Here is a 57,671-nt window from a genome sequence, read left to right on the forward strand (position 1 = left end):
CTAGGTCGCGTCACCATGTCGGAGCTCAAGGCCTTGCTGGTGAAGGGTAAAGGCCCAGGTGGGCTGGGGGCCGGGGCGATTACCTATATGCATCAGTTAATCGGTGAGCGGATAACCGGCGAGCTGGCCGAGCCATTTCAAGGCAATGCCCACACCCGCCGTGGTCATACGCTGGAAGGCGTTGCTCGTGCGCTCTATTGCAAGGCCACCGGCGAACCTACCCCACATGGAGTGGGCATTATTTTCAACCACAACGTGGGTTACTCCCCCGACAGCTTGGTAGGCGCTAACGGTCTGCTGGAGATCAAAACCAAGTTGCCTAAGTTCCAGATAGAGGTGCTACTCAGCGGCGAAATACCTGATGAGCACGTACCCCAGTGCCAGGGAGGGCTATGGGTCAGCGAGCGGGAATGGATCGATTTTGTGAGCTATTGGCCAGGCATGCCGCTGTTTATCAAGCGCGCCTACCGCGACGACATCATGATCCGTACTATTGCTGAGCGAGTTGCGGCTTTTCATGAAGAAATGGAGCGGCGTATCAGCCAAGTGATGGCTGCGTGAGACAATCTATTAACCATGTACATTACCCAAAATCTAAGTCATAGATGCCGGGGCTACCACTCCGGCATTTTTTTGGAGGTAAACATAGCTCATTCCCAACTTAAGGGCGGTAAAGTGTCGGGCACATAACCCATGAAATCACCGGTCACTGAAACCGATACCATCGCCATGGCTAAGCGCGGCGTAAAGGCCGCGATAGTACTCACCCTCGCAGGCCTCCGAGCATTTGCAGCTTCTACTGCGCACTATAAATACGAAGTGTTAATTGTGCGCTTTTTCTCGATAGCCAGCACCGCGTTATCCGCTTTGAAAAGCTGTTCCGAGGTATCATCAATTCCGCCAGTCTCTACCTGGAATTAGACTTGAGCCTACAACGCGGCTATCGTTAATCTCGCTCACAACCATCCTAGCGGCGACCCCGAACCTCGCGACGCTGACTGGCGTATTACCGAGCGCCTGAAAGAATACATGGGTTAAAGGATATAAGAATGATTGGTCATATGGTGGTGGGCAGCGAAGGATGACGTACTGCGCGGAGCTTGTATATATCTAAGTACGTTACAACATTGGTGCTGCCCGAGAAGGCAGCACCAATGTTGTTAGTGTAGCTTTCTTTTTTGCTTAGCTATCGCTAAGCAAAATTATTATTCCTGATAGGCAAGGCCATGGCGAATTTCGGTTCGCCAGCCTAGCGGTAGAAAATCGTATTATCTTCAATCGGTTTGGCAATTCCCGTATATACCTTTCCTACAACAGCATTCTGAAATGCCTTTTGTCTGCATCCGATGATTTGAGAATACGGTACTCCATGCCGCTCGCTACTGCGATTTGCTGGGCGAAGTCCTTTTTGGCCTGTACCACGGTATCCTCGATCTGATTGTCGGCTTTCACCTCGACAATGACATACTTTAGGCTGCCATCCTGCTCTTCACGCTGGAAAATAAAGTCAGGGTAGTAGCTACGCACGGTTCGTGAATCTGGGTCGATGTACTGAATGAAGAAAGCTGACTGTCCGTGGGTCAACATCCCGGTAAAGTAGATTTTCTTCACTCGATGCTCACGAAGCAGATCCCAGAACAGCCACCTTTCTGAGCCGGAATCGAAGCAGTAGGTATCAAGATGGAAGCTCTTGGCGCGCTCCTCTTCATTTATATTCACGTCGTTCATTCGAACAATCTTGTCCGCCGCCGCCGACACCTCGTAGTAACCGTTCGGAGGCAGCTTGATCAGATCGACCTCATGCTCCTCAGTTTGTTGCGACTCATCAAGGTCATAAAGCTCCCGGAACAAGCGTGGGATGATCTCGTCGTAGAGTAGCTCGTTAAACTCGTTGGCAATAGCCACTAGTTCATTGGTGCCTTCCTTTGTCGAGTCGAGTAGCTCCTCAATCTCCAGTGGGCTTCGGTTTAGATAGCGCGACACCTCGGCCACCAGCGTCATGCGTGAGAAAGCACGCTTCTCGCGGTGAGAAGTCAGATCAAAGGTTCGGCTGACCGAAGCTGTTGCAGCATCAGCGGTAGTCAAGCCGTCTTGTTGAGTTTCGATCAGGCGATACTTTTCTACGAGTGCTTTCCAGCATTCCTGATCTGTCCTGTTAAGGCCTAGCGCCTGACCGTGAGAGAACTGCTTCTCGCGCATCTCGTATTGCTTGCGGACACGCATCAGTTTAATTTTGACAGGCGGTTCTACCACGCGCACTTGCACGTGTTCCTTGTCTTTTCCGGTTTTTTGAAGCTCGTCGGCACTGATACGAAAGTTTTGCTGCAGTTCATCATTTAGCGTGTTTAGGTTAGCGTCCGAGAGAAAGACGTGGCCTGTATGCTGAGCTTCGCCAATGGCTCGTAAACAACGCATTGTTGCTTGCAGCACAAATATTTTGGACTTTGGCTCGCGGAACAGCCCAACGCCAAACAATGAACGGCAGTTCCAACCTTCGCGACCTTTGTTGACCAGCAAGATAAATTGCTTTTCGGACTCAGGGGTGTCCAGCCGATTAAACTCACGAATGTCATCGTCTGTAGTGAGGTTATTGTCGCCCACGTTAACTAAGATGCGTGAGACTGGGATGCCGTGTTTGATTAACGCCTGCTCGACTGCAGGCTTAAGCTCATTGGTTAACTCTTCGATGGTGGTGGCGAAAAAGGCCAACTTGGGTAGCATGCCTTCCGGACGCAACTCACCCGCTTCCTTAAGGAATTTTTCGATAGCGATATCTATAAATTCGATGCTACGAGTATTGGCATAGCCATGAAGTGTTACCTTCTTGAGGTAGCCTTTGTCGATGGCTTCTTTTAAACCATAGGCGTAAACCACCTCCGGTAAAACTTCGCGGCCCACATAGGGGGTGCCGGTGTAGTTGTAGCAGGCCACCACACGTGTACCAGACGCATTTAAACTTGCAGCAAGAAGATCAATTGTGGTGCGGAGACTCGTGTCTGTTGATTTCGCGCCGACTCCCATGTCCTTCGCTAATTTTTTGCCAAATGCATGATGGGCCTCGTCTACAAAGATACCAAGCTGCTCCAATCGGCGGAGCTTTTCGAAGCGCTGGTTGGTGGTCAGTTCACCTTCGTCTTCAGGTTGGGCAAAATTGTAGAGATCGGCGGCTTCAGCATAAACGCCTGTAGCAGTAAGGAGTTCGCCAGCAGCACCGAACAGCTTGTCAGAGTGCGTTTTGACCTTATGTTGGCGCTTGAGAATGATCTTTTGTGTGTTAGAGACAATAATGTTGAAGCGTGAGCGATCCAGCGTATCTAGCGATGTACCCGCTTCCACAAGATAGTGAAAACGGATATTTGTAGTTAAAAAGTTAACGTATTCTGGTGGCACAACGCCTGCGAGGTCAAAAGTTTCAATCTCTCTTAGTGATTGTAGTACCGTCTTGTCCGGGGCAAATACCAGCGAATTGTGGCAGTAGCGAGGATCCTTCGGAAATTTATTCGCCAGCAGGAACTCATAAAAAATACAAGTTGCCATCAGGATAGTTTTTCCTGTGCCCATGGTTAGCGCAAAGATATAGTTCGGGTAGATACGAGAGTTTTTACGCATCTTAGCGAAAACGGCAGTGTACTGTTCCTGTGTGATTTTATCGAACAAATCCACTTGTCCAGCGCTGGCCGATACTACGCCTCCTTCAGTGCGATCTGCAAAGCGCCCTTGTCTCTCGAACCACTGCTGGAATACTTCCTCTATTTTTGCGTTACCGAGGAACTCCTTTAAGAAGATATAAGTCTCTAATGCCTCAAACTGTGGCTGACGCAAAAAAGCCTTCGGATTCCCCTCGGGGTTATTAAAGTCGATGAATTTTCGGGTCAGTTCCTTATAATGCTGTCGGATTACACCACGGTTGGATTGGTAAAACTGCCAGAGAAACTGAAAAAAAGCGAAATCAAGCGATGCACTCGTCGCTTTGGCTGCGCGTTTAGCCATTATTGATGCTCCCTTCCCAAGATTCCGATAGCAAGTCGGTAATCTTAATACGTACTGTTCCAGCATCATTAGGTAACTTATAAACACCCTTTACCTGCTCTTTTTTACCAGGGATATCCACCACTGCTGGCTGCAGCACTGCACCGTCGTAATTCCAATCGATCAGTACTGATTCGGCGAGCTCCTTCCAGTCTTCGACAGACTCTTTTTGTAGAGACAGCTTTTGCAGAAGATTCATGGGATAAAAGCGCTCAATAATCAGCTCACCATTTTTTATGTCAACTTTAGCCTGAGAGTCGCGTTTGAACTCTAGATCAGTTTTGTCACGTAGGATATCCACCACTTCTACATCAATCTTGAAAGGGTTGACAGCATGTGCTAACTGTGCGGCTAAGTCTGGTTCATGCCCCATACAGACAAGAGTGATCCTTTCAACTGCTTGATTCGGGCTTTCATTTTGTATGCTTTGCCAAGATTTGTAATTAAAACCAGAAATTAATTCGTTTAGATCTGCACGCGTAGTAATGCGATTAACAGGCATAATCTTAACCATGCGGCCATCTTTCTCACCATCAAATATACTACTAAACTCGAGTTTTTGTACTTCTAGTGCTTCAATAAGCACTTCTTTAGCCTGTATGGGGTTACGGAATACGTCGTAATTATTTACATTATAAATTTCGAGGCCATAATTTTTTGTCTCAGGATTAATATGTTCGTTTGGGTTGTCAATTAGTCTCTTAGTAGCATGCTGTACTGCTCCTAAGTTAACGTCGGCACCAATGAACCGGCGCCCTAAACGCTTTGCTACAGCTTGTGTAGTGCCAGATCCCATAAAACAATCGAAGACTAGATCATCTTCATTAGAAGATGATTTAATAATACGCTCAAGTAAAGTCTCTGGTTTTTGAGTAGGGTACTTTCCAAATTTTACTTGTCCTGTGTTACCTTTTGCTACATTTGAAGAAATTTCCCACCAGTCCCGTGGGATACCATTATTGATATTAAAGCCTTTTGATTCGTCCTCTGTATCGATAATCGTGCTATCACTCCCTGCAAAGTGTTTGTTGCTAACAAATCCATCCTCATCAGCATAAGCTGACCACCGCTTAATGGTGCTTTCACTCGCAGGAAAATCCTTCTTATCTGGATGAATAGAGTGTTTTGGTGTTCGTGAATAAAAGTAGATCAACTCATGATCACTTCCAAATTTTTTCGGTGATGATCGAAGAGAAGTTTTAAAACACCATACAATTTCGTTTCTGAAATTTTCTTGACCAAACACTTCATCCAAAATACATTTCAAATAATGACCTTTTCCTACATTACAATGTAGGTAGAGAGCACCATCTGGAGATAACAACTCTTTCATAAGAACAATGCGTTCATACATAAACTGAAGATACCCATCATTGTTCCAAATATCCGTATATTGTTTCTCTTCAAACCCGTGATAATCACCTACAGCATTTCCCGATTTTAGATTAACTTTTTTTTTGTAATCAGCCCCTGAGTCAAATGGTGGATCAATATATATAAGATTAACCTTACCACGTAAATCTTTTAGTAAGTGGCTCATTACCTGAAGGTTATCACCCCAAAAAATCTTATTTCGCCACCCATCTACCTCCTCTCCATGAATTTCCTTCAATTGTGCAGGATAGTACTGCGTCGCAGTAAATGGACGCTTACCACGCCAGTTAAGCATCGGGTAGCCCTTAATTGGCTCGAACTCGTACTTCCCAATATCTGTGGTGTTGCCATTTGAAATAGGCAGTTGCAGGCTTTCCTTTGCTTTAGTGGTTTCACTCATTTTAACTATTCCTAAATATCCAATTTTTACTGTCGCAGTAGGCGCGCATGTCGCAGCTCTGGCAAAGCTTGGTGGGGCGTGCTTCGATTTGATAATCCTGCTGTTCAATGCGCGCTACAATGTCGTCGAAGCGTTCGATTGTTTTGCCAATGGAGCGTTCGTCTTTTGTGAAGGAGACGTAAGGGTTACCACCGTCCTCACCGGTATAGTACAAGTGCATCCGGCTGACCTTCTGTCCGGTGCGTTTCTCTACGAGATGGGCGTACACCTCCAGCTGGTTCTGGTACTGGCGTAGGCGTTCTCGATCTTTTTCCATGTCGGGCTTTTTCTCCGACTTAAAGTCAATAATCTCAACCGTATCCTGCTCGCCTCGGATTAAGTCAACGTTTCCTTTCAAGATGTACTGATCTTTGATCAGTGAAATCTCAACTTCAGCTTCCTTTATGCGATCCCAGTGGCCGTTTTCCCTTTCGTAATACCGTAGCACGTGTAGCAGAGCTGCACGTTGGGATCTAGGAGCGAGGTAAACGCGTTCTTTTTTCGACAGCATGCCGTAGTTGGCCGAAAACCAATCTTCGATAGCTTCTTGGTTTATAGTGCTTTCCTCGCCACGCAGTACCGTCTTGTGAATGTCCTCAATGGTTTGATGTACCAGCGAACCAAACAGCATTGGGCTCTCGCGGACAGGCGCAAACTCCAGCTCCTTGAAGAAGCGATATTGTTCGGCGCAATTCTGAAAGACAGTGATGTGCGAGGTGAAGGAATATTCCCGTTTAAGATTGATTTTCTTAACTGCCTCGAAAGTCAGTTCCGACAAGTCAACGTCACGCCAGCTCGGCAGCTCGTAGAAAAGGCGATCAAAGTATTTTGATGGTGATCTACCGCGTCCTTGTTTCTCCTCTGCGGAGAGTACCAACAGGTTTTGGGCACGCGAAAATGCGGTGTAGAACAGCCGCCAGAAGTCGAAGTTTTTGATGTGCTCAAAGGGTTCGAAGGTAGGCTTAGATAAATAGCCGCCATCTTCAAGCAACACATCTAATGCTCCATACTGCTTTCGCGGTACCGCCTCAAGCGAGCCGCATACTACGACCGGAAATTCTAGCCCCTTGGACTGGTGGATGGTCAGAAAGGACAAGCAGCCACTGGGTGCATATTCTGCATCGTCCTCGTACTCGCCAATACCACCATCTACCAGGAAACGCAGGAATTGGTTGAACAGGTCACGAATGTTCTTTTCTAAAAAGTCTGGGTTTAACACGCTCACATAGTGCAGATACTCGAATTTAGTGAGCAACGTGGAGAAGGATCCGAGGTTTCTTGCCGCACGGCCCTTATCTATGCCTTGCATGGCTTCATTGGAAAGGAAGCCAGAGAACAGTGGAAATTGTAGCAGTTGGTAGAATAGACCTGAGAAAGCGTAATCGGTGTTTTGAGCTAGTACAGCGTGGCGCTTGGCTAATGGGCGTGCCCAATCCAGTAATGGCTTGTTCTCTGGTTTACGCAGCGCATCGGTGAACGGTTTGAAGCACTGGAGGTCGTAATAATCCCAGATGGGTAGCTTGACGCCTTCTGCCCACTCGCGCACCTTGGGGAACTGCGGGAATAAGAAGATCAGCGCGCCGATCATTAGGCGGATTTCTTCGCGCTCGAAGAACATGTTTGAGCGGGGTGAGTACACAGGGATGCCTGCGGCTTCGAGGAAGCGCGCTAGCGCGAGCACCTTGTCGTTCTTAACCGAGCGGAACAGGAAAGCAACTTGGTTCCAGTCCGACAGCTGGCCCGATGATTTCAGACTGTTTAGGAAGGCCAAAACCTCAGCATGCCAATTGTTTACGTCGCTGGAGGCGAGCCGCACCGCTGTGGTCAGATTGGGGAAATTACTTTCGCGCGGCACAATTTGCTTGGCAAATCGGTACATATGCGTCCCATCTTCCCATATCTGTTCTCGCATCCACTCGTTATAGAAGCGAATGATGTCCGGGTGCGAGCGGTAGTTGACCGAGAGCGTGATGTTCTTGCACTGGCCTTTGGAGAATTGAGAAGGGAACTCCAGAATGTTGCGAATGGTCGCTCCACGAAAGCGATACAAGCCCTGATCATCATCGCCTACCACACAGAGATTGTGATGCTTACCTGCCAGCATTAAGAGAATGCGCTCTTGAATGGTGTTGGTGTCTTGATACTCATCCACCATCAGGTAAGTCAGCTTTCCGCGAAGTTGTTCCAATGCCTCAGGGCAATTCTCCAGCAGTTTCAGAGCCTCGTACTGGATGCCAGAGAAATCTAGCGAGTTGTTCTCTTGCAATAATTCCTGATACTTGGCGAAGCACTCAGCTAGCGCACTAATTTCCGCCTCGGGGGCTGCTGACAGCATGGTGATGTCTATGGCTTCCTCGCTGACCTTATTGAGCCACTTGAGCAGGTTTTCTGACTGTTTCCAGCGACCAGACTGATCTTCGCCTATGACGAGCTGGGAATTTGGTACATCGCGGAAGTCCTTGATGCGCTGGTAGAGGAAATATTGCTGGTCGAATTGATCGAATAGGGTGAAGTTGCGCTTAAGCCGTGTGAACTCGCGGTAGTCCTCCAGGATACGTAGGCAAATGGAGTGGAAGGTCCCGAGGTACATCTCATTTAGGTTAAATTGGATGTCTAGTTCTGCCAACCGATTAGAAATACGGGTGGTCAACTCACGTGCGGCTTTGTCGGTGAAAGTTACGACCAGCAACGACTCTGGGTCGATCCCATTGTGGATAATAAGGTAGACAATCCGCTCAACCAGCGTAAAGGTCTTTCCCGAGCCAGGCCCCGCGATAATAAGGACTGGGCCATCTGTTGTATGAATGGCCTCTAGCTGCTGAGAATTGGCCTTAGAGTGCAATTCGGTCGCAATAGTTGTCATTTCTTCCCCATACTCCTAATTGCTACCGTCTAGCCTATGGCAATTCACACTAGCAATGACCTAGTAATTTAAGCATCTTGTTAACTGACCACTCATTACCTATCTGGTGATCAGGATATTATTTATTTGATGTTTACATCTTGTCATAAGACAGATCGATTGGGCAGGCTGAAGTAAAATTGGCACTTCTTTAAATGTTGGGTCAATGAGGTAAAGGCTGTGACTTCGAATTATGAGGGGATTTGCGAGGAAAACCGGCGGCGCTATGGAACTGAAGGTGCTCAGAAATCTGGTGGACTTGCTGCGGGACTTTACGACGACCGCACGCACTTTATCTTTGAGCTTCTGCAAAATGCTGAAGATGCTCTTAAAAAACGCGGCAACTGGCTAGGGCCTCGTAAGGTCAATTTTTCCTTGTCCCCAGCTCGACTGACGATTTCTCACTTTGGCAAGCCATTTGATGAAGCTGACGTGCGAAGCGTCTGCGATATTGCTGAAAGCACAAAGAACGAATCCTCAATTGGACGCTTTGGACTCGGCTTTAAGTCTGTTTATACCATCACCGACTTTCCGGAAATTCACTCAGGCATCGAGAATTTTTACATTGAAGATTATGTCTTCCCCAAGCAGGCGAACCTAAAGTCACGCGAGCCTGACGAAACTCAAATCATCTTGCCCCTGCGGTCTGAAGACAAGGCCGCAGTACTGGATATCACGGAAGGGTTCCGGCACTTGGGGCGTGGTGCTTTACTGTTTCTTCGAAATATCGACGAGATAAACTGGAGCGTTGAAGGGGGGGGCTCAGGGTTTTATGTGCGTAATAGCCTAGAACCGCTCGGTCTGAATGCCCATCGCATTACAATTCTTGGTCAAGAGGATGGCCGCCCTGAAATCGATCAGAACTGGCTGGTATTTCACCGTGATGTTTTCAAAGACGAAAGGCAGAATGCTGGGCGTGTAGAGATCGCCTTTGCACTGGCTGAAGCTAAGGGCAAACCTGGGTGTTGGGAAGTAAAATCGCTGTCACACTCGCCAATGGTAGTTTTCTTTCCAACCGTTGTTGAAAGCCATCTAGGCTTTCTCACACAGGGGCCTTACCGCACGACGCCTAGCCGAGACAACATTCCTCCCAGCGATCCATGGAATCAGCACCTAGTTAAAGAGACTTCTAGTCTGCTAATAGAGGCGATGCGCTGGATGCGAGACAACCAGATGCTGGATGCTTCGACACTGCTTTGCCTGCCTCTTGATCCTGAAAAATTCCCCAATGGATCGCGATTCGCTCCAATGTTTGAATCCGTGCGGCGGGCATTTCAGGATGAAGCGCTGTTACCAGCCCTTCCCAGTGGCTATGTCACTGCTAATCAGGCAAAACTGGCTCGTACACAGGAACTGCGAGAGTTGCTCAGTTCAAAGCAAGTTGAAGATTTGTTTGATTTGAAAACCGCCGCTTGGCTCTCTAGCGACATCACCCAGGACAAGACACCAGGTTTGCGGCACTACCTAATACGAGAGCTCGGTATTGAAGAAATCACACCCGCAAAACTTATTTCTGGCCTGACCAAATCATTTCTTGAAGCCCAGAGCGACGAATGGGTGTTGCGTCTGTACAAATTCTTAAGTGGGCAGGAATCCGCCCTACGTCGCCGTTTAGACTCAATTCCTTTGATCCGCCTGGAGGACGGTACACACGTTGTCGCTCACGAGAACGGCGAGGCAAAAGCTTTTTTACCAAGCACATTCGCAACAGGGTTCCCAACTGTACGCCGAGAAGTGTGTGCAACCTCAGATTCAAGAGCCTTCTTGAGCTCGTTGAAAATTTCCGAGCCTGATCCAGTGGATGATGTCATCCAAAATATTTTGCCAAAGTACCGGCAGAAGGAAGTGGATGTTGGTGGAGATGCCTATGCAGCTGACATCGAACGCATCCGCGCTGCGTTCAGCACCGACTCGACAGCGCAGAGGGAAAAGCTCCGATCCGCTTTGCGTGACACCACCTTTGTGATGGTGGTGAATACCGGTAACGGCAAAAAAAGTATTGCCAAGCCCTGTGACGTTTACATAGCAACTGATCGATTGAAGCAGCTTTTTGCGTGTATTGAAGATGTGCTCATAGTAAATAACGAGTATGAGTGTCTGCGTGGCGAGGTTATTCGCGACTTGCTTATAGCTTGCGGGGCAAGCCGTTATCTAAGCCTTGAACCCACCCTATCCTGGCTAAGTTCTACTGAAAAAGCACAGATTCGCAAAGATGCTGGCCTTGAGCGAGCAAGTTGGGATGATCCACCAGAAGACTTCACACTTCGCGGGCTGGTACAGCTATTAAAGCTTATGCCCAACTTAGAAGCCGCCGAAGCAAAAATCAGGGCTGGTTTGCTGTGGGACGCACTTGGTGATCTGGAGGGGCGTGGAACAGTATTTTTCTCGGGGAGTTATAAATGGGGTTATTCTCGCCAGACAAAAGTTGCCCGATTCGAAGCATCTTTTGTTCGTATGCTGAATCAAGTTGCTTGGGTGCCACATGCTCACGGTAAGCTAGTTCCTCCTGAGCTGGTGGAGTTCGAAACTCTTGGCTGGAAGCCTAGCTCTTTCCTATTGACTAACATCGCCTTCAAACCACCTATTCTTAATCAGTTGGCTAAAGAGGCGGGCATCGATCCAGCAGCGATTGATCTGCTCCGCAAACTCGGCATCACCAATGTGGATGATCTGACTACCCGACTAGGGATCGCCAATCCACCACATAAACAGGAATCATCGACAGCTTCCGAGCCGGAGTTCGAAGTGCCATCCGACTATAATGTGTATGACGATGCAAAAGAGCTGTATGGGGATGACATGCCAGACATCCCACCCGGCACTCCAGATCCAGAAGCCAGCGATAGTGCCCGCAGTTCTGCTGGGCATAGCGTCCAAGGTCGTGTTGGAACCGGGATGTCGCGCAGTGACAAACAAAGCGGTGCCAGTGGCCATAATCATTCAGGTGGTAATGGTGCTGGTCAGGGAGTTAGGGCACCGGGTTATGCAGGTGGAAGGCCATTTATCTCATACGTAGGCGTTCACCCTGAAAACGAAAACGCAGATCCTGATGCTCTCAATCAAGCAGAGCGGATGAAGATCGAAGAAAGTGCAATTAATCTGATTCTTACTTATGAGCCGGTACTACGTCGCACGCCTGAAGGTAATCCGGGTTTCGATCTTTACGAAGTTGATACCAATGGTGAGCATACTCGGTGGGTCGAAGTGAAGTCGATGACGGGTTGCCTGGACGACCGCCCGGTTGGGCTCTCTCATGCACAATTTGACTGCGCACGAGAGAAAGGTAATTCGTACTGGCTGTACGTGGTCGAGTATGCATCCGACCCGGCACGAGCGTGCTTACTCAGAATCCAAAATCCTGCCGGTTATGCTAGAACATTCACATTTGACCGAGGTTGGCGCGAAGTTGCCCGGACGGAAATTACACAGTAATTGCAAGGTCATTATGGTGTTGAGTTTATCGACTTTAACTAGCATATTCTTAAGTTTTCGGCAGCTATAGCTACTCTTGGCTTCTTCTTTTAAGGGGGTAAAGTCTCAAATAAATTAGCCGATAAGATGATGGTGAGCCGTTGAGTCTGTATACGAGCGGCTTATTGCATCCAACCATATGGCTAAGCTATCGCGGCGCCCTGGGCCTGCCGCATATTAATTGGAAAACTTTCATGCTTAATCGATCTCTCCGAAAAGATGCCGTTTCGGCATTACAAGATACCCATCAGCGTTATGAGGCTCGCGCCGTTGAGGTAACCAAAGCTGCCGAAATACTAATGGCAACGCGACAGCGGTGTAGTCAGCAGGTAGTAGGAGAGGTTGAAACCTATATTAATGGTCTTGCCAATTCACCCAAAGAGTTTGATCGGAGCTACGCGGAGTTTAAGGCAGAATATCGATCTTTTAATAAGCTGCTACATGAGCTAAAAGTTGAGGCTGGAAAAATCGATATCCGCATGGGTAGTAGCGCTGCAGCAGGTATTAGCGCTGGTGTAGGTACCGCTGCCTTTGCACCGACTGCTGCTATAGCGATCGCTACAACCTTCGGTACAGCCTCTACGGGGACAGCCATTTCTGCCCTTTCTGGAGCGGCCGCAACTAATGCAGCACTGGCTTGGTTGGGTGGCGGCGCATTAGCTGCGGGTGGGTCAGGTATGGCTGGAGGCTCATTTTTATTGGCCTTAGCTGGTCCTGTTGGTATTGCGATTGGTGTTACTTCACTGGTGGGTAGCGGCTTTTTTGCACGTCGAAATAATCGCAAAGCTGCTGAAGAGTGTGATAACAAACGTAAAGAAATCGAGGTCCTAGATACTGCCCTCAAGACCTCTCTAATTGAAATTGACGAGTTGATTAATGCGACAAAAAAGCACGCTGAAGGTATTGAAAAGCTGTTGGGATGGTTAAAAGCGAACGCGCCGAAGGACTATCAGTCGTTCAATACAGAAGCCAAGGATAAGCTATCTGCTCTTGTAAACCACATTCAGGCGATGTCACCACTGATTAACAAAACAGTGGGGCGGTAATGCCAGCGAAACAGCCACCCAGAGATCACTTGCTCAGTGACCAGTTCAATGCCGTCGGTGTTGAATTTATTAATTCGTCTCGGGCACAGGCGGAGGCGATTGCCTTAAATCTTCAAGACTTAGCTCTGCGTCAAGCCATCAATGCTATCGACTCTGCAAGAAATTTTATTGGTGCACGTGAAAATATTCTAGGAAGCGAGTTAACTAAGCACGGCGAGATTGCCGAGCATGTGGAGGTTTGCGTACGTAACGCCCGATCAGCGGTAAATCAGTCACCAATGACGGCGACAATGGAAGGTGTTGGGCGGCTTGACCCTGCCGATTACCGTATAGACGGTATTGATATTCAATCGAAGTTTTACAACGGTAGCCGTAATACGCTGGATGGCGTACTCGAACATTTAGGAAAGTATAAAGATTTTACGCAAGAGGGAGCTTATTACCATATTCCCAAGGATCAGTTTGATCAAATCCAACGGATAATATCAGGCCAGAACATTGATGACTTGAGTGATAGAACCATTCGTTCGCTTCAAACTAAAGTGGCTGAGATTGAGGTGCTAACAGGACGTCCCTTCAACGAAGTGGTTCGTCCAGGGGTATCCGATTACGCCGAGGTACAGCAAGGTGTGGTCAATGACACGTTGGACAACCACGAATCAGACATTCGGGAAACGAACACTGAACGCGAAGCGAGGATTCACGACGACCACCAAGCGTCTTTTGCTGAAGGGCTAAAAGCGACAGGAATGGCCGCAGGCATTGCTGGTGGCATGGCATTTGGCGCTGCTATCTATGCTAAACACCGCGGAGGTAAAAATGTATTTAAGGGTGACTTCGACGCCAATGATTGGAGAGAAGTTGGGGTTACGACCACGAAAGGGGCATTTGGCGGGGCAGTTGCCGGCGCTTCTATATACACCCTTACAAATTACGCCTCTATGGGAGCGCCTTTCGCTGCTGCAGTGGTCAGTACTGGAAAGGGAGTCGCATCGCTAGTTCACCAATTGAATAAAGGTGACATTGATGCTGACCAATTTGTAGATCTAGGTATGGCTGTATGTTCCGAAGCCGCGATCGTGACACTTGCTACTATGGCTGGCCAAGCTGCAATACCGGTTCCTTTTATTGGAGGGATTGTTGGATCTCTAGCTGGGCGTATGCTTGCTGAATCGATCACTAAGGCTTCCGATGCCGTTAGGAAAAGGCTAGAAGCTGAAATGATTGAGTTTCTTGAGAAGCTCGATGACGTCCATAAGCAATTGCTAGCCGACATCAACGCCGAGTTCGATCATCTGGGGGGGCTGATGGATGCGGCCTTCTCCCTTGAACTGAATATTGGCCTACGCGAAAAGAGCCTTGAGCTGGCAAGAACTCTGGGTGTTCCTGAGCACCAGCTTATTAAAAACGATTCGGATCTCGACAGTTTCATGATGTTGTAGGATGAATCGCAACTAAAAGTCATTTAGCGCTCTTGCAGTGGCGAAAGTGGAGGTCTTTAGTTGCCTTATCATACTTTTAGGGCGACCCCTCTGGAGGGGCCGTCATGTATGTTGATAAATATCTTGTTTGCTACGCTCATAGAAAATGCATATCCGATATGTAACCCATCATCGCCATTCTAGGCTGCTCACCAATTTCTACAAAAAATAGCGGGCCGTCTAGCCTCGTGGGCAAAGTCATTCGCAGTCAACCATCTCAGCTAATCACTGTTGGCAAATGTGGAATGGCAGCTAATAAATAGGATAGCTTAGCTACGACTGGTTCCAAACGCTCGTAAACCTAACCCGTACTGCTTCGTCTCTGCTTTACAAAGATAAGAGGCACGATAGAACGCCTCTTGAAAGCTATTTGGATCATTTTGTTCGATCCAATAGAACGGATGGGCAGGCACGTGTATCCATGGCTCTTGGAGGTTCCAAACCATTCCAAGCGCACTATACCAAGCGCGTGAGATACGGCTGATTAGATTTTCATTGGGGGAGCAGGCTCTGCCTGGCATGTGGTAGGCGTCACGGTTAAGTAGGAGCAGGAAATGGTAGTGGGGTTTACCGTTATTACCGACTTCCCGGCTCCATACGTATCGCACTTTGGTATCTGGTACCCAGCCATTCTGACGCTTCCGTTCTCGGTCATGTTTGATGATAGCCTTCAAGGAGGCGATGAACCTTGCGATAAGGCTTCGATGGTCTTCTATCGTCATTCTGTCGCTTATCTCCGTAGGGATTTTCGGCTCAATTCGAAAGGCCATAACCCGTGGGTAGTCACTCAGTGCTTTGTGCATCGTATCGTAAAGGGCCTGAAGGTATTCACTGGCCATAGGAAGATATTTTTCTTGAATTCTTAGCCCGTTGAACGTGGAGTTATAGAGTAAGTGTAGGTTAGCGTTTGATGAGTGTAGTGGTAGCATCTTAGGCTCCTTGATAGGTGTGATTACCCAGCCTTTCTGCGGCATGGGCATTTATGACAGGCACGACGAATTCTCCAGCGGTTGCTGGATTCAAAACGTTGGTGGTATATCGGTTATTAGTCCTTCGGTGGCTACTTAGGTACGGGGCGTGAGGCCCCTCAACAATCCCTTACTCGTAGCTATATTAATAATAATTAAACAGGGGTCTAAAAGGCAGGATTAATGATCGTCAATCTAGCTGTTATGCGGGGTGGCTGGGAATAGGCGGTAATTAATCTACTCTTCAATTAAATTAGAAGAATCTAAGTGGATAAGCATTAAGCGACCTTAAGCGACCTTTCCATCCCTACGCTTAATGCTGTCATTAATCCAAGCCTCTATCTCACTTTCAACCCAGGCCACGGCACGAGTACCTAGTTTGATAGGTTGAGGGAACTGCCCAAGGCTGATGTACTTGTAGATCGTCGATCTAGCCAGACCTGTGCGTTCCATGACGTCTTTGATGCGAATCAGTTTATTGCTCATGACGAACTCCTGTTATTCGTTCATGAGATTAGGGAACTGAGTATTTTTAATTAAAGAGTGCCAATAAGGAATGGAGGTTTATTGGTCTGCAAACTCTTGAAAGTCGAGCGTAGAATCACCTAGCTCATCGCTGATTGCTAAAAGGCAATCCTTATGATGCTCTTGCCAATAGTTTTTTAGATCCTCGTTGACGGGACTGCGGAACACAATAGTCGTTGGTTCTTTATCGATATCTTCGGAACGAAGGCCATAACTACGTAGTTGAAACGCGGGTAACATTTGGCCGTTAGGTGGTTTGGGGAAAACAGAAACGAGCATGTAGGTCATTGCTTCTACATCTTCGTGTTCATTTGGGTTGAAGGCGCTTTGAAGCCGCTTGGCTAGGTGATGTGACAGGGCATAAAACAGCAGCGCCAAAGGAGGGTAAAATATTTGTTCTGTGATTGGAGCTACTTCGGGAGGTCTATGAGGCTTTTTATTGTCCAAGGTGTTTGAATAGTCGTCGGCTTCTTCAGGAGCGAGTTCCGATTCCTGCTCAGATTCCTTTTTGATTACATACTCAGGTTTTATGCCTAGGCGACGAGCAGTCGCAACTATGACGTCGTGGGATGGCTGCTCAGGGCCGAGTAACCCCTCTTTTAAATCATTCCAGGCGGAAGTTAGCAGTCGGCTAGTATCGATATGGACACTAGTAAGTAACCAGCCTACATCCTTTGCATCGTAACCTTTAAGCAGCTCCGCAATGCCTCCGTCTAGGTAACGCGTTCTTGGCAGCAGTGCTAGCGCGTGGTTAAGAACCCCTTTAAGTTTATTGTATTTCTCTTGGTAGTTTTTGGCCTCGCAATAAGGATCATGCTCTGGTTTTGATTCCTGCATAGTGCCGTCTGCAGCAATATTCTCGGGAGCCTTGCTGGAGTCGTACTCTTCTAGTAACGCTTTGATTTGAAGGCTACACACTCCAGCAGTCATTACCGCATCAACAATCCCATCCACTAGCTCCGTTTGCTTAGGCTTCTTGGTTGAAGAGGGCGAGACAATGGTGAGTGGTGTTCTTGAAAAAGACCCAAGTAACGGATGCGCTAAATCAAGCAAATAGATAGATGTTTTACGGGCACTGGCTTGGGAGGAGTATCGCCCCGGCTGGCGATGCGCGATAAGCCCTAAATCGCCCAGCTTCTTTAGTTGCCTATCGATTCGAGAACGTGACATGCCGGTTAGATGACGAATTTTTGATATTCCAAGGCGAGTGATAACACCTGGTGTATCTGCATGGGCTAGCAGCACCATCAATAGCCATCTGTTAGATAAGGTCAATCTGTAGCCTCGAAGACGGCCATCTCTTACCAGATTCTTCGCCCTATTTTCAGCAGACAGCAGAGTCGTTTTTGCGAGTGTGGCAATTTCTTCAGCATGGTGCTCAGAAGCCGATGGACTCATCCGTAGCGACTTCACAAGCTTGGCTGATAAGCGATAACGCGACCTTGGGCGCCCTCGATCTGCGGAAGGTAAGCGCTCAATTTCAACGAATTGCTTTTGCCTTTCTGCGTGCTTACCAATGAGCACATCCCAAGCACGGCGTCCCTGCGCGTAGGTCAAGCTCAGACGCTTGAAAAGAGTTTGCAAAGAGCAAACAACGCTTTGGTCAAAACCAAACACTGACGCCCATTGCATTAGTAGCCATCGAGCTTCGGGCGTTAAGCTAGGATTTTTGTAGGTTAGGATAGCGGTGTTCATGGCAGCAATATATGACATTTAGCGGAAAATAAAAATCCGATTTTACGGACTATATCTAGTTTAAACTGATACAAGTATCTATACGTTGTAACGTTACACTGTTTCAATACAATGTGCCGTTACAAGGTATAGATACAGTTAAAAAACTGCTATCCCGGATGCAGGTGTGCTTTACTAATCACCTTTTTAATTTCTTCTTGGCTCTGGGGTTACAGATGACACCACCGTTTGGTTGGATCGAAATGAGCAATCAAGCTCAGTTGGAATGGATCGCCACTTACCTAGCACGTAAATCAATAAGTGGCTCGCTACCAGGTTCACTGGTGCAGAATCTAAATCAATATGGTTCTCAACAGACAATAAATATGTTGAGCGAGGGTCCGAATAATTCAGAGTTTCGTGAGTTAAGCGGGAAGATGAAGGGGGCGTGGAAGACCCGCCAGAATCGGAAAAAACATGGCAACCCTGTGTCTTTGCAGATGTCCAAAGCTACTCAGAAACAGCTAAAGTCCTTGGCCAAAAAACGTAAACAATCTCAGGCGGAAACCCTAAGCAAAATTATCAATGATACGTCGTCTGAAAAGAGCCCCTTATTAGTTGTGCGAAGCAATAATTCAAGTGAGTTGCTACCAAATCAGCAAAGTGTGCATTTGTACCCTAGCGATATGGATAGTTTGCTGGACGCGTTACTAGACGAAATTAGTCATCGTTGCAGCCTCAAGGTACGTGAGAACGGAGGTGATCCAATGGTCAATTCTGATTTAAGAAAAAACCACCAAAATATGGTCAAAGAACGTGTTTCAGAGCTTGTATCGAAAATTACTTTGCTACAGTCGCCGGAGGAGCAAGCTAACGGTTTGCTGATCGAAAGAGCGCTGAAAAAGGGACGGAATTATGGATTTATATACTACTGACATCTGTATACTGCTGACATAGCTTACGTAAAGTGGGCAGTAGAATGGGTAGTAAATCGTTTTGATGCAAAACATAAAATCGTTAATGCATTATTTTTGTTGATTTTTTTAATATCAGTCAATATTAAGATTCAGAATATTGAGTGATGTTTATGTAAAAGTGGCAATATATTTAAGGATATTGTTTTGATTGAATTTATATTTTGGCTATAGCTGGATTTGTGCGAAGGAATATAGCGTAAGTCTTGGTGCAAAATGAAAAGTGAGCAATATGGCCTTCCCAATTTTGCGGGAAGGCCATATTCTTTACGGCTTTTTGCCATTTTCTCATCTCATGATGGTAGAGGCATTAATCATTTACGAGCGCCTTAGGTAGCTTCAAAATAATATTACCCTTGAACATACCCTCTCTATATATAACGCCTATCCCTTCTCAGATAAGTGCCCGGCTTATCAGGTAACCTAGAAATGATTTCTGTGTTTTTTCTGACGCTTAGAGCACATTCTCCGTGAATCATCATGAATCCTACAATCTGGCGTTGGTGATGCTGTCGTTTGGCGTTGCTGCCATTGCATCGTTAACCGCATTGGATCTTGCCGGCCGTGTGCGGGCCAGCAGGGGGCTTGCGCGTCAACTCTGGCTGGGTGGCGGTGCTTTTGCCATGGGAACGGGCATTTGGGCGATGCATTTTATCGGCATGCTCGCCATGGAAATGGCGGCAAGCATAGCCTACGACATTGCCTTGACGCTTTTATCACTGGTCGCGGCGATTCTTTCCTCGGCGCTGGCATTGGCCATTGTTCAGACAGGGCGGCTTTCCAGCCTCCGGTTGGCGCTTGGCTCTCTGGTCATGGGGAGCGGGATTTGTCTGATGCACTACGTAGGGATGACCGCCATGCAAACTCAGGGCTCGCTGCGCTATCAGCCGAGCCTTTTCCAATTGTCGGTGGTAATTGCCATTTCAGCCTCAGCGTTAGCGCTATGGCTCGCTTTCCAGCTCAATCCGACCAGCATTCGTCGACCACCATTATGGCAACGCGGTCTGGCGGCTCTAGTGATGGCTGTAGGCATCTCGGGTATGCACTACACCGGTATGGTGGCGGCTATCTACCCTGAAAACGGCATGTTGCTAGCGGACGGTGGCCTATCTACTTATCCGCTCGCCATTACGGTAGCGTTGGTGTCGACGTGCATCATGCTTGCTGCTCTGATGATTTCGCTCTTCGATGCGCATATGTCGTCGCGTAATGCGCAGTTAGCGACTTCACTACGTGAGGCCAACCTAGAACTCAAGCACATGGTTTATCGCGATGCGCTGACGCAGTTGCCTAATCGACTGTTACTTGAGGAAAAACTCGATACACAGCTTGCGGCTCGTCGACCGGTGTTTGCGCTTTTCTTTGTCGATTTAGATCGCTTTAAGCATGTCAATGATTCACTGGGACATCATATTGGCGATAAGCTGATTCAACAGGCAGCCGCCCGGCTACAAGCAGCGGTTCGCGAAATTGATACAGTCGCGCGCGTTGGCGGAGACGAGTTTATGGTGTTATCAGGGGACAACACCAGTAGGGAAGAAGCCGCTTCACTGGCAAAGCGTATCGTCAGTACGCTGGATAAGTCTTTCTTGATTGCCAGCAGTGTTGTGAAGGTATCCTCCAGTGTAGGTATCAGCCTTTATCCCGAGCATGGCCAGGACAAGCATGACCTGATGATTCACGCCGATGCCGCCATGTACAGTGCCAAGCGGATGGGGCGCAATACGTTTCAGTTTTATGAGCCGGATATGGCTTCTCAGGAAGAGCGAAGCTTGCAGGTTGAAAGGCGCTTGCGCCTCGCCCTTGGTACCGAGAGCTTGAGCCTTGCCTATCAGCCCAAGGTGGATGTCAAAACGGGGCACATCACCGGTGTAGAGGCGCTGCTGCGTTGGTACGATGAGGAGCTCGGTAACGTAACGCCGGATGAGATTATTCCCCTGGCAGAAGACACTGGGCTTATCTGGCCTATTGGCGAATGGGTGCTTAACACCGCCTGCCGTTATGCTAAAGCGTGGGAAGATTCTACCGGCCAGGCCCTTCCTATGGCCGTCAATATCTCGGCGATGCAGCTCGATAATCGCCACTTTGTTGATATGGTCAAACGAGCGCTCAACGAGACCAGCTTGCCACCCAACCGCCTTGAGCTTGAGTTAACTGAGAGCGCTCTGGTGTTAAATCCGGATAGCGCGCTAGATACACTCAATGAGCTTAGTGATCTGGGGGTTGCGATCTCCATTGATGATTTCGGCACGGGCTACTCGAATTTGGCCCAGCTAAGGCGATTTCCTATTAAACGCCTAAAAATCGACCGTACCTTTATGTCCGATGCCGTCACTAACCTGCAGGATGCTGCCATTGTCAAAGCCGTGGTAGCGCTGGCGCATAGCCTTAATTTACAGGTCGTGGCTGAAGGGATTGAAAACGAAGAACAGCTGGATTTAATCCGCCAATTGAAGAGTCATGAGTACCAGGGGTATTTGTGCAGCAAGGCGTTAACGGGCGAAGAACTGACGAGCTTTTTTGCAAGTTACAAGCAGAAGCCAGCCTTGTGCTTGGATGTGTCATCTTAGGTGATGACAATAATATAAAGCTGCTTAGGGGCGCTATCGTCATTATCAGGTACCAGCGTAGGCGGCTGGTACGCGATGTGGCTTCATATCACCTCTAATGCCAGAGGGGTTGGCAATTGAAGTGAGGGTGAGATAGGTTTATATCTGCGCACCGGACATCTTGAAAAACTGGGCGCAAGCTTGCAGTCTCATGCCATTGCTGGTGAACCCCATACCCTGATTAATTGCGGCAGGCGTTTTTGTGTTGAGACTGTTGTTTTCTTGATAAGGCTTAAAAAGCTTTGATTGATGCTTTTATATTAACATCATCTTTCAAGGTGGCTTCGGTTGATAGTAAAGCGGTTCATGAAGTCGGCTATTTACGGTACTTATCACTGTGAATCAGACAATATTTAGGTATGGCGAGTGTTGCTTTATTCCGGTGCCTGCTGTTGAAGCTGCTCAACAGCCTTCGCCCGTTCGCGTTCCAGCTCACGTTTGAGCTCTTCCTCGGAAGGCAAATACGGCAGATACTTCGCCGCAAACAGCTGCTTCTGATCAGCAAGTACTGAGTACTTCACTACGGCTTCGCTTTTCTCACTGCATAGCACCAAGCCGATGGTGGGGTTGTCATCGCTGCCTTTGCGCTGCTCATCGTATAGGCGCACATAGGTATCCATCTGGCCGATATCCTGATGCTTGAGCTTGCCGAGTTTTAGATCCACCAGTAAAAAGCACTTCAGTTTGAAGTTGTAGAATACCAAGTCGATGTAGAAATCTTCGTCGTCAAAGCGGATGCGCTGCTGGCGCTCAACAAAGGCAAAGCCTTTGCCCAGTTCCAGCAAAAACTGCTGCAGGTAGCTGATAATGGCCTGTTCTAATTGGCTTTCCTGGTAGGTTTTATCTTGTAGGTTTAGGAAATCCAGAATGTAAGGATCGCGCAGGTAATCCTTGGCGGTTTCCGCCAACGGCTGGGTGTTTGCCTTTGCTTCCTGTTCTACCAGCGCCTTATCCTGACTGGCTAGCAGGCGCTCGTAGTAGAGGGCACTAATCTGGCGCTCTAAAGCTCTCGCGCTCCAGCTTTGATTGATCGCTTCTTGCAAATACCAGTCGCGTGCTTGAGCATTTTCCACCCGCACGAGGGTGCGGTAGTGGGTCCAGCTCAATTCGAGACGCACTGCGTCGCGAATTGGAAAGCCCAGGTAAAACTGACGCATATTACGCAAATTTGTGACGTCGAATCCCTTACCCAGCCGTTCGGTTAGTTGCTTCGAAAGCTGCTGTAACTGCTGCTTGCCGTATTCCGCACGGCTATTGCCTTGTTGCTCATGCTCGATAATCAAGCGGCCTATTTCCCAGTAGCTTTGCACCATGGCTGTGTTGACGGCTTGGCGCACCTGTCCGCGTGCTTGTTCTATCTGCTGGGTAATTGCGCTAACAAGGTCGCTAAAGGCCGCTGGGTTCTGCTCAGTCATAGGCTTAACCTCAGGCGTAATAAAAGATGGCAACTAGGTCGGCCTCAACAATAGCAAATTTTACCTGTGAAAATATAAGCGTAAGCCGCCGCTAAACTGACCGTTTGAAGAAGACATCAGCCGTTAAGCATTAGCCGATACGTAGTTAAGCACCCATCAATTTCCTAGAACGATCCAAAGAAAACTATTCGCTCCTTATCCTTTGGCTTAGGTTTTAAGCTAAGGGTAATCGTTAAGGAGTATTTTATGTCGGACTCATCCGTAAGCTCAGTTCGCCGCGTTATCGCCCTGCATCCGGCCCACCGCGATGATATCGGTGATTTAACCACTCGGCGGCCCTTGCCTGCGCGCCAGCTTGAGCAGCTTGATCCCTTTCTATTTCTGAATCACCACGGCCCGCAGGTTTACCCGGCCAATAATCAAGGCTTGCCGTTTGGTCCGCACCCACACCGCGGCTTCGAGACGGTAACGTTTATTCTGGAAGGCTCGCTTGCTCATGCTGATAGCGCTAAGCACCAGAGCGTGATTCATAAAGGCGGCGTGCAGTGGATGACGGCGGGCAGCGGTATTGTGCATGCGGAAATCTCGCCGCCTGAGTTTTTGCGTGACGGTGGCCCACTGGAAATTTTGCAGCTGTGGATCAACCTGCCCGCGCGTCTGAAAATGAGCGAGCCGCGCTATGTGGGCTTACAGCAGGATTCAATCCCGGCGATTACGCTGCCGGGCGGCGCTGAGCTGAATCTGATCGCAGGGGAGTGGGGCGATACGCGCGGTCCTATCGAGACGTTAACCAACGTGTTTATGTCGACGCTTAAGCTGCCTGCCGGGTCGCGCGAGCAGTTGCCCGTTGCCTCAGGGCGGCAGGTGTTCCTGTATATTGTGAATGGCGACGTTATGGTGAGTGGTGAACCTGCCAAGCCTCACCAACTGGTCGAGTTGGACCGGGATGGCGACAGCATCGTGATTGAAGCCGCAAGCGATGCCCAACTGCTGTTTGGTCATGGCGATGTAATCGACGAGCCGGTTTACTCCCACGGGCCGTTTGTAATGAATACCCGGGATGAGATCGTTCAGGCTGTCGAGGACTACCAAGCCGGAAAATTCGGTGGGCTAAGCGCTTAGCGGCTTTTGCCTTAAACCGGTTCGCCGCGATAGTAGTGCCACAGAAACAGCGACCCTACGCTGCGCCAGGGCGCCCAGTGTTCAACAAGCTTTCGCGCCTGCTGGGGTGTGGGTTTGTCGTCAAGACCCTTAAGGCGGCCTAATGCTACGCGCAGGGCGAGGTCGTCAGCGGGGAAGATATCCGGGCGTTTGAGCGAGAACATCAGGTAGATTTCCGCGCTCCAGCGCCCAAAGCCACGCAGTTGGGTAATCGTGGCAATCACTTCCTCATCGCTTAGATGCTCAAGCCCGTCGGCACTGAAGGTGCCGGCAAGCTCTGCTTCCGCGAGCCCCTTGGCGTACTCGATTTTGCGCCACGAGAGCCCCGCATCGCGTAGTGCCTGACCTTCGGTGTCGATTACCGCCTTGGCGTGCAGCTCGGGCAGTAGGGTATTCACCCGGCCCATAATCGCGCGGGCTGCTTCGGTGGAAAGCTGCTGGCTGACGATGGTGGAGAAAAACGTCGCAAAGCCTTTGTCACGCACGCGTGGTGAAGGCGCACCCACCAGCGGAAGTGCACGGGCGATATCCGGGTCAGCCTTGGCTAGCGCCTGCATGGCGTATTCGATTGTTTCAGGGGTCATAAACGGCCTTCCTTATGTAGAACATCGATAGGCGTTGGTGTTTATTAAGCCTGCAAACCTGGGCGTGCTTCAATGGGTAGCTCGTTAAAGTGAAATATTCGCCTGCTAATATTTTGCTGAACATATTTATACTTTCGTCTAGTCTTGCGATCATTGTCTGTTAGCCATTAGCAAGAGCAGCACGCCAGGCGTGCGTTGGGAGAAAAAATGCAAGAGTCGACCCAGGGGCTGGCGCGCAATCCGCGTCTGGCCGAATTCGCCTTGGCGCTAGGTGGGTTTGGTATCGGCACCAGTGAATTTGTGATCATGGGGCTGATGAACCGCGTCGCGGGTGATCTGGCGGTCAGTGTGCCGCAGGTCGGCTATGCGATCAGCAGCTATGCGTTGGGCGTTGTGGTGGGGGCGCCGTTGATTTCCGCCCTGGCCGCGCGCGTGCCCAAGCGGGCGTTACTGATTGTTTTGATGCTGGTATTTGCCGTGGGCAATATCGCCAGTGCCATGGCGCCGGGGTTCTGGTCGTTTGTGGGGCTGCGCTTTATCGCGGGCCTGCCGCATGGCGCTTACTTTGGTGTGGCCGCGCTGGTTGCTGCGGGAGCCGTGCCGGTTGATCAGCGAGCGCGGGCCATTTCACGGGTCATGCTGGGCTTGACGACGGCCATCTTGATTGGCGCGCCGCTAGGCACCTGGGCGGGAAATCAGTTTGGCTGGCAGGTCGCCTTTGTCGGTGTAGGCGTCATTGCCTTGCTGACGGCTATGTTGATTCGGCTATGGGTACCTGTACAACCCTTCGATGCGCTGGCAAGCCCGTTGCGTGAGCTGTCGGCGCTGGTGAAACAGCGCGTGCTGGTGACGGTTGCGATTGCCTGCGTAGGCTGTGGCGGCATGTTCTCGATTTTCAGCTACGTGATGCCGACATTGACGCAGCAGGCGGGCATGAGCGAGGCACTGGGTCCGTTGGTGCTGGTGATTTTCGGCATTGGATCGATTATCGGTAACCTGGTCGGCGGGCGCATGGCCGACAGAAATCTGATGCGTGCCATTCCGCGCATCCTGATCTGGTGCGCCGTTATTCAGGGCGGGTACTACTTTGCCGCCGATTACGTCTGGTCAGGGCTCTTGTTTGTCGGCCTGGTGGGCACCTGTATGGCGCTTGCCCCGTCACTGCAAACCCGGTTAATGGATGTGGCGGGCAATGCTCAGACCATGGCGGCTTCGCTTAACCATGCGGCGTTCAACGGTGCTAATGCTTTGGGTGCCTGGCTTGCCGGGCTAGTGATCAGCGCAGGCTTTGACTGGTCGAGCACGGGGCCGGTGGGTACCGGTCTGGCACTCTGTGGACTGGCTATTTTCTTCTTCGGAAAATGGCTTGAAAAACGTAGCCCTGAGCCAGTGGCCGCCCACGCCCGGTAGCACGAAAGTGGAAAAATAGCCTAATCGTCTCTAATGTGTATAGGGTGCAACCCATAAGGAGGTGACCCCATGCATACTCAAATGACGAAAAAATCGCGTATTTTGACCCTCAGTGCTATTGCCGCATTAACGCTAGGCTTAGCAGGCTGCGGTACGACCACCGGTGAACGTGCGGCCAGCGGCGCAGGTGTTGGCGCGGCGGTAGGCGCCGGGGCGGCAGCGGCAACCGGCGGCAGCATCGGTCAGGGTGCAGTGATCGGCGGCGGCGTTGGCGCAGCTACTGGTGCCGCGACCGACCGAGAAGATATCAGCCTGGATTAAGCGCTATATTCAGCACCGGCTATGACGCAATCAGTATTCAGCCACGTTGCGATAGATGTTAACGAGCTAGATGTTAACGACATAGCCTGAAGCCGCGCATGCCCATATGAAAATGATCGGCGTGCGCGGCGTTATAATCAGGCCCCAATACGTTACCAAACGTGCCGCAAGCGCCATCCCGCGCTGCCCGTAAAAACTCTCCAACGCTTCCTTCATCATCCCAGTGTTTGATCAGCGTAATGCGCTGTCCATTCTCGAATCGAAAGCCGATGACATCCAGCGCTTCAGCTGTCGCGTGTTCGCTGCGCCGGGCGTTTTCTCGGTGATAGATATTACGGCAGGCGAAGCTGCCCACGTGATCAACCTGGCGAACAGGGCTGCCCATTATCTCCTGGGCCGCAGGCTGTAACTCATGGCGTTCATACATCACCCAGGCAAGGGCCAGCGGGCAGGTGGCAACAAAGCTTTGGTTAAACCGCACGCTGCTGGACTGCATACGCACAACATTGGTGAGTGGGCAGCTTGCTGTGGGCGCATAATCGGCAAGGGGTGTATAGCTAAGTTCGCCATCGGGCACGGTATCCAGCGCGGCCAGGCAGGCTTCTCTGTCACCGCTTAAACGTTTAATTTTCAGCTGAGTGATAGGAGTGATTGGGTCATCGACATAAAGAGGAGCCCACGGCGCCCAGTGGCGAGGGATTTCAATAATGCCTTTCTGTACGGCTACCCCAATGGCAATCAGCAATAATATAAACAGTGTGCTGCGCATCTAACCTCCTTGTGTATTCACGCAAACGCTACAGTCCACGCGGTGGGTGTGCGATACTGCGCACCTTTATAAACTTGTTGTTGGGCTACGTGTTTCGCCCACTATGTTTTTAAGCCGTGTTTTTTTAAACTAAGTTTTTTTAAACCATGTTTTCTTTTTCGCTAACTAGGGAAGCGCTTAATGTCCCAAGGTACGCTTTTTATTGTTTCGGCGCCGTCAGGTGCGGGCAAAACCAGCTTGGTTCGTGAGCTGATTGAAAGTCTTGATGGCATTCAGGTCTCGGTATCGCACACTACGCGTGCTAAGCGTGAGGGTGAGGTGGATGGTGTGAATTACCATTTCATCGACGTGCCGGATTTTGAGGCGATGATTAAGCGTGGCGATTTCTTTGAGTATGCCAAAGTCTTCGATAATTACTACGGCACGTCGCGCAAGGCAGCGCAAACGCTGCTGGAGGCGGGGCAGGATGTGATCCTGGAAATCGACTGGCAGGGCGCGCAGCAGGTACGCGAGCAAATGCCGAATGCGGTATCCATTTTTATTCTGCCTCCGTCGCGCGATGAGCTGGAGCGCCGCTTGGCGAGTCGCGGTACCGACGAGCATGCGGTAATCGCGCGGCGTATGCGCGATGCGGTTAGCGAGATGTCACACTTTAACGAGTATGATTATCTGGTGATTAACGATGACTTCACCACGGCGCTTCAAGAACTGCAGTCATTGGTGATCAGCCGTCGTCTAACGCTCGCCACTGTCAGCGAGCGGCATGCCCCGCTACTCGATGCGCTCTTGTCATAAGCGCCTAGCGTCGAGTAATCTATAAGGTCCTATCATCACACTTTTCGCTGGGTCGGTGACGTTATCCAACAACGTCGGCCCGGCGTTGTCATTACAGGAAGGCCCCCATGGCTCGCGTAACTGTTGAAGATTGTCTGGAAAATGTCGAAAACCGCTTCAAGCTGGTGATGATTTCCACCCAGCGTGCTCGTCAGCTGGCCCGCGGTTCGCGCGATGCCCAACTGGCCTGGGAAAATGACAAGCCCACCGTAATGGCACTGCGTGAAATTGCCGCAGGTCTTGTCGATCACACCGTACTCGACGAGCCGGTTGAAGCACCTGTTCGCGCGCGCCCTGCTATGGCGCCCAGCGCTCAGATCGACGACTAAGGCTGAACGGATAGGGGCGCGGTAAATGTTCACCATTGATGACCTGGCCGATCGACTCGGCGGCTACTTACCCTCGGACGAGATCCAGCAGGTCAAACGCGCCTTTTACTACGCCGAGCAGGCCCATGACGGCCAGCGTCGGCGTTCAGGCGAGCCCTACGTTACCCACCCGCTGGCGGTCGCCAATATTCTGGCCAATATGCACATGGACCATCAAAGCCTGATGGCGGCCATGCTGCATGATGTCATCGAAGATACCGGCGTTTCCAAGAAAGCCCTGGCGGCCCAGTTTGGCAAGCCCGTGGCGGAGCTTGTCGATGGCGTTTCCAAGCTGACTCAAATCACTTTTGAAGATAAAGCCGTGGCTCAAGCGGAAAATTTTCAGAAGATGGTGTTGGCAATGTCGCGGGATATTCGCGTCATTATCGTCAAGCTTGCCGACCGGCTGCATAACATGCGCACCCTCGGCGCGCTCAGGCCGGATAAAAAACGCCGCATTGCCCGTGAAACGCTGGAGATATATGCGCGTATTGCTGGCCGGCTGGGTATTAATACGATCCGCATCGAGCTTGAAGATCTCTCCTTTCAGGCGATCCACCCCATGCGCTCAGAGCGCATCAAGCGGGCCGTAGCCAACGCGCGTGGCCATCGGCGCAGCGCCATGCGTGAAATTCAGGCATCGCTACAGCAAAGCCTGGATGACGAAGTGCTTCAAGGCACGGTGGTGGGACGGCAAAAGCATCTGCTGTCGATCTATAAGAAGATGCGCGACCAGCGTAAGCCGTTTGCAGAAATCATGGACGTGTTCGGGTTTCGTATCATTACCGAGGACGTGGCCAGCTGCTATCGCATCCTGGGCGTGGTGCATAACCTGTATAAGCCGGTACCGGGACGTTTTAAAGACTATATTGCCATCCCCAAGGCCAACGGCTACCAAAGCCTGCACACCACGCTGTTTGGGCCGCGCGGCATGCCGATCGAAGTCCAGATCCGCACCCGAGAGATGGAGGCCATGGCCAATAACGGCATCGCCGCCCATTGGCTTTATAAAGCAGGACAAACGACCCATCCGATTGCCGAAGGCAGCCACGCCCGTGCCCGCGCCTGGGTAAAAGGGCTTCTGGAAATGCAGCGCCATGCGGGTAACTCGTTGGAATTTATCGAACACGTCAAAAACGACCTGTTCCCCGACGATATCTACGTCTTTACCCCCAAGGGCGACATCATGGAGCTGCCTCAGGGAGCGACGGTGATCGACTTTGCCTACAGCGTGCATACCGATATCGGCAATAACTGTATTGCCTGCCGTATCGATCGTCACTTGGCGCCGCTTTCAACACGCCTGGAAAGCGGTCAGACGCTTGAGATTATTACCGCGCCCGGCGCACGCCCTAACCTTGCCTGGCTGAGTTTTGTATCCACTGCCAAGGCGCGCTCGGCCATTCGTCATGCCCTGAAGCATCAGCAGCAGACTGAAGCGATTACCCTGGGCCGTCGATTGCTTAATAAGGCGCTCACACCTTTTGAAACCAGCTTGGAAGAGCTTGATGAGAATCTGCTCAAGCTGGCGTTTAAAGAGTTGGATGTGGCCTCCCAGGATGCGCTTCTAGAGTCGCTGGGATTAGGCAACCGTATGGCGCACGTAGTGGCCAGACGATTAGTCGATATCGCTCACGGCGGGCGTCACGATGCTAACTTTGCCGCGGTTGATAGCGGCAAAGCCGTATTGATCAGCGGCGGTGAAGGCATGGTGATCAACTTTGCACGCTGTTGCCATCCGCTACCCGGCGACCCGGTGCTCGGGCACCTTTCCATGGGCAAGGGGCTTGTCGTTCACCGCGCCGAGTGCCGTAATCTTATTGAACATAAAAACGACCCGGACAAGCTGTTCACGCTGGAGTGGTCTGAAACCATTGATGAAGACTTCCCGGTGGCGCTGCGAATTGAAATTGAAAGCCGGCGTGGCCTGGTGGCCGAGCTTGCTGGCCTTGTCACCGATGCCGACGCCAATATTGAGCGTATCGGTATCGAAGAGCGCGATGCGCGTCTCTCTACGGTCAATCTAACCCTGTCGGTAAAAGGCCGCGTTCATCTGGCGCGCATTATCAAGCGTATCCGTAACTTGCCTAATGTAAGCAAAATTACGCGTATGACCAATTAAAGCCGCTAACCCGTCTGGCTGAATCGCTATCGCGCATCGGCCATGCCGTGCTATGGCGGCAAGTCATTACATTCTAATAAAAATATTATATAAATAAGCTAGTTAGATAATTAACGCTAAATAACTATTAATGTTAAAACTAATGCTAAGAACTCAGGAGCAAGACATCGTATGAGCAATAAAGCCGTTATTAATACTGATAAAGCCCCCGCCGCGATTGGCCCATACTCGCAGGCCATTAAAGCCGGTAATACGGTCTATCTTTCTGGTCAGATTCCGCTGGACCCGACCACCATGGAGTTGGTGTCCGAAGATTTTGAAGCACAGGCGCGTCAGGTATTTACCAACCTGAAAGCGGTATGCGAAGAGGCGATGGGATCGCTTAGCGATGTGGTTAAACTAAATTTATATCTGGTCGATCTGGATAACTTCGCCATCGTCAATAAAGTGATGGAAGAGTTCTTCTCCACACCGTTCCCGGCCCGCGCCGCGGTGGGTGTGAAGGCGCTTCCCAAAGGCAGCCAGGTAGAAGCCGAAGCCGTTATGGTTATCGGTGATTAATACGCCGTAAAAAAACCGGCCAGACGCAATGGTTAGCGTCTGGCCGGTGTTTATCTAACGTTTACTTATCCAGCGTTTATGTATCTTTCACGCTGCAGTGCGCTTGTAGTGCTCAGGCTTTCTGAGGCTTTAAAAAGCCGCCCTCTTTGAGTATTTGTGCATATCCTTCACGGTAGCTTGGGTAGCTGAACTGGTAGCCGGTTTCGAGAATACGCTGGTTATCACACCGCTTGCTGGCCCGACGGCGCAGCGGCGACTGCATGGTATCGGTAGATTCCACCTTGAGCTGCTTACCAATCCAGGCCATCACGTTATGCATGGTGACCGGCTCGCAGTCGCTACCCAGATACAGGTTCGCAAGCGGCTGACCGCTTTCCTGAATGCGGATCAAGTGGGCCAGAATACCGGTACAGTCGTCCCGGTGAATGCGGTTGGAGTAGATAACCGGCGTAACGGCGGCGATACGGCCTTCCGCTACCTGATGAATCAAGCGGTCGCGGCCTGGGCCATAGATACCTGAAAAGCGCACAACGGTGCCGGGTAGCGGGTGATCAAACAGCATCTGTTCGGCTTCACACATCAACATGCCGGAGAAGCTGGTGGGGCCGGTGGGGCTCTCCTCGTTGACCTCTTCGCCTTCCTGCTGGCCATACACGCTGGTCGACGATACGAAGAAGACGCGGCGCGGCGGCTTTTCGTGCTGCTCCATCACGCTCAGCACCCGCTTCAGGCCTTCTGGGTAGGCACTTTGATAAGCGCTTTCTTCAAAGCGGTCAGCGCTTACGCTATAAATTACGTAGTCTGCCTGGGGAAGTGCAGATGCGTTGGTTTCATCAAGTTCGTTAAGGTCAAGCGCCAGAGGCTCAATGCCTGTGCCTTTTAATGCCGCTGTTTTGCGACGTACGCCAATGACGCGATGCCCCTCATCAATTAACTCGCGCCCTAAGGTAATGCCAAGATCACCACAACCGATAATCAGTACAGTTAGCTTCACCTTATCCACTCCTTTTGATAAAAATTCCCTATTGGATACAAAGTCCCTGCGAGATATGACATCGTCAGCAGGGTTTGCTTATCCTTTTCCGTCCCGCTGACTGCCATGATGTTAGTCACGAGCTGCTACGAGAGGATGCCCACTGGCGCCGTTATGACTTTAACAGAACTTCGCTACATCGTAACCCTTGCCCAAGAGCGCCACTTCGGTCGTGCGGCTGAACGCTGCCATGTATCGCAGCCAACGCTTTCCGTGGCGGTGAAAAAACTTGAAGAGGAACTGGATATACCGCTGTTTGAGCGCTCCAAATCCACGATTCAGGTTACCCCGCTTGGCGAGAAGATCATCGCTCAGGCCCAGCGTGTGCTGGAGCAAAGCCGGCTGATTTATGAAATGGCCAGCGCCGGTAAAGATCAGCTATCGAATCCGCTACGCATCGGGGCTATTTACACCATCGGCCCGTATTTATTTCCGCACCTGATTCCCGCGCTTGCCAATATTGCGCCGCAAATGCCGCTGTATATTGAAGAAGGTATGACCGGAACGTTACGTGCTAAGCTAAAAAACGGTGAGTTGGATGTCATTATTGTGGCGCTGCCGTTTACTGAAACCGATATTGTGACCAAACCTATTTACGAAGAGCAATTTGAAGTATTGATACCGGCAAACCATCGCTGGGTTGAGCGCGAGGCTATTCGTAAAGAGGAGTTGCTGGAAGAGCGCCTGCTGTTGTTGGGTGAAGGCCACTGCTTTAGGGACCAGATTCTTGAAGCGTGTCCGGCGATTACCCAAAAGCTTAATAACCCGAATAACACCTTGATTGCCGAGGGCGGGTCGCTGGAAACCATTCGCCATATGGTGGCGTCACGGCTAGGGATTACCGTATTGCCGCAGTCAGCATTAGGAACCGATCAATATGAAAATGCCATGCTTGAGAGCCGCCCCTTCGTCGACCCAGCCCCTTCACGGACGGTGGCGATCGCCTGGCGGGCCAGCTTCCCGCGCCCTAAAGCGATCGATGCCCTAGTGGATGCCATCAGCCAGTGCCAACAGCCTGCTCAAAAGGGTAAAGCGCACTCATGAGCGATCTTAACGGGCCCGTTACTGCGCTTAAAGGCGTCGGTGAAGCGTTAGCGCTCAAGCTTTCGCGGCTGGGCATTGAACACGTTAGTGATCTGCTTTTCCACCTGCCGCTGCGCTACCAGGACCGTACCCGGCTAACGCCGATCGGCCTGCTACGCGCCGGCCAGGAAGCCGTGATCGAAGGTGAGGTGACCGCCTCGGATGTCGTCAAGGGGCGGCGTCGAAGTTTGTTGATACGCCTGCGCGACGGCAGCGGTATTTTAAGCCTGCGTTTTTTTCACTTTTCGCCTGCTCAACAGCAGCAGCTACGCCCAGGCGTTTCGGTACGTGCGTTTGGTGAAGCGCGGGCCGGGGCCACCGGGCTTGAAATTTATCACCCCGAGTATCGCTTGAATACGGCGGGTGAAACGCCGGTCGATGAGTATTTTACCCCGATCTACCCCACCACCGAAGGCTTGAACCAAGCCCGCTTGCGGGCATTGACGCAGCAGGCGCTAGGCTTACTGGATAGCGCGCCTGAAGTGCTGCCCGATGTTATCCCTGACGCGCTGCGCCAGCGCTTTCACCTGCCGGGGCTCCACGCCTGCCTGCATTTACTGCATCAACCCCCGCCTGATGTGGATATTGACAAGCTTTCCAGCGGCCAGCATTCCGCCACGCGCCGCCTAGCGCTGGAAGAGCTTTTAGCGCATCAGCTTAGCCTGCGAGAAGTGCGACTGCGCATTCAGGCCGACGGCGCGCCGGAGCTGCCTTCTGGGCGCGGCCTGCAGGCGCGTTTTTTAGCCCAGCTGCCGTTTGCCCTAACGGGTGCCCAGCAGCGCGTGCTTGAGGAAATTACCCTGGATTTAAGCCGTCCGGCGCCCATGCTACGCCTGGTGCAGGGCGATGTGGGGTCGGGAAAAACCGTGGTGGCCGCTATGGCCGCGCTGGCCGCGCTTTCCGGCAATTGCCAGGCTGCCATCATGGCGCCTACCGAAATCCTCGCAGAGCAGCACTACCGGGCGTTTAAAGCCTGGTTTGAACCACTGGGCATCGAAGTCGCCTGGCTTGCGGGCAAGCTGAAGGGCAAAACCCGCCTGGACGCCAAGGCCGCGATTGCCGATGGCCGTGCGCGCATGGTGGTCGGCACCCACGCGCTATTTCAGGATGACGTGCATTTTCAGTGCCTGGGCCTGGCGATTATCGATGAACAGCACCGCTTTGGCGTCCACCAGCGCTTGGCGCTGCGCGAAAAAGGTGAAGCGGGCGGGCTAACCCCGCACCAGCTGATCATGACGGCCACACCCATCCCGCGTACGCTTGCCATGAGCGCCTATGCGGACCTGGACGTCTCGGTCATCGATGAGCTTCCGCCGGGGCGTACCCCGGTTAAAACCGTGGTGGTAGCGGATGAGCGTCGCCCCGAAGTCGTCGAGCGGATTCGCAATGCCTGCAGCGATGGCCGCCAGGCCTATTGGGTATGTACGCTGATTGAAGAGTCCGAAGCGCTGCAGTGTCAGGCCGCGGAAGTCACCAGCCAGGAACTGACGCAAGCGCTGCCCGAGCTTGCCATCGGCCTGATTCATGGGCGCATGAAGGCCAGTGAAAAAGCTGAAGTGATGACCGCCTTTAAAGAGGGCGAGTTGGATCTGCTGGTCGCCACCACGGTGATTGAAGTGGGGGTGGATGTTCCCAATGCCAGCCTGATGATTATTGAAAACCCCGAGCGTCTGGGACTTTCCCAACTGCATCAGCTGCGCGGACGTGTCGGTCGGGGCAGTACGGAAAGCTTCTGCGTACTGCTTTATCATCCGCCGCTTTCCAAAAGCTCCCGCGAGCGCCTGAGCGTCATGCGTGAAACCACCGATGGTTTTCGTATCGCGGAAAAGGATCTGGAGATTCGCGGCCCGGGCGAGGTGCTGGGCACCCGGCAGACCGGCCTTGCGCAAATGAAGATTGCCGACCTGGAACGCGATGCCGACCTATTGGAGCGCGTGACCGCGCTTGCCTCCGAGCTGCAAAGCGAGCCGCATATTACCGCGGTACTGGTGCGGCGTTGGCTAGGCGAGGCCGCAGGCCGCTACGGGCAGGTGTAGCGGCCTGCGGTGAAGTCTTACACCTTGGCACTAGCGCTGGTGGCATCTTCGATAGCGGCTGGCGTGCTGGTCAAGCGGTTGGCCGCTTCGCCCAGAGGCACTAGCTGTTCGGCAATCAGGCGTAGCTGGCTTTGAATGGGCCGATACAGCGTCAGCGCTTTCTCTTCCCCATTTTCCCGTTGAACGCTCTGCTCGTTTAGCTGCGCGAGTAGTTCGCTTGCCTGCTCATCCAGCGAGGCGATGAACTGGCGTTTATCCAACTGTTCGGACAGTTGCCCCAGCAGTTCGCTGATACGCTTGGCAGAAGGCATCGATGCCGCGTCTTCCTCATCTTCCGCCAGACGATGACGGTGGGCGCCCAGCGCTGAGAGGTGGCTCAACAGCGTATTGGAAAGCACCAGAAAGCGCAGGCCATTGTCGGCATCCTGCTTACGGTAGTGTCCCGGCTCATGAAGCATATTGGTCAGCAGCGTAGAGAGCGCGGCATCGGCGTTATGGGCATTACGCCGGGCCAGGCGATAAGCCAAATCATCCTGCTTGCCCTCTTCATACTGATGAACAATTTCATCCAGATAGCGGCGGTGATTGGTAATCGCCTTTGCGGCTTCACGGTAGAGCCGACGGCCCTGCCAGTCGGGCAGAATGAAAAACACCGCAAGCCCTGCAATCAGCGAGCCAATCAAGGTATCAAACAAGCGCGGCCAGATAAGATCAAAGCCGTCGCCCACCTGATTAAAGCTGCACAGCACCAGCAAGGTGATGGAAGCTGTCGCCACGACATAACGTTTTTCCCGGTTGGCAAAAAAGGTGACACCGGCGGCCACCGCAATCACGCTCTGCACGCTTGGCTGGGGGAACAGGCTGATCGACACCCAGCCTGCCGTAAGGCCCAGCACCGTGCCCAAAATACGTTGGGAAAGAAAGCGCCGCGTCGTGGCGAAGTTAGGTCGACATACAAACAGGGTCGTCAGCAAGATCCAGAAGCCCTGCTCGGGGTCCAGCCACTGAAGCAAACCGTAGCCCACCATCAGCGCGGTTGTCAGGCGTACCGCATGACGAAAGGTGGGAGAGCCAAGCGTAAAGTTGAGCTGTACTCGCTTCCACGCTTCCAGCAGGCTGGAAGGCGAGCGATCATAAAGTGCGCTATCGCGACGGTCATCAGTGGTGTCCGGGTTATGCGCACTGGCAATCTGCGCTTCAAGCGTGGCAAGGTTACTGGCGAGTGCGTTAAGCGGATGCAGCAGGGCACGCCATTCGGGCTTGCCGCGTTCGCTTAAATTATCGATAGAGGCTCTCAGGTCAGCAAGCGCCTGTTCGCTCTGCTGGTGATCAAAGGGCCGGTTAAGCAGTAGTGATTTGGCCAACTGACGGCAGGCGCGCCCCTGCTGATCTAACAGCCGCTGGCAGCGAAACAGCACATCGTGGTGGAAAAACGCCTCGGTGAGCGCGCTATAAGGGTAGTGGGTCGAGCTTGCCCGCTCATGAATGTCCTGGGCAATAAAGTAGATGCGCAGATAGCGGTTAAGTTTTTGACTGCCGCGCTGGCCTTCCAGGCGACGAAAAATCATCTCTTTGGCCTGATTGAGCGCATCCACCACTTTGCCATTCTGGCGCGCCAGGGCCACTCGGCGAGCCTCGACATCGACGCCGCGTACCGGCTCAAACAGAGCCGATTTGAGTATCAAGAACTCGCCTAGCGCTTTATAGACTCGTGCCATGCTTTGTTTGACGGGCTGACGGGAAAAAAGCGCACACCAGATAACCGAAATAACCCCGTACCAGGCGGCGCCTGCTAACAGCAGCAGCTGGCGAGACGCCACGTCGGCATCCACGCCGCCATGCTGCTCAATATTGATCATTGAGTAGATCGATAAAATCAGCGTGCCGGAGGCAATCGTGGCGTACCGCTGACCGATAGCGCCCAACATGATCAGAGTGAACGTGGAGGTTCCCAGCCCTAGTGCAAATAGCCATGGCCAAGGGAAAAGCCACTGCACGATAAATGAGGCCAAGGTAAAACATATCAGCGTGACCAGCAGCGCCTGTAAGCGGCCCTGCCAGCTGTCATCGGTTTCGGAAAGGGCACAGGCGATAATTCCCAGAAAAAGCGGAATAACCAACGCTACATCGCCCATTATGCCGCTAAACAGTAGCGCTGCGCTGAACGCGATAAAAACGCGCAGACTATAAGCAAACTTATCGAGGGTCCAAAGACGCCGAAGCGGCAGTGAAATAGGCATAGATGCTCTTGTTGTGGGTCGCTGTTAGACTTTAGTATAAACGCTAAGCTTGGGTCGTTGCTATGGCTTGTGGCTTAACTTGGCGTGCGCCTAAGGCATTTCGACGACCCGTTTACCTAAATTATCCCCATTGAGTAAACCAATCAGCGCTGGCGCAACGCTATCCAGCCCGCCGGAAATTTTATCGAGCTTCCACGCGAGGCGTTTTTGAACGACTAACGGCTGCATAAATTGTTGAAAGGCATCCCAGTAACGCAAGTAGTCGGGCACGACAAAAGGATGAACCGCGACGTTTTTTTGCCTTAGCTGTGCAAAGTTATCAGGGCTTTTACGCGGATTACGGGTCTGATACTGGCTTACTAACCCACACAGCACAATGCGTCCGTTAGTAGCCATTGATTCAATCGCTGTCGTGAAGGCGCGCCCCCCGATATTTTCAAAGTTAAGCGTAATTCCAAAAGGCGCCGCGTGATGTAGCTGCTCGATATAATCCGGGCTGCGATGATTGAGTACGCTCTGAAATCCTTTGTCATGCAGCCAGGCGCGCTTGTCGGCCCGCCCGGCCGTGACGATGACGTTTGCCCCTTGGTGCTGGGCAAGCTGCGCCGCGATAGAACCCACCGCGCCTGCGGCGGCGCTGACCAGTACGCTATCTTGAGCAGTAGGCTGCCCCAAGCGCTGCATACCCACCCAGGCGGTAAATCCCGTCATTCCCAGCGGATGCAGGTAGGCTTCTGGATCGCTACCCTCCGGAACAGGGGTTAGCTGCTGCCCGTCAGAAGCAACGATCTCCTGCATGGGAAGGTGACCTACGACGAAATCGCCGCGCTTGAAAGAAGGCCTGTTGCTGGCAATTACTTCGGCCAACGTCCAGCCGGACAACGGGCTGCCGACGGCCCAGCGCTCGATATAGTCGTACCCGGCTGGCTGCATACGTGTACGCATATACGGATCAACGCTGATATAGCGGGGTTTTAACAGTAACCGTGGTGTTTTGGGCAGGCTAATCAATGTCTTTTGGATATGCTCAGGGCGTAGTTTGCCGGTAGGCAAGTGTGCAAGCTTTAAGCCTATCGTGGTTACTATGGATGCGGTCATGGCTATCCGGTTATCGAATTAACAGTGTTAACGTTACCGCGAATAAAAGCCCAAGGCGTATTTAAGGCGTGTTTAAAAAGTCGTGCTCATAACATTATGACGGGGAAATGATAGGCAAAGAGAGCAGGGGCCCGCCACCCAAGGGTGGCGGGTAACCGCTAGAAGTAGCGCTACAAATACTTCAGCAGCTTTTGCAGCTTGTTCATATCAGCGGAGTCACCGACAAGGCGTACCTCGCCGTTGAGCATTCCGTCGAGGAAGGCCTGCTGCGTTGGTTTCCTGAGGATACGTAACGCGGCGTCTTGATCGCGAAAGCGTAGCTCAAGATCCAGATCGACCGGCAAGCCTTTACCTGAAGTGATGCCTTTTGGCGTCATTCGGTAGTAACGGGCGACGGTTAAGTCTTCCGTGGCAATACCCCAGTCTAGGCCGCGCATTCGTTCAAGCTGTTCACGAAAGCGCGGCTTGCGGCGCAGGGCGCGTTTGAGCATAAAGCTCAGCAGCCACAGCGTCAGCTTGAGCTTCATTAGGAAACGGCGTCCTTAAGCGCTTTGCCCGGCTTGAAAGCAACGTTTTTGCTTGCCGGAATTTGTAGAGGAGCGCCTGTTTGTGGGTTTTTACCGGTGCGCGCTGCACGCTCACGAACAGTAAAGGTACCAAAACCGATCAAAGCCACATCTTCGCCTTTCGCGACGCTGTTGGTGATTTCATCCAGAATGACGTTCAGGACCTGGCCTGCTTTGTCTTTGGAGAGATCGGCACTTTCAGCGATGGCAGCAGCGAGTTCAGGTTTGCGCATAAGGAATTCCCCTCATTAAAATTAAGTATGACGTGTAGCGGTGTTATTAAAAACGCCACCCAGGCTGGGTTAGCTTATCTAGCCTAGTCGTGAACGCGGTGAAAATCAGCCCAGTAGCGCAGGTGCGGCTCTGGAAAGCTCCACTTTCCGTCTCACGCAGCCCCCTGTCAACGCAAAACCGACTAAATTCCCGTCTTTATCTTCGCCAAGCGCGCTCATGTCGCTCCCTTCGCCCTCAATTCGCCAGCGTTCGGGTGGGATAAGCGGCGGGTAGGCTACCACCGGCAATAGCGGTGTTTTAACGATAACGGGCCAGGCGCCGAAGCTTACCGGGGTTGGCGTGCCGGAAAGCGTTGCCGCCAGCGCCTTGGCGCAGGCCTGTAGCGGCTGGACATACATGGCGTTGATGCTGTCGATACAGGCAACGTCACCCAGGGCATAGATATGTGGATTCGAGGTACGCAGGTGACGGTCTACCTGAATACCCTGGTCAGAGACGGCAAGCCCTGCTGTTTTGGCTAACCCCGTTCTTGGGGCAAGGCCGGTGGCCAGTAAGACAATATCAGCGTTGATGACCGCGTCATTATCCAGTGTCAGCTTGACGCTGCTGTCCTCGCCGATGTCGATATCCTTCAGCGTGCGGCCAAGCGCCAACTGGATACCTGCTTCGCCAAAGGCTTCGCCCAGCGCAACGCCGAGCGGTTCAGGCAGTAGTCTGGGCAGCGGAGTGGTTTCCGGCGCAATCAGACTTATCTGATGGCCGCCCGCGTGCAGGTCATTGGCGAATTCGCAGCCCACCAGACCCGCGCCGATAATGGCAATGCGCGCAGGCCGCTCATGCAGAGCGGTGTAAAATCGACGGTAGTCATCCAGATCGTTAATAACAAAAAAGTGCTGGGACACACTTGCTGGAATGGCAAACGGTGCCCGGGGCTCGGCACCGGTGGCAAGTACCAGGGCATCGTAGCCCAGCGTTTGTCCATTGCTAAGCCAAAGCGTTTGGGTGTCTGCAGATACCTGCTCTACCGGGGTAGAGGCCATGACCTGGATATTCAGCTCTTCAGCAAGGTCGGTGGCTGACTGCCTCGCCAGTTGGTCGGGTTTGAGCCCTTTCGCAAATCCGGTCGAGAGAAGCGGTTTGCTGTAATCATCGCCGCTGTCGGCACTGATCAGCGTGATGCTGCGCTGATCGCCCAGACGGCGTAACGCTCGGGCAAGCCCAATGCCTGCCATTCCCGTGCCGATAATGATCAGCTCGGCGTGGGCGCTGGTGGAATCAACCGTATGTGATGCAGGCATGCCATCCCCAAATAGTCAGTGCAACAAAAGCCAATAAGACCACCATGTTACACTACCCGCTCTGTTTTTTTGCCCAGGAGTACTCGGTGGCGACTTCCTCTTTTCGGCAAGCACACGCTTTCCCTGTTTGGCAGCCCGTGGCCGCGCTGCGCCCTACCATGAGTGCTTCGTGGTGGCAGTGGGTGGCTTCTACTGATTCGTTAACCGCCCGCCTGACGGCAGCAGGGAGTGAAAGGCCATTTCGTGTGCGCCTTTTACGCCAAGGCGTCGGCATGCCCCAGCCAGACGAAGCCCAGGCCTTGGGGCTCGCGTTACGTCATTATGCCTGGCTACGTGAGGTGGCACTTTGCGTGGGCGATACGCCCTGGGTAGTGGCTCGCTCGGTGGCGCCTCTGACGCAGTTAAAGGGGCAGCATCTGGAGAAACTGGGCGAGCGCTCGCTGGGCAGCTGGCTATTTCGTCAGCCTGATTTGATCCGCGGCCCGCTTGAGGCCACCGTCTGTGTTCCACGCTTTGCTTACCCAACGGATGCCGAGAGCCTTTGGGGGCGGCGCTCCGTATTTCAGCACGCCGGGCTTTCACTGCTCGTGCAGGAGTACTTTTTATCCTCTATGGCTAATGATCTTCGCCTGCCTTCGCGGTAGGCTTGCTCGGCATCTCTTCTTTTCGTGAGGTAAGCATGGATCGTTCTTTGTTGCGGCCAACCGGGTGGGCGCGATTGGCAGATTTTTTACACTTGATGCGGCTGGACCGCCCCATTGGTACTTGGCTATTGATGTGGCCGACCCTGTGGGCGCTCTGGGTGGCAGCGGAAGGTGTGCCGGGCCGTAACGTACTGCTTATTTTTGTGGCGGGTGTATATGTAATGCGCGCTGCGGGGTGTGTGGTGAACGATTATGCCGACCGGCATTTTGATGGCCACGTAAAGCGCACCAAAAATCGCCCGCTGGCAACCGGACGTATCAGTGAAACCGAAGCCCAGCTGCTGTTTATCGGCCTAGTGGCGGTCGCGTTTATTTTAGTGCTGCTCACCAACTGGTTTACGGTGCTCTTATCGCTGGGCGGGGTCGTACTGGCGTTTATTTATCCGTTTATGAAGCGCTACACCCACTTTCCTCAGGTGGTGCTCGGGGCGGCTTTTTCCTGGGCGATCCCCATGGCGTTTGGCGCCGTATTAGGGCATGTACCGCTAGATGCCTGGCTACTTTTTTTTGCCAACGTGCTGTGGACGGTGGCCTACGATACTCAGTACGCCATGGTTGATCGTGATGATGATTTGAAAATCGGCATTAAATCAACGGCAGTGCTTTTTGGTGACGCAGATCGTCTGATCATTGGCTTGTTGCAGATCGCCACGCTCGCGCTTTTGGCCTGGGTCGGCGTGCGCGTCGGGTTAGGCGGCTTTTTCTGGCTGGGGCTTGCCGGTATGGCGGCGACATTTATCCATCAGCAGCGCCTGATTCGTCATCGTGAGCGTGACCCGTGCTTCCAGGCATTTTTGAATAACCACTGGGCGGGGCTACTCATTTTTGCAGGCATTGCGCTTAGCGAATGGCCGGTTGTGGGCTAAGCCTGCTCAGCGCGATTAATGCTTGTCATATAAGTGTCATCAAGTCATGGTGTTATTGTCACTGAGATGTCATTGAATTTCCTTCTTTGAACACCGTGAGGCCCTGGGATGACCGCCAAGACCGTTTTGATTGTCGATGATGAAGCGTCTATCCGCGAGATGATCGCCGTAGCGCTGGAAATGGCGGACTATCGCGTGCTTGAAGCGGATAACGCCCAGGATGCCCACGCGCTGGTGGTAGACCATCAGCCCGACTTGCTACTGCTTGATTGGATGATGCCGGGCACCAGCGGTATTGAGCTGGCAAGACGCCTAAAGCGTGAAGAAGCGACGGCTGAACTGCCCATTATTATGCTCACCGCCAAAGGCGAAGAGGATAATAAGATTCAGGGGCTTGAGTCGGGGGCGGATGATTACATTACCAAACCTTTTTCACCGCGCGAGCTGGTCGCACGCCTGAAAGCCGTACTGCGTCGCGCCACGCCACGCGGCGTGGAAGACCCGATCGAAATCAATGGCCTGCTGCTGGATCCGGTTAGCCACCGCGTAAGCGCTCACGGTAAGGCGCTTGAAATGGGACCTACCGAATACCGCCTGCTGCAGTTCTTTATGACCCACCAGGAGCGGGCTTACACACGCAGCCAACTGCTCGATCAGGTGTGGGGCGGCAATGTCTACGTTGAGGAGCGCACCGTGGATGTCCATATACGGCGCTTGCGTAAAGCATTGGGCGAAGTGCATCAGAACCTGATCCAGACGGTACGGGGTACCGGTTATCGCTTCTCTGCCCGGGTGTAATTGTGCGCCTGTGGAGCCGTGAGCTGTGGCGCATTGCCTGGTTAGCGACCATTGGGGTTTGCCTGGGATGGCTATTGGGTTCGGCAGGGCTGGGGTTGTCGGCCGGATTGGCCGTCTGCTTGTTCTACCATCTACGTCAGCTACGCGTGCTTTTTCAGTGGCTCACCCTCAATCCGCATAATGAACCGCCCGCGGCCAGTGGCATGTGGGGGGATCTGCTTGATCGTCTTTATCGCTATCAAAAAAGCCAGCGTATCACCCAGGGACGATTACGGGCGACGCTGGCACGCATTCAGGAATCCTCTGAGGCTATGCGCGACAGCGTAGTCATGCTTGACCGGCACGGTGATCTTGAGTGGTGGAACAGCGCCGCAACGAAGATGCTGGGCCTGCAGACAGCGCATGATCGTGGTCAGCACATCACCAATCTACTGCGCGACCCAGACTTTATCAGCTACTTCAATGCACGCAATTATAGCGAGCCGTTAACTCTGACCTCGCCGATTGATGAGCGTAGCGTCCTGCAATACCAGATTACCCTCTACGGTGACGATGAGCGCTTGGTGATGGCGCGGGATATCACCCGTTTACATCGCCTTGAGCAAATGCGCCGCGATTTCGTCGCCAATGTTTCCCACGAACTGCGTACTCCGTTGACCGTTCTTCTGGGCTATCTGGAAACCTATGGCGATCTGGCCGACCAGCTTCCGCCCCGCTTAGGCCGGGGTATTGAGAAGATGCAGGAGCAGACCCAGCGTATGCAAAATCTGGTGAATGATCTGCTGCTGCTGTCGCGTTTGGAGATTGATCAGGGTGGCGAAGATCATCAGCCGCTATCTATTGAGCGCCTTCTGAATAGTGTTTGTCAGGATGCACTCGCTCTATCGCACCACCAGCATAGCGTGCGTGTCGAGATTGAAAACGATGCGGGGTTGGTGGGGAGTGAGCAGGAAATTCGCAGCGCCATTTCCAACCTGACTTTTAATGCCGTGCGCTATACGCCGCCAGGTAGCCAGATTACTCTGCGCTGGATGGCAATGGCGAACGGTGATGCCTGTATCGAAATCGAAGATAATGGCCAGGGGATCGATCCTGTGCATATCCCCCGGCTAACCGAGCGTTTTTACCGCGTTGATAAAGGCCGCAGCACCACCACGGGCGGTACGGGGTTAGGGCTTGCCATCGTTAAACACGTATTGTTACGTCATGATGCGCAGCTTCAGGTTGAGTCACATCCTGGTGAAGGCGCTCTATTCCGCTGTGTTTTTCCTGCCGTTCGATTGGCTGTCCTTTAAAGCCCTCTTCTTTTGCCTTTTAATAATCCTTGTACAAGTGTGTCACGATGTCAGTCAATTATGGTCAAAGGTTACCCATGTGCCATTTTTAACCAGTATGTGCTCCATTTAAACGGCAATAGAAAAGCTATTTGGCATGTGGGTGTTTTTGTAAGATGTTGTTTTATATTAAATATTTATTTTTTTGTCATTTTTGGCATTGGTCCTGCAATACTTTAAGCAAGGAAGACTACCGCAGGAAATGGTAAGCCAGGATGGCGCTTCCTTAAAATTATGCGGTATTAAACAGCGATCTAGGAGACGGAATATGATGTCCAAGGAACTACTCAAGAAAGCTGGTATTTTAGGTGTAACATTTGGTCTGATGGCAAGCCCATTTGCGTTTGCTCAAGAACCAGCTAACCCAAGCGGTAATATTTCTCCAGATGAGCAGCCGGTTGAATCTCAATCACACGATTCTACACAAGCAGGCTCTTCTGACTACGATCAAGACGATCTGATTCACGAAGAAGGCGATAACGCAGCGCATAACGATGGCGCAATGGGTTCCACGCACTCTGGCAATCATACCGATAATGACGCAATGGGCTCTGGCCCAACTGGCGAAACTTCAGGTGGCGATACCTCTTTTGAATCTGACGATTTACCCAAAGAGAATAGTTCAGTAACGACTGAGCAATAAAAGTCATCATGTTTTTATAGATGCTCAGGAAGAGCTAGCATGGGATAAGGATTTCCCACTGCATGGATGCTCACTGATTCAAGGAACGAATCAAGCGACAATCAGAACGTTAGTCAGGGTAAATTCCAAGGTTGGAGTCCCGCAAAAGGAAAGGAAGCTAACGTTAGATATTGTCCATAGCTACGAGATCAAGACCCTGCCACGGCGGGGTCTAATCTTTTGTGGGAAAAAATATTTTTTTTGAAAATGAAATTTGTTGCTCTGCTTTGATGCTTTAGGTGACTGCCAGCCTGATTTTAATAGGCTCACCACCTAGTTTTTTAAAACACAATACGCCCTGCGACTACACAGTGTGCCACTTTGGTTGAATAACAAAGGCGCATGTGCCATTATTACGCAACACGTTAGCGTGCTATCTATTTGTGCGACGGTGTTTTGCGTGCAACGTTTATTCAGCATGTGCCTGATATTTAAAGCTAATATTTATATATGGCATTGTTGGCATTTCTAATGCAAAAGATAGATGAGAGCGATAGCCGCTAGACGATTAGCTGGGCATTAGCTATAGCTATCAACCTTATAAGCGGCATTCATGTTATCAGGAGTAAGTCATGTTATTTAAAGCAATGGTAAAAAAAGTAGGTATCTTCAGTGTTTCTTTGGGCCTTATCGCAAGCCCGCTGGCATTTGCGCATAGCTCTATCGAGTTAAACAAAGATCGCTCTGTCGGTGAGATTACTCATCAGTCACAGTCCACCCGTACGTCTGAGTCAGCCACTTACTCTGCGAACGAGCTGAACCACGGTGACAGCGATCGTATGAACACTAACTACTCGCCGACTAGCCAGCAAGAGAGTGACCGTCAAAACACAAGCTCTTACAAAGCGTCTGATTTAACGCGCGATGAAGGCGACAGCACTGATTGGTAAGCCTTTTCTACTCTAAGTTAATAAAAACCTAGGGTGGTAAGAAACAAAGGTAGTAAGAAAAATTAGCAAGCATAAAAAACCCCGCTCATGCGGGGTTTTTGCGTTTCAGAACTAACCACTCGGCTATGCAGAGCCTTGGTGCGTGAGTTCGCGAGCCGTGCGGTAATGTTGGTCCCACATCAAGACGGCGCCTGCCACCGCGCCGGGTATCAGAAAGAGGTTGGCCAGTGGTATCCAGGTGATCAGGGTTACCAAGCCGCCATAGCTAAGGCTTTGCCACCAGCGCTTGGTAAGCCGTTGGCGCATATCTTTAAATGCGACCTTATTATTATCCATGGGATAGTCTAAGTAAGTAATGGCCATGATCCATGCTGAAAATAGCCCCCATAGCAGAGGCGCAAAAAGATTCAGTCCCGGTATCCAACTGATAATAAACAGCGCAATGGCGCGGGGGGCGATATAGCCTAGCTTAACCAATTCCCGGCCTACGGCATCAATCGCCGTTTTGGTCAGTCCCCGGTCATCCAGCGGAATTCGTCCGGTTGCCTGAATTTCCACTTTCGACGCCAGAAAGCCGTAAAAAGGTGCCGCGATAAGGTGAGTGATCAAGGTAAAGGTAAAAAACACCACGGCGAGTAAGCTAATCATGAAAAGCGGCCAGATCAGCCAGGAGAGCCAGTCAAGCCAGGTAGGTACCAGGCTCATCCAGTGATCCAGCCAGCCGGAAAAGCGATTGACCACAACGCCTAACATGGCGCCATAAACAAGGATATTGACGAGGATAGGCAGGAAAATATATCGCCGCAGACCCTTTTGATAGACCAGGCGCGTGCCCTGCTTAAGCGCTGTTATCGCATCCAACATGTCACTCATTCCTCATAAACGCAGACGTCCAGGCTGGTGTCAGCCCAGACGTATTGCAAGAGGAAATGCCTCGTGGGTCAAGGCTTTTTCGCTACCTTCTGATCGACGGTGTCCAGGTCGCTATGGCGAATATCGAGCCCCTTGACGAGGTATACCACGTACTCCGCCAGATTGTCGGCATGGTCACCAACGCGCTCCAGTGCGCGCAGTACCCACATGATGCTGAGTATGGAGCTAATCGAGCGCGAATCTTCCATCATGAAGGTCATTAGCGAGCGCATGGCACTGCCGTACTCATCATCGACCGACTCGTCTTCACGCACAACCTGCATGGCCAGCTCGGTATCGAAGCGGGCAAAGGCTGTCAGTGCATCGCGCAGCATTTTGCGTACGTGCTCGCTGATATGACGAACCTCGATCAACCCGCGAACCGGGCTGCTGTTTTCGCTGAGCAGTAGCGCATTGCGGGCAATTTTACTCGCCTCATCGCCGATACGCTCAAGGTCCGAGGTCGCGCGGATCACGGCGAGCACCAAGCGTAAATCCGACGCTGCTGGCTGACGGCGCGCCAATACGCGGGTGCACTCTTCATCGATTTGCAGCTGCAGATCATTAACCTGGCGATCATTGTCACGCACTTTTTCAGCTAAGCGGGTGTCACCTTCAAGCAACGCGTGGACGGCGTCCTGCACCTGCTTTTCCACCAGCCCGCCCATGGTCATCAGGTGGGTTTTCAACTCTTCCAGCTCTTGGTTGAACTGGCGTGAGATATGCTGGCTGTGGGTATCGCTCGTAATATCCATTGAGCACTCCTGAGATAAGGTCGGTTAGGCCCGGACTATTGTTTTCAAGTCATGCGGCCGGTGATGTAGTTTTCGGTGCGTTGTAAGCGCGGGTTAGTGAAGACTTGATCGGTAGGGCCATACTCAACAAGTTCTCCAGTGTGTAAAAAAGCGGTGTAATCGGATACCCGGGCGGCCTGCTGCATATTGTGAGTTACAAGAACAAGCGTAAGCTGCGATTTAAGATTACGGATCAATTCCTCGATCTTTAACGTTGAAATCGGATCAAGCGCTGATGCTGGCTCATCGAGTAGCAGTACATCGGGCTGGACGGCTAGCGTCCGGGCAATCACCAAACGCTGCTGCTGGCCGCCTGAAAGCTGCCAGGCTGAGCGGTGAAGGCGATCCTTTACTTCGTCCCACAGCGCCGCTGAGGTAAGCGCCCACTCGATGATGTCATCACGCTGCCGTTTGGGCAGGCGGTGTTGTAAACGCAAGCCAAAGGCCACGTTTTCATAAATCGACATGGGAAACGGGTTAGGGGTTTGAAACACCATCCCCACTCGGCGGCGCAGCTCGGTCACGTTCATCTGCGGGGCGTAGATATCCTGCCCTTCAAGCTGAATATTCCCACTGTGCGCCACGCTCTCATTAAGATCGTGCAGCCGGTTAATGGCGCGCAGCAGGGTGGACTTGCCACAGCCTGACGGGCCAATAAATGCCGTTACCCGGTGGCGCGGTATGCTAAGCGTTAAGTCGCGCAGGGCCGATTTCCCCGCATAAGCAAGGGTAAACTGGTTGATGCTCAGGGCGCTGTGCTCGGACGAAAAGTGCGTCACCGGCGCCTGAGAGGCTGTGGCTGAATCTAATGACGCTAGCATTCGCTTCCTCGTTGGCGCCTAAAATAATGACGCAGAAATATGGCAGTAAGATTAAGCACCAGCACAATGAGCACTAAAAGAAGTGCCGTGGCGTACACCAGTGGCATAGCAGCCTGTACATCCTCGCCATGAAAGGCGGTGTCAAATAGATGATAGCCAAGATGCATGAACTTGCGCTCTAGATGTAAATAAGGGAATTCACCGTCCACGGGCATTTGCGGGGCCAGCTTGGCGACGCCCACCAGCATCAGTGGCGCCACTTCGCCGGCCGCACGGGCAACCGCGAGGATAACCCCGGTCAGCATGGCGGGTATGGCCATGGGCAGGACAATGCGCACCAGCATTTCCAGGCGCGTGGCGCCTAGTGCCACCGCCCCTTCACGCTGAGCATCAGGAATACGTGCCAGCCCCTCTTCGGTCGCCACAATCACGACCGGTAGCGTTAACAATGCCAGGGTTAAAGATGCCCACAAAAGGCCGCCGGTGCCGAAGGTCGGTGAGGGCAACGTATCGCTGAAAAACCAGCTATCAAGCGTGCCGCCAATGCCGTATACGAAAACGCCCAGGCCAAACACGCCATACACAATCGATGGTACGCCGGCCAGATTACGTACTCCAATACGTACCAAGCGGGTAAGGCGGTTCTGGTGGGCGATTTCATTGAGATAGATGGCCGCTAGCACCCCAAAAGGCGTCACGATCACCGACATTAAGATGACCATCAGTACGGTGCCAAAAATAGCCGGCCAGACACCGCCGCCCGTATTGGCGGCACGTGGACCCTGGCTCAAGAACTGCCAGACGTTTCGGCTCCAGGTGTGCATTTTCTGCCACCAGGACATGGCGTTAGGCGCCAGCGCCTGGCTGACACCGCTCAGTGATTGACGCAGTGTCTGGCCATCGGTGGTTACTAGCAGAAGCTCGGCATCAGGGCGTTCCGCCTGGGGCAGGGCGAGCGCCTGAGTTAGATAACGCCATGCCTGGTCTTCACGGAGCAACTGCCCGCCCGTTTCCACGCCGGCTAAGCGGCCGATAAAATCACCCCACGGGTTACGTTCCAGGCGAATCAGGTCGCTTGGCGTGCTGCGTGAGACGATGTCGTCCAGATTTACCCAGCGCCAGCTAACGCCGTCGATGTCCCGGTTCGCCGTAAAGTAAAGCCGTTCAAAGCCCTCTGCTTGCGGTAGCGGGGCCTCGCGGGTCGGCTGCCCGGCGACGCTTGCACCTGAGCGCAGGGTAATTTCTTCAAGCGTGGCGGGCCAAAAATGACCTAATCCGCGTACCACCAAGAGCGCTAACAAGGCCGCTAGCATTAAAAGTGATAAAGCGACGCTAGCGGCACATAACCATGGCCAAAGCGCGTCCAGCAGGCGTCGGCGAGGTGTATTTGAGAAGCGGCTCATTAATGGCGCCCCGCTTTATGATACCGGCGTCGCATGCGTGAACGGACTACTTCAGCCAGGGTATTAACCAAAAACGTAAAGATAAACAGCACCAGAGCAGCAAGTATCAAATGGTGGTAGGTAAGCCCGCCGGGCGAGGCTTCGGGAAGCTCAATGGCAATGGCCGCTGCCATGGAACGCATGCCTTCAAAAGGACTGACACTCAACAACGCCATGTTGCCACTGGCCATCAGCACAATCATGGTTTCCCCGACAGCACGCCCCGCGCCAATCATCACCGCCGAGAAAATGCCGGGGCCAGCAGCCGGTAAGGCAACTTTCCAGAGCGCCTGCCAGCGGCTGGCGCCCAGCGCTTGGGCACCCTCCATTAAGCTTGTTGGCACATCAGCTAAAGCATCCTCTGCCAGGGCGTAGATGCTGGGTATAACGGCAAACCCCATGGCGATACCCACAATCAGCGCATTGCGGGTGGCGTAATCCATTCCCCAGTGCTGCTCGAGCAGGCGGCGCAAGTCGCCGCCTAACAAAAACTTCTCAAGCAGGGGGGCAAACCACAGCGCCAAAAGCACCATGCACACGAGCCAGGGCAAAAGCCACAGGCCGGCCCATGAAAGGGGCAGCCACTGACGCCAGCGCGATGCGGCCATGTGCCAGAGGACACCTGCCAAGCCCGCGCTGATAGGTAACCAGATCAATAGCGCCAGGGTGCTGGCCAGATGACGCTCAACCCAAGGGGCAAGCACTAAACCGGCAATAAACCCCACCACCACGCCGGGTATCGCTTCCATCATTTCAAGTGTTGGCTTAACGCGGCTGCGTAGGCGAGCCGACATAAATAGAGCCGAATACATCGCGGCTCCCAGGGCTATCGGCAGGGCAAATAGCATGGCAGCCAGAGCGGCTTTTAACGTTCCCCAGGCCAGCGGCGAGAGTTTGCTGAAGGCAAACGTTTGATCCCATGCCAGCAGAGGCAACGTTTCCCAAACGAGAAACACGCCGATCGCCAAAATCGCCAGCAATACACCAATACCGCCAGCAGTAATCAGACCGGTGGCTATACGGTTTTTTAACTGGCGTAGTGGCTGGCGAGAAACAGCAGCGCGAGGTGGGGTCATATCAACATCATAAGAGAGCCGGGGCCGTCATGAAGAGGGTTTGCATGGTGAATTCTCCTTACTCTAAGTCATTTTTATGACAATTAGATGATAGTTACCTACCAGGTACGCTGAGCATCTATATCGTTATCGGGAAGCGGCACAAACCCCGCTGCGCGGGCAATGCGCTGGCCTTCCTCGGATAAAATAAGTGCTAGCAGGGCTTGGTCAGCCGGTGGTAGCGAATCGCCGGGCGGTAAGTTAACGTACAGGTACAGGTCGCGCGATAGCGGGTACTCGCTGCGCTGAATGGCCTGCTCACTAGGCGCGATTTCAGCGCCTTCCTGGGTAATTAGGCTTAGCGCATGAACCATCGGCGTCAGGTGGTTATAGCCTGCATAGCCCATGGCGTTGGGAGACTCTCCCACTGCGGCAACCACCGCTGAGGAGCCAGGATGTTCGCTGATATCAGGCCTGAAATTGCCGCCGCAAAGCACCTCGGCCTGAAATAGCCCATGGGTGCCCGAGGCTAAATTACGCCCATGCAGGGCGATGCTTCCATACGGCCAGTCACGTGTGGTGGCCAATTCGTCCCAGCGTCTTATTGGAGCTTCGGCACCACACGTCTGGTCAGTGGAGAAAATAGCGTCGGCCTGCTTACGCGTGATGGCTCCTAACGGGTTATGCCGGTGCACGACCAGAATCAGTGCGTCCTTCGCCACTTTGAGTTCCAGCGGCGGATAGCCATATCGGTCGATAAACGCCTGACGTTCGCCAGCATACATCGGGCGTGACATAAGCCCCAACCGGGTAGTACCTGCCGTTAATGCGGGGGGGACGCTGGCCGACCCGGTGGCTTGAAACTGCAGGTTAACCTCAGGGTAGCGGGCGGTGAGTGACTCGCCCCAGCGCAACATTAGCCCGGCCATGGTGTCAGAGCCAATAACGCCCAGCGTGCCGCTAATCGGTTGAGGTTGCCCCCAGACCGCTGATGCGCATAGCATTAGCGCCATGGCGAGCGTTAAACGCAGACGCGGCTTCTTGCCCGACGATAAACCGATACGCTTCAAACGAGTTTCCTCTTATGATTAACTAGCGTTTTTATATTGCAATGCAGCACTAGCACAACAATAACCTTATTAAGCGACCAACTAATGACACTTTTAGAAACCGACCTGGACGATGTCCCCGCGCCTCAAGGACAGCTCACCCTAAAATTACTGGCTTCTCGACAGGATACCAACCTTTACGGCGATATTTCGGGCGGGTGGCTGGTCAATCATATGGATCAGGCGGCAGAACTGGCGGCAGGGCGTGAAGCAGGCGGGCGAACATCGACAGTGGCGATTGAGTCGATGGACTTTTTAAGCCCAGTACGTGTTGGCTCGATGGTGAGCATTTATACCCAAGTAAAAGAGATTGGCCACAGCTCGATTAAAATTGATGTGGAAGTTTGGGTGCGCCCGCCTCTGGGACGACGTCTTGAAGAGCGCCAAAAGGTGACCGAAGCGCTATTTGTTATGGTGGCACTGGACGACAATGGGCGTATTCGCGCCGTTCACAGCTAATATTCTGTCTAGCTATTATCCGTTTTAACCATCATCCGTTATAACGATCAGGGGCGCCGAAGCGCCCCTGGTTCATGCAAACATTTTTATCCAAACGTCATCAGTCGATAACGCTTAGCCGCCCACTTTATCGCGGCCTTTCAGATAGGCATATTCGCCGATATCACTGAACGGACGAATAACCTTCTGGAAGGCAGAGTAGGACTCATAAACGCGGCGCGAGTCTTCGTCGTTTTCGACCTGATTCTGAATCACTTGCTGCGATGACTCATAAAGCGCCTGGATCACATCCTCTGGGAACTCGCGCAGCTCAACACCGTGCTCATCCACCAGTGTTTCAAGCGCCTGGGCGTTGCGGAAGGCGAACTCGGTGTACATGGCCAGGTTGGAGGCGCGTGCTGCTTCGCGGATAACGTCCTGGAGATCTTCCGGCAGGGCGTTCCAAGCATCCAGGTTGATCATGGTCTCGACGGTAGCCGTCGGCTCGTTCCACACCGTGGTGTAGTAGTAGTCGGCGACCTGATGCAGACCAAACGCCATATCGTTGTAAGGGCCTACCCAGTCGGCAGCATCCAGCACGCCGGTTTGCAGCGAGGTAAAAATCTCAGACCCCGCCATGTTGACGGTGCTCACCCCGATGCCGTTCATGGCTTCACCGGCAAGGCCTGGCAGGCGCAGTTTGAGGCCCTGCATATCAGCTAGCGAGTTGATCTCTTTTTTGAACCAGCCCGCCATCTGCGGGCCTGTGTTGCCCACGGCAAACGGTTTGAGGTTATGCTTGGCATAAATCTCATCCCACAGCTCCTGGCCACCGCCGTGATACAGCCACGCATTCATCTCGGTGGTGGTCATGCCGAAAGGCACGGCCGTAAAAAACTGTGCAGCGGCTAGCTTGCCGCGCCAGTAATAAGGCGTGGAGTGGCCGATTTCAGCCGTTCCGGCGGCAACCGCATCAAACACTTCCAGGGCGGGCACCAGCTCGCCGGCACCGTGTACGCGGATGGTCATCCGGCCGTTGGAAAGCTGCTCGACGCGCTTGGCAAAGTCGTTGGCACCGGTACCCAGCGCCGGGAAATTTTTCGGCCAGGACGTGACCATGTCCCAGGTGTAGGTTTCTTGCGCGTGGGCGCTGGTTACGAAAGGTGCGGCGGCGACACCGGCGGCACCCAGGCCGGCGGTTTTCAGGAATTGGCGGCGTTGCATGGCGGGCTTAACTCCGAGAAAGTATGATTTTTGTGTAATTGCACGTGAGCGCAAGTTTCCGCTCGTCAGTATGCGCTAATCCGGTTTTATTGGGCAACCTGCCGATTCATTTCACTTAATGCGCGCGCTATAGCGGGATTAGTTTGGCAAACCCCAGCACTAGCCATTTAACGCCATCGCCCTCAAAGCTGACCTGTACGCGTGCGCGGGCGCCTTCGCCCTCGGCGTTAAGAATCACCCCCTCGCCAAATACCGGGTGGCCCACGCGCTGGCCCACGTGCAGGGTCGGCAGGTCGCCATCGCCCTCCACACGTTGCTGGGCAAAGCTTGTGCGCGCCGCCGTCACCGGGCGCGAGATATGTCCGCGTAAGCGGACTTCTTCTAGCAGATGCGGGGGTAGTTCGCGCAAAAAGCGTGAGGGGCGGGGGAAGACCTCTTTGCCATGCATGCGACGGGTTTCCGCATGGGTCAGGTAAAGCTTTTGCATGGCGCGGGTAACGCCCACGTAGCAAAGCCTGCGCTCCTCTTCGAGCCGTCCTGGCTCTTCAATCGACATTTTATGCGGGAACAGCCCCTCTTCTACGCCGGCAATAAATACCACCGGAAACTCCAGACCCTTGGCAGAGTGAAGCGTCATCAACTGCACGCTATCTTCGAACTCCTCGGCCTCATGGTCGCCCGCATTAAGCGCCGCTTCGGAAAGAAAGGCTTCAAGTGCGGCCATGCCTTCGCCTGCTTCCGGCGTTTCAAACGCATCTCCCTGGGTAAAGGCGCGGGCGGCGGTCACCAGCTCTTCAAGGTTTTCGACCCGCGCCTGGCCTTTTTCACCGCGCTCGCTTTTATGGTGCTCAATCAGCCCGGTGTGCTCGGTGACATGATCGATGATTTCATAAAGCGTCAGGCCCGCAGCGTCGTTGTCGAGCTGCTCGATCAGGTTGGCAAAAGCCTGCACAGCATTGCCCGCGCGGCCTTTCAGCGTGCCGTCGCCCAACGCGTCGTGCAGTGCCTGCCACAGCGAGATGCTCTCGAGCCGGGCGCGGTGGCGCAGAATTTCCACGGTGCGGGTGCCGATGCCGCGGGTGGGCACGTTGATCACCCGCTCAAGGGAGGCGTCGTCATCGCGGTTGAGCAGCAGGCGTAAATAGGCCAGGGCATTCTTGATCTCCAAGCGCTCGTAGAAGCGGTGCCCGCCGTAAATACGGTAGGGCATCCCTTGGCGGATCAGGGTTTCTTCCAATAGCCGCGACTGGGCGTTGGAGCGATAAAGAATTGCGATATCGCGCCGATTGAAGCCTTCGTCGACCTTTTCTTTAATGGTATCGACGATATAGCGCGCTTCTTCCAGGTCGTTAAACCCGGCGTATACCGAAATGGGCTCGCCTTCGATACCGTCGGTCCATAGATTTTTACCCAGCCGCTCGCTGTTATGGCTGATCAGCGCATTGGCGGCATCCAGAATGGCGCTGGTCGAGCGGTAGTTCTGCTCAAGGCGGACCGTATGGGTTTCTGGAAACTCTTCTTCAAAGCGGCGAATATTTTCGACCTTGGCCCCGCGCCAGCCATAAATGGACTGGTCATCGTCGCCGACGGCGGTCATGGGGGTCTGCATGCCGGTGAGCAGTTTGAGCCAGGCGTACTGCAGCGTATTGGTGTCCTGAAACTCATCCACCAGCACGTGGCCAAAGCGCTCACGGTAGTGATTTAAAAGCGCTGGATTATCGCGCAGAAGCTCCAGGCTTCTCAGCAGCAGCTCGCCGAAATCCACCAAGCCGCCGCGCTCGCAGGTCAGCTGGTAGCGCTCGTAAAGCTCAACCATCTGGGCCAGATAGGCGTCGCCATCCACATTGACCTGATGCGGGCGCAGACCTTCTTCCTTACAGCCGCTGATAAACCCTTGCACCTGACGCGGCGGGAAGCGCTCATCGTCGATGGAGTAGTCTTTAAGCAGGCGCTTGACCAGGCGAAGCTGGTCATCGGAATCGATAATCTGGAAGTTTTGCGGAAGCCGCGCATCTTGCCAGTGAGTCCGCAGCAGGCGGTGAGCTATCGAGTGGAACGTGCCCACCCAGACATGGCGTAACGAAATGCCCTGCAGCGCTTCAAGGCGCGTGCGCATTTCGCGGGCAGCTTTGTTGGTAAAGGTGACCGCCAGCAGCGCGTAGGGCGATAAGCCTTCTGCATGCATCAGCCAGGCGATCCGGTGCACCAGTACGCGGGTTTTACCGGAACCGGCACCGGCCAGCACGAGAAGGTTACCCTGCGGGGCACTGACTGCCTCACGCTGAGCGGTGTTGAGCTGATCGAGTATCGCCGTGACGTCGTCCATAAAAGCCGCTGCCGGATCGAAAATGGGCGCCTAGTTTAGCACAGCAAACACACTGGCTGTGTATACAGGCGTCGGCGACAAAAATTAGTTGTCTTCGGGATAGCGCAGCGTATTCAGGCTTTTCTTCACGGCTTTAAGCTGTTCCGCCAGTTTGGGCCCGCGGGTTTTGGCAACCCCCACGGCTAATACATCGATCAACACCAGGTGGGCAATCCGCGAGCTCAACGGCGTGTAGATTTCAGTATCTTCATGAACGTCGATATACAGCGGCAGGCTAACTTCTTCCGCCAAGGGCGAACCGCTAGGGCACAGCCCAATCACTGTGGCACCCGCTTCGCGGGCCAGACGCACGCTGGCCACCAGCGCTTTGGTGCGGCCCGTCTGTGAAATGGCCACCACCACATCGCCCTCTTTAAGGGTTACGGCCGACATATTCTGCATATGCGGATCAGCGTAGGCGGAAGTGGATATCTGCAAACGGAAAAATTTGTGCTGGGCATCAAAAGCGACTGCGCCTGAGGCGCCAAAGCCGTAAAACTCGACCCGATTGGCCATGGCCAGCGCATTCACCGCGCGGCCCAAGGCGTCGTTATCCAGCCGGTCACGTACAGAAAGTAGCGTGCCAACGGTGGAGTCGAAAATGCTGTGAGAAAATTCAGCGACGGAGTCGCTATCGTTCATCGAGAACTGAGCAAACTGGCTGCCAGAGGCCAGCATTTGCGCTAACTGCAGCTTAAAATCCTGAAAGCCGTTACAGCCCAGGGCGCGGCAGAAGCGCACCACGGTGGGTTCGCTGACGCCGGCTTCCGTTGCGAGGTCTACAATCCGCATATGGATGACCTCATCAGGATTACGCAGCACAAACCGCGCTACCTTTTGTTCGGAGCGACGAAAGTGCTCCATGCGGCGTCTCATCTCATCGAACAGGGCGCGACTCACATTTAGCTCCTCGGTTATCCAGTGCGCTGGTCTCACTACATGCGCTTTGCTGTATTAAACAGCATTTTCGACAGTATGCCTGAGTGACGGCATAAATGGGCAATGAAACGCCGACTTAGCCGTGCGTTTAAATGGCGTTAAGCAAATTCGTCAACTTTCGTCATCATTTTGTCAAGTAAGGTATAGTAATAAGTGAAGTGCCGCACTGCATCATTTAACAGTCGTCACGGATGCAGGTGGACGAAGGCATATTCACCTGGAGGCACGTCGATTATGAGAAACGTCGAACGAATCACCTCGGTTAAGAGCGAACTGCTGGATATTTTCATGAGCATGGAAGTAGATGAACATGCTCAGCGTCAACGGAGTGCCGCTCAACGCAACTTACGAGCGCGTCGAGGGATTGAGCTACATCGGGAATTTCAGAAACTGTACCGGGATATCGCCCCCCTGCCGGAAGAAGATGAGCGGCAAGAAGGCGAATTGCACTAGCTGGATAGATCGTTAGCTATTGACTAGCGTGCTGCCCCACCGTTTGGCGGGGCACGCCATGTTAGTTTATTTAAATGAGACCCGTCAGGAAGACGACGATCACGCCGAGTGGCGCCATGTATTTGGCGAGTAGATTCCACAGCGTGAAATCGTAGATATCCAAACGCAGCTCCTTGCGCGCTTCTTCTTTATCCAGGCAGATCGAGAAGAAGATGATCGC

At 52.6% G+C, this 57,671-nt stretch carries 49 protein-coding genes (2 of these 49 cut by a window edge); 24 read left to right on the forward strand and 25 right to left on the reverse strand.

Going from position 1 to position 57,671, the window contains the following annotated elements; all coding sequences use genetic code 11:
* Positions 1–561: the 3' portion of a lambda exonuclease family protein gene (locus ACT3R7_RS02885; protein ID WP_496198787.1), read on the forward strand. It extends 51 nt beyond the left edge of the window; 561 of the gene's 612 nt are visible here — the last part of the coding sequence; the start codon falls outside the window, past its left edge; the stop codon is at positions 559–561.
* Between the two features lie 381 nt (positions 562–942).
* A complete protein-coding gene (locus ACT3R7_RS02890) occupies positions 943–1,038 on the forward strand; it encodes a JAB domain-containing protein (protein ID WP_496198829.1) in 96 nt (31 codons plus the stop codon).
* A gap of 270 nt (positions 1,039–1,308) precedes the next feature.
* Here ACT3R7_RS02890 and ACT3R7_RS02895 read toward each other — a convergent pair whose 3' ends face one another.
* The 3 genes from ACT3R7_RS02895 to ACT3R7_RS02905 are packed head-to-tail and all read right to left on the reverse strand — an operon-like array spanning position 1,309 to position 8,705.
* Complete coding sequence (locus ACT3R7_RS02895) at positions 1,309–3,990, reverse strand: TnsA endonuclease N-terminal domain-containing protein (RefSeq protein ID WP_496198788.1); 2,682 nt, start codon at positions 3,988–3,990, stop codon at positions 1,309–1,311.
* Positions 3,983–5,803 (reverse strand): DNA methyltransferase, encoded by a 1,821-nt coding sequence (locus ACT3R7_RS02900; RefSeq protein ID WP_496198789.1) that lies wholly within the window; start codon positions 5,801–5,803, stop codon positions 3,983–3,985. The genes ACT3R7_RS02895 and ACT3R7_RS02900 overlap by 8 nt, the downstream gene beginning before the upstream one ends.
* Position 5,804: 1 nt before the next feature.
* Complete coding sequence (locus ACT3R7_RS02905) at positions 5,805–8,705, reverse strand: ATP-dependent DNA helicase (RefSeq protein ID WP_496198790.1); 2,901 nt, start codon at positions 8,703–8,705, stop codon at positions 5,805–5,807.
* Between the two features lie 219 nt (positions 8,706–8,924).
* On the opposite strand from ACT3R7_RS02905, the gene ACT3R7_RS02910 reads away from it, so the two are divergent.
* The 3 genes from ACT3R7_RS02910 (at position 8,925) to ACT3R7_RS02920 (ending at position 14,703) form a co-directional block, all read left to right on the forward strand.
* Complete coding sequence (locus tag ACT3R7_RS02910; protein ID WP_496198791.1) at positions 8,925–12,176, forward strand: DUF3883 domain-containing protein; 3,252 nt, start codon at positions 8,925–8,927, stop codon at positions 12,174–12,176.
* Between the two features lie 233 nt (positions 12,177–12,409).
* Positions 12,410–13,261, forward strand: coding sequence for a hypothetical protein (locus tag ACT3R7_RS02915; RefSeq protein ID WP_496198792.1), 852 nt, complete (start codon positions 12,410–12,412; stop codon positions 13,259–13,261).
* A 29-nt stretch (positions 13,262–13,290) separates the two neighbouring features.
* Positions 13,291–14,703 carry a hypothetical protein gene (locus ACT3R7_RS02920; RefSeq protein ID WP_496198793.1) on the forward strand — a complete coding sequence of 471 codons (1,413 nt, stop codon included), beginning with the start codon at positions 13,291–13,293 and terminating at the stop codon, positions 14,701–14,703.
* A 308-nt stretch (positions 14,704–15,011) separates the two neighbouring features.
* Here the strand turns inward: ACT3R7_RS02920 and ACT3R7_RS02925 are convergent, their stop codons facing one another.
* The 3 genes from ACT3R7_RS02925 to ACT3R7_RS02935 all read right to left on the reverse strand — a co-directional run bounded on the left by ACT3R7_RS02925 (position 15,012) and on the right by ACT3R7_RS02935 (position 17,867).
* On the reverse strand, positions 15,012–15,671 hold the full coding sequence (locus ACT3R7_RS02925; RefSeq protein WP_496198794.1) for an inovirus Gp2 family protein: 660 nt from the start codon (positions 15,669–15,671) through the stop codon (positions 15,012–15,014).
* A 327-nt stretch (positions 15,672–15,998) separates the two neighbouring features.
* A complete protein-coding gene (locus ACT3R7_RS02930; protein ID WP_496198795.1) occupies positions 15,999–16,196 on the reverse strand; it encodes a helix-turn-helix transcriptional regulator in 198 nt (65 codons plus the stop codon).
* A gap of 78 nt (positions 16,197–16,274) precedes the next feature.
* On the reverse strand, positions 16,275–17,867 hold the full coding sequence (locus tag ACT3R7_RS02935) for a hypothetical protein (RefSeq protein ID WP_496198796.1): 1,593 nt from the start codon (positions 17,865–17,867) through the stop codon (positions 16,275–16,277).
* Between the two features lie 278 nt (positions 17,868–18,145).
* On the opposite strand from ACT3R7_RS02935, the gene ACT3R7_RS02940 reads away from it, so the two are divergent.
* Both ACT3R7_RS02940 and ACT3R7_RS02945 read left to right on the forward strand, forming a co-directional pair.
* On the forward strand, positions 18,146–18,844 hold the full coding sequence (locus tag ACT3R7_RS02940; RefSeq protein WP_496198797.1) for a hypothetical protein: 699 nt from the start codon (positions 18,146–18,148) through the stop codon (positions 18,842–18,844).
* Positions 18,845–19,353: 509 nt separating this feature from the next.
* Entirely contained in the window at positions 19,354–21,453 is a 2,100-nt protein-coding gene (locus ACT3R7_RS02945; protein WP_496198798.1) for a putative bifunctional diguanylate cyclase/phosphodiesterase, read from the forward strand.
* A 413-nt stretch (positions 21,454–21,866) separates the two neighbouring features.
* Here the strand turns inward: ACT3R7_RS02945 and ACT3R7_RS02950 are convergent, their stop codons facing one another.
* Entirely contained in the window at positions 21,867–22,907 is a 1,041-nt protein-coding gene (locus tag ACT3R7_RS02950; protein ID WP_496198799.1) for a PDDEXK nuclease domain-containing protein, read from the reverse strand.
* A gap of 246 nt (positions 22,908–23,153) precedes the next feature.
* Between ACT3R7_RS02950 and ACT3R7_RS02955 the strand changes: the two genes are divergently transcribed.
* Positions 23,154–24,029, forward strand: coding sequence for a pirin family protein (locus ACT3R7_RS02955; protein ID WP_496198800.1), 876 nt, complete (start codon positions 23,154–23,156; stop codon positions 24,027–24,029).
* A gap of 11 nt (positions 24,030–24,040) precedes the next feature.
* On the opposite strand, the gene ACT3R7_RS02960 is transcribed toward ACT3R7_RS02955, so the two are convergent.
* On the reverse strand, positions 24,041–24,652 hold the full coding sequence (locus tag ACT3R7_RS02960; RefSeq protein ID WP_496198801.1) for a DNA-3-methyladenine glycosylase family protein: 612 nt from the start codon (positions 24,650–24,652) through the stop codon (positions 24,041–24,043).
* Between the two features lie 207 nt (positions 24,653–24,859).
* Here ACT3R7_RS02960 and ACT3R7_RS02965 point away from each other — a divergent pair, with 207 nt between their 5' ends.
* Positions 24,860–26,062 carry an MFS transporter gene (locus tag ACT3R7_RS02965; protein ID WP_496198802.1) on the forward strand — a complete coding sequence of 401 codons (1,203 nt, stop codon included), beginning with the start codon at positions 24,860–24,862 and terminating at the stop codon, positions 26,060–26,062.
* Positions 26,063–26,131: 69 nt separating this feature from the next.
* On the forward strand, positions 26,132–26,383 hold the full coding sequence (locus ACT3R7_RS02970; protein WP_192536808.1) for a YMGG-like glycine zipper-containing protein: 252 nt from the start codon (positions 26,132–26,134) through the stop codon (positions 26,381–26,383).
* 73 nt (positions 26,384–26,456) lie between these two features.
* Here the strand turns inward: ACT3R7_RS02970 and ACT3R7_RS02975 are convergent, their stop codons facing one another.
* Positions 26,457–27,152 (reverse strand): extensin-like domain-containing protein, encoded by a 696-nt coding sequence (locus tag ACT3R7_RS02975; protein WP_192536809.1) that lies wholly within the window; start codon positions 27,150–27,152, stop codon positions 26,457–26,459.
* 180 nt (positions 27,153–27,332) lie between these two features.
* Here ACT3R7_RS02975 and gmk point away from each other — a divergent pair, with 180 nt between their 5' ends.
* From gmk to ACT3R7_RS02995, 4 genes are all read left to right on the forward strand, one after another.
* On the forward strand, positions 27,333–27,947 hold the full coding sequence (gmk, locus tag ACT3R7_RS02980) for a guanylate kinase (RefSeq protein ID WP_018918466.1): 615 nt from the start codon (positions 27,333–27,335) through the stop codon (positions 27,945–27,947).
* A 107-nt stretch (positions 27,948–28,054) separates the two neighbouring features.
* Entirely contained in the window at positions 28,055–28,315 is a 261-nt protein-coding gene (gene rpoZ, locus ACT3R7_RS02985) for a DNA-directed RNA polymerase subunit omega (protein ID WP_018918467.1), read from the forward strand.
* Between the two features lie 25 nt (positions 28,316–28,340).
* The gene (locus ACT3R7_RS02990; protein ID WP_018918468.1) at positions 28,341–30,476 is read left to right on the forward strand and encodes a RelA/SpoT family protein; all 2,136 of its coding nucleotides are present in this window, start codon (positions 28,341–28,343) and stop codon (positions 30,474–30,476) included.
* A 171-nt stretch (positions 30,477–30,647) separates the two neighbouring features.
* A complete protein-coding gene (locus tag ACT3R7_RS02995) occupies positions 30,648–31,037 on the forward strand; it encodes a RidA family protein (protein WP_018918469.1) in 390 nt (129 codons plus the stop codon).
* Positions 31,038–31,149: 112 nt separating this feature from the next.
* On the opposite strand, the gene ACT3R7_RS03000 is transcribed toward ACT3R7_RS02995, so the two are convergent.
* Positions 31,150–32,031, reverse strand: coding sequence for an SDR family oxidoreductase (locus tag ACT3R7_RS03000; RefSeq protein ID WP_018918470.1), 882 nt, complete (start codon positions 32,029–32,031; stop codon positions 31,150–31,152).
* Positions 32,032–32,184: 153 nt separating this feature from the next.
* On the opposite strand from ACT3R7_RS03000, the gene ACT3R7_RS03005 reads away from it, so the two are divergent.
* The gene (locus ACT3R7_RS03005; RefSeq protein ID WP_018918471.1) at positions 32,185–33,114 is read left to right on the forward strand and encodes a hydrogen peroxide-inducible genes activator; all 930 of its coding nucleotides are present in this window, start codon (positions 32,185–32,187) and stop codon (positions 33,112–33,114) included.
* Positions 33,111–35,189 (forward strand): ATP-dependent DNA helicase RecG, encoded by a 2,079-nt coding sequence (recG, locus tag ACT3R7_RS03010; protein WP_496198803.1) that lies wholly within the window; start codon positions 33,111–33,113, stop codon positions 35,187–35,189. The genes ACT3R7_RS03005 and recG overlap by 4 nt, the downstream gene beginning before the upstream one ends.
* Before the next feature lie 17 nt (positions 35,190–35,206).
* Here the strand turns inward: recG and yccS are convergent, their stop codons facing one another.
* The 5 genes from yccS to ACT3R7_RS03035 all read right to left on the reverse strand — a co-directional run bounded on the left by yccS (position 35,207) and on the right by ACT3R7_RS03035 (position 40,625).
* Complete coding sequence (gene yccS, locus ACT3R7_RS03015; protein WP_496198804.1) at positions 35,207–37,429, reverse strand: YccS family putative transporter; 2,223 nt, start codon at positions 37,427–37,429, stop codon at positions 35,207–35,209.
* Between the two features lie 90 nt (positions 37,430–37,519).
* Positions 37,520–38,527 carry a zinc-binding dehydrogenase gene (locus ACT3R7_RS03020; protein ID WP_496198805.1) on the reverse strand — a complete coding sequence of 336 codons (1,008 nt, stop codon included), beginning with the start codon at positions 38,525–38,527 and terminating at the stop codon, positions 37,520–37,522.
* Positions 38,528–38,697: 170 nt separating this feature from the next.
* Entirely contained in the window at positions 38,698–39,054 is a 357-nt protein-coding gene (locus tag ACT3R7_RS03025; RefSeq protein ID WP_192536814.1) for a hypothetical protein, read from the reverse strand.
* Positions 39,054–39,326, reverse strand: a complete 273-nt coding sequence (locus tag ACT3R7_RS03030; protein WP_018918476.1) for an HU family DNA-binding protein — start codon at positions 39,324–39,326, stop codon at positions 39,054–39,056. The genes ACT3R7_RS03025 and ACT3R7_RS03030 overlap by 1 nt, the downstream gene beginning before the upstream one ends.
* 105 nt (positions 39,327–39,431) lie before the next feature.
* The gene (locus ACT3R7_RS03035; protein ID WP_496198806.1) at positions 39,432–40,625 is read right to left on the reverse strand and encodes an NAD(P)/FAD-dependent oxidoreductase; all 1,194 of its coding nucleotides are present in this window, start codon (positions 40,623–40,625) and stop codon (positions 39,432–39,434) included.
* Positions 40,626–40,711: 86 nt separating this feature from the next.
* Between ACT3R7_RS03035 and ACT3R7_RS03040 the strand changes: the two genes are divergently transcribed.
* The 6 genes from ACT3R7_RS03040 (at position 40,712) to ACT3R7_RS03065 (ending at position 45,899) form a co-directional block, all read left to right on the forward strand.
* A complete protein-coding gene (locus ACT3R7_RS03040) occupies positions 40,712–41,269 on the forward strand; it encodes a chorismate--pyruvate lyase family protein (protein ID WP_192536816.1) in 558 nt (185 codons plus the stop codon).
* A gap of 35 nt (positions 41,270–41,304) precedes the next feature.
* Positions 41,305–42,195, forward strand: coding sequence for a 4-hydroxybenzoate octaprenyltransferase (gene ubiA / locus ACT3R7_RS03045; RefSeq protein ID WP_192536817.1), 891 nt, complete (start codon positions 41,305–41,307; stop codon positions 42,193–42,195).
* Between the two features lie 108 nt (positions 42,196–42,303).
* On the forward strand, positions 42,304–42,993 hold the full coding sequence (phoB, locus tag ACT3R7_RS03050) for a phosphate regulon transcriptional regulator PhoB (RefSeq protein ID WP_018918480.1): 690 nt from the start codon (positions 42,304–42,306) through the stop codon (positions 42,991–42,993).
* A 2-nt stretch (positions 42,994–42,995) separates the two neighbouring features.
* Positions 42,996–44,288 carry a phosphate regulon sensor histidine kinase PhoR gene (gene phoR / locus ACT3R7_RS03055; protein WP_192536818.1) on the forward strand — a complete coding sequence of 431 codons (1,293 nt, stop codon included), beginning with the start codon at positions 42,996–42,998 and terminating at the stop codon, positions 44,286–44,288.
* A 307-nt stretch (positions 44,289–44,595) separates the two neighbouring features.
* Positions 44,596–44,970: a hypothetical protein gene (locus ACT3R7_RS03060; RefSeq protein ID WP_496198807.1), complete on the forward strand. Its 375-nt coding sequence runs from the start codon at positions 44,596–44,598 to the stop codon at positions 44,968–44,970.
* Positions 44,971–45,581: 611 nt separating this feature from the next.
* A complete protein-coding gene (locus tag ACT3R7_RS03065) occupies positions 45,582–45,899 on the forward strand; it encodes a hypothetical protein (protein ID WP_192537433.1) in 318 nt (105 codons plus the stop codon).
* Between the two features lie 123 nt (positions 45,900–46,022).
* Here ACT3R7_RS03065 and cysZ read toward each other — a convergent pair whose 3' ends face one another.
* The 6 genes from cysZ to ACT3R7_RS03095 form a co-directional block, all read right to left on the reverse strand.
* A complete protein-coding gene (gene cysZ / locus ACT3R7_RS03070) occupies positions 46,023–46,763 on the reverse strand; it encodes a sulfate transporter CysZ (RefSeq protein WP_192537434.1) in 741 nt (246 codons plus the stop codon).
* Between the two features lie 77 nt (positions 46,764–46,840).
* Entirely contained in the window at positions 46,841–47,566 is a 726-nt protein-coding gene (phoU, locus tag ACT3R7_RS03075) for a phosphate signaling complex protein PhoU (RefSeq protein ID WP_192537435.1), read from the reverse strand.
* 44 nt (positions 47,567–47,610) lie between these two features.
* Positions 47,611–48,426 (reverse strand): phosphate ABC transporter ATP-binding protein PstB, encoded by an 816-nt coding sequence (gene pstB, locus ACT3R7_RS03080; protein WP_192537436.1) that lies wholly within the window; start codon positions 48,424–48,426, stop codon positions 47,611–47,613.
* A complete protein-coding gene (pstA, locus tag ACT3R7_RS03085) occupies positions 48,420–49,829 on the reverse strand; it encodes a phosphate ABC transporter permease PstA (RefSeq protein ID WP_192537437.1) in 1,410 nt (469 codons plus the stop codon). Before pstA ends, pstB begins: the two co-directional genes overlap by 7 nt.
* On the reverse strand, positions 49,829–50,944 hold the full coding sequence (locus ACT3R7_RS03090) for an ABC transporter permease subunit (protein WP_192537438.1): 1,116 nt from the start codon (positions 50,942–50,944) through the stop codon (positions 49,829–49,831). Before ACT3R7_RS03090 ends, pstA begins: the two co-directional genes overlap by 1 nt.
* A 98-nt stretch (positions 50,945–51,042) precedes the next feature.
* The gene (locus ACT3R7_RS03095) at positions 51,043–51,993 is read right to left on the reverse strand and encodes a PstS family phosphate ABC transporter substrate-binding protein (RefSeq protein WP_412767940.1); all 951 of its coding nucleotides are present in this window, start codon (positions 51,991–51,993) and stop codon (positions 51,043–51,045) included.
* 84 nt (positions 51,994–52,077) lie between these two features.
* Here ACT3R7_RS03095 and ACT3R7_RS03100 point away from each other — a divergent pair, with 84 nt between their 5' ends.
* Positions 52,078–52,491 carry an acyl-CoA thioesterase gene (locus ACT3R7_RS03100; protein WP_192537439.1) on the forward strand — a complete coding sequence of 138 codons (414 nt, stop codon included), beginning with the start codon at positions 52,078–52,080 and terminating at the stop codon, positions 52,489–52,491.
* A gap of 114 nt (positions 52,492–52,605) precedes the next feature.
* On the opposite strand, the gene ACT3R7_RS03105 is transcribed toward ACT3R7_RS03100, so the two are convergent.
* The 3 genes from ACT3R7_RS03105 to hexR all read right to left on the reverse strand — a co-directional run bounded on the left by ACT3R7_RS03105 (position 52,606) and on the right by hexR (position 56,959).
* Positions 52,606–53,694 (reverse strand): TRAP transporter substrate-binding protein, encoded by a 1,089-nt coding sequence (locus ACT3R7_RS03105; protein WP_192537440.1) that lies wholly within the window; start codon positions 53,692–53,694, stop codon positions 52,606–52,608.
* Between the two features lie 127 nt (positions 53,695–53,821).
* Positions 53,822–56,020, reverse strand: a complete 2,199-nt coding sequence (gene uvrD, locus ACT3R7_RS03110) for a DNA helicase II (protein ID WP_193091813.1) — start codon at positions 56,018–56,020, stop codon at positions 53,822–53,824.
* 84 nt (positions 56,021–56,104) lie between these two features.
* Complete coding sequence (hexR, locus tag ACT3R7_RS03115; RefSeq protein ID WP_018918493.1) at positions 56,105–56,959, reverse strand: transcriptional regulator HexR; 855 nt, start codon at positions 56,957–56,959, stop codon at positions 56,105–56,107.
* A 273-nt stretch (positions 56,960–57,232) separates the two neighbouring features.
* Here hexR and ACT3R7_RS03120 point away from each other — a divergent pair, with 273 nt between their 5' ends.
* Entirely contained in the window at positions 57,233–57,451 is a 219-nt protein-coding gene (locus ACT3R7_RS03120) for a PA3496 family putative envelope integrity protein (protein ID WP_018918494.1), read from the forward strand.
* Between the two features lie 70 nt (positions 57,452–57,521).
* Here ACT3R7_RS03120 and ACT3R7_RS03125 read toward each other — a convergent pair whose 3' ends face one another.
* Positions 57,522–57,671: the end of a sodium-dependent transporter gene (locus ACT3R7_RS03125; RefSeq protein WP_496198808.1), read on the reverse strand. 1,194 nt of this gene lie beyond the right edge of the window; the window shows 150 of its 1,344 coding nt (coding positions 1,195–1,344); its start codon lies off the right edge, out of view; it ends in the stop codon at positions 57,522–57,524.

The sequence above is a fragment of the Halomonas sp. AOP43-A1-21 genome (assembly GCF_052376775.1).
Taxonomy (GTDB): domain Bacteria; phylum Pseudomonadota; class Gammaproteobacteria; order Pseudomonadales; family Halomonadaceae; genus Vreelandella; species Vreelandella colorata.

What these genes read in the sequence shown, in the direction of transcription:
- ACT3R7_RS02895 (WP_496198788.1), bottom strand. Translation starts at nt 3,990, where the DNA reads ATGGCTAAACGCGCAGCCAAAGCGACGAGTGCATCGCTTGATTTCGCT.
- ACT3R7_RS02900 (WP_496198789.1), bottom strand. Translation starts at nt 5,803, where the DNA reads ATGAGTGAAACCACTAAAGCAAAGGAAAGCCTGCAACTGCCTATTTCA.
- ACT3R7_RS02905 (WP_496198790.1), bottom strand. Translation starts at nt 8,705, where the DNA reads ATGACAACTATTGCGACCGAATTGCACTCTAAGGCCAATTCTCAGCAG.
- ACT3R7_RS02915 (WP_496198792.1), top strand. Translation starts at nt 12,410, where the DNA reads ATGCTTAATCGATCTCTCCGAAAAGATGCCGTTTCGGCATTACAAGAT.
- ACT3R7_RS02925 (WP_496198794.1), bottom strand. Translation starts at nt 15,671, where the DNA reads ATGCTACCACTACACTCATCAAACGCTAACCTACACTTACTCTATAAC.
- ACT3R7_RS02930 (WP_496198795.1), bottom strand. Translation starts at nt 16,196, where the DNA reads ATGAGCAATAAACTGATTCGCATCAAAGACGTCATGGAACGCACAGGT.
- ACT3R7_RS02935 (WP_496198796.1), bottom strand. Translation starts at nt 17,867, where the DNA reads ATGCAATGGGCGTCAGTGTTTGGTTTTGACCAAAGCGTTGTTTGCTCT.
- ACT3R7_RS02940 (WP_496198797.1), top strand. Translation starts at nt 18,146, where the DNA reads ATGACACCACCGTTTGGTTGGATCGAAATGAGCAATCAAGCTCAGTTG.
- ACT3R7_RS02950 (WP_496198799.1), bottom strand. Translation starts at nt 22,907, where the DNA reads ATGACTGAGCAGAACCCAGCGGCCTTTAGCGACCTTGTTAGCGCAATT.
- ACT3R7_RS02955 (WP_496198800.1), top strand. Translation starts at nt 23,154, where the DNA reads ATGTCGGACTCATCCGTAAGCTCAGTTCGCCGCGTTATCGCCCTGCAT.
- ACT3R7_RS02960 (WP_496198801.1), bottom strand. Translation starts at nt 24,652, where the DNA reads ATGACCCCTGAAACAATCGAATACGCCATGCAGGCGCTAGCCAAGGCT.
- ACT3R7_RS02965 (WP_496198802.1), top strand. Translation starts at nt 24,860, where the DNA reads ATGCAAGAGTCGACCCAGGGGCTGGCGCGCAATCCGCGTCTGGCCGAA.
- ACT3R7_RS02970 (WP_192536808.1), top strand. Translation starts at nt 26,132, where the DNA reads ATGCATACTCAAATGACGAAAAAATCGCGTATTTTGACCCTCAGTGCT.
- ACT3R7_RS02975 (WP_192536809.1), bottom strand. Translation starts at nt 27,152, where the DNA reads ATGCGCAGCACACTGTTTATATTATTGCTGATTGCCATTGGGGTAGCC.
- gmk (WP_018918466.1), top strand. Translation starts at nt 27,333, where the DNA reads ATGTCCCAAGGTACGCTTTTTATTGTTTCGGCGCCGTCAGGTGCGGGC.
- rpoZ (WP_018918467.1), top strand. Translation starts at nt 28,055, where the DNA reads ATGGCTCGCGTAACTGTTGAAGATTGTCTGGAAAATGTCGAAAACCGC.
- ACT3R7_RS02990 (WP_018918468.1), top strand. Translation starts at nt 28,341, where the DNA reads ATGTTCACCATTGATGACCTGGCCGATCGACTCGGCGGCTACTTACCC.
- ACT3R7_RS02995 (WP_018918469.1), top strand. Translation starts at nt 30,648, where the DNA reads ATGAGCAATAAAGCCGTTATTAATACTGATAAAGCCCCCGCCGCGATT.
- ACT3R7_RS03005 (WP_018918471.1), top strand. Translation starts at nt 32,185, where the DNA reads ATGACTTTAACAGAACTTCGCTACATCGTAACCCTTGCCCAAGAGCGC.
- recG (WP_496198803.1), top strand. Translation starts at nt 33,111, where the DNA reads ATGAGCGATCTTAACGGGCCCGTTACTGCGCTTAAAGGCGTCGGTGAA.
- yccS (WP_496198804.1), bottom strand. Translation starts at nt 37,429, where the DNA reads ATGCCTATTTCACTGCCGCTTCGGCGTCTTTGGACCCTCGATAAGTTT.
- ACT3R7_RS03020 (WP_496198805.1), bottom strand. Translation starts at nt 38,527, where the DNA reads ATGACCGCATCCATAGTAACCACGATAGGCTTAAAGCTTGCACACTTG.
- ACT3R7_RS03025 (WP_192536814.1), bottom strand. Translation starts at nt 39,054, where the DNA reads ATGAAGCTCAAGCTGACGCTGTGGCTGCTGAGCTTTATGCTCAAACGC.
- ACT3R7_RS03030 (WP_018918476.1), bottom strand. Translation starts at nt 39,326, where the DNA reads ATGCGCAAACCTGAACTCGCTGCTGCCATCGCTGAAAGTGCCGATCTC.
- ACT3R7_RS03035 (WP_496198806.1), bottom strand. Translation starts at nt 40,625, where the DNA reads ATGCCTGCATCACATACGGTTGATTCCACCAGCGCCCACGCCGAGCTG.
- ubiA (WP_192536817.1), top strand. Translation starts at nt 41,305, where the DNA reads ATGGATCGTTCTTTGTTGCGGCCAACCGGGTGGGCGCGATTGGCAGAT.
- phoB (WP_018918480.1), top strand. Translation starts at nt 42,304, where the DNA reads ATGACCGCCAAGACCGTTTTGATTGTCGATGATGAAGCGTCTATCCGC.
- ACT3R7_RS03060 (WP_496198807.1), top strand. Translation starts at nt 44,596, where the DNA reads ATGATGTCCAAGGAACTACTCAAGAAAGCTGGTATTTTAGGTGTAACA.
- ACT3R7_RS03065 (WP_192537433.1), top strand. Translation starts at nt 45,582, where the DNA reads ATGTTATTTAAAGCAATGGTAAAAAAAGTAGGTATCTTCAGTGTTTCT.
- cysZ (WP_192537434.1), bottom strand. Translation starts at nt 46,763, where the DNA reads ATGTTGGATGCGATAACAGCGCTTAAGCAGGGCACGCGCCTGGTCTAT.
- phoU (WP_192537435.1), bottom strand. Translation starts at nt 47,566, where the DNA reads ATGGATATTACGAGCGATACCCACAGCCAGCATATCTCACGCCAGTTC.
- pstB (WP_192537436.1), bottom strand. Translation starts at nt 48,426, where the DNA reads ATGCTAGCGTCATTAGATTCAGCCACAGCCTCTCAGGCGCCGGTGACG.
- pstA (WP_192537437.1), bottom strand. Translation starts at nt 49,829, where the DNA reads ATGAGCCGCTTCTCAAATACACCTCGCCGACGCCTGCTGGACGCGCTT.
- ACT3R7_RS03090 (WP_192537438.1), bottom strand. Translation starts at nt 50,944, where the DNA reads ATGACCCCACCTCGCGCTGCTGTTTCTCGCCAGCCACTACGCCAGTTA.
- ACT3R7_RS03100 (WP_192537439.1), top strand. Translation starts at nt 52,078, where the DNA reads ATGACACTTTTAGAAACCGACCTGGACGATGTCCCCGCGCCTCAAGGA.
- ACT3R7_RS03105 (WP_192537440.1), bottom strand. Translation starts at nt 53,694, where the DNA reads ATGCAACGCCGCCAATTCCTGAAAACCGCCGGCCTGGGTGCCGCCGGT.
- uvrD (WP_193091813.1), bottom strand. Translation starts at nt 56,020, where the DNA reads ATGGACGACGTCACGGCGATACTCGATCAGCTCAACACCGCTCAGCGT.
- ACT3R7_RS03120 (WP_018918494.1), top strand. Translation starts at nt 57,233, where the DNA reads ATGAGAAACGTCGAACGAATCACCTCGGTTAAGAGCGAACTGCTGGAT.